The following is a 56147-nucleotide window of genomic DNA, read 5'->3' as shown; positions in this document are numbered from 1 at the left end:
ACCAGTTCGATGTGCCGACGGAGCTCATCCGTTACGGCGCGCCGATCCTCGACGATCTCCCCGAGCGCGACATCGCCGAGATGGACCTCACCCCGGGCGGGTACCACCTCGTCGTCGCCAGGTTCGAACCTGAGAACCATGTGCTCGAGATCGTCCAGGGCTACCATGACAGCGACGCCGAGCTGCCGCTCGTCGTCGTCGGTTCAGCTCCCTACAGCGCCGCGTACACGCAAGAGATCCAGCGGGTCGCCGACGGCGATGACCGGATCCGCCTCGTCGGCGGCGTCTACGACCAGGAGCTGCTCGACGCGCTCTACGCCAATGCAGTCACCTACCTCCATGGCCACTCCGTCGGGGGTACCAACCCTTCGCTCCTCCGCGCGATGGGGGCTGGGACCGCGGTGATCGGGTTCGACGTGCCATTCAACCGGGAGGTGCTCGACGGCAACGGCTGGTTCTTCTCGGATGCCGGCGACGTCGCGGCACACGTCGTCGCGGCAGAAGCCGCCCCTGAGCTGACTGCCTCTCGCGCCAAGACCGTGCAAGAGATCGCCCGCACCCGCTTCCGCTGGGACGACGTCGCCGACGAGTACGAAGCGCTCGCGCGCCGACTCGCCGAACGCTCGACCATCCACCCATCCGCGCGCCGCGCCCGTCGTCGCACGACGGACTGGTCGCCCGCTCCTGTCGAGTCGGCAGCACCGTGAGCAGCCGGCCCACCGCGCTCCTCGTCCATCCCGGAGCGGAGATGTTCGGTTCCGACCGGATGCTGCTCGAAAGCGCAAGGGGTCTGGTCGAGGCAGGTGCGCGCGTCGTGGTGGCGCTTCCGAGTTCCGGACTCCTCGTCCCCGAGCTCCGGGCCGCCGGCGCAGAGGTCGTCATCGTCCCGATGCTCGTGCTGCGCAAAGTGCTTCTCACACCGCGGGGACTCCCCCGACTCTTCCGCGACACCTTCCGAGGACTCGGTGCCGCATGGCGTCTGATCGGTCGGGTGCGTCCCGACGTCGTCTACGTCTCCACGATCATCATTCCGCAGTGGCCGCTGATCGCCCGTCTGAGGCGCGTCCGTACAGTGAGCCATGTGCACGAGGCCGAGGCATCCGGCAACAGAATCGTCAACGGGATCCTTTACTCCCCTCATCTGGCCTCGCACCGCACACTGGTCAACAGCCGGTTCAGTCTCGACACCATCCGCGCGGCGCTGCCGGCCCTCGCCCGACGCGCACACGTCGTCTACAACGGAGTCGCCTCGCCGCCGCAGCCGCTCTCACCGCGCCCTCGCATCGAGAACGCGCTCCGCGTGCTCTACATCGGCCGTCTTTCTCCACGGAAGGGTCCCGATCTCGTTATCGAGGCCGCTGCGCGGCTGCACGATGCAGGACGAGCCGTCGACGTCACGCTTCTGGGCGCGGTCTTCGAAGGATACGAGTGGTTCGAAGCCCAGCTGCGCGAGCAGGCCTCCGAGGCGGGCGTCTCCGTCGACTTCGCCGGATTCCACTCGGACATCTGGCCGTTCCTCGCCCAGGCGGATGTGCTCCTCGTCCCCTCGCGAGTCGACGAGCCGTTCGGGAACACCGCGGTGGAGGGCATCCTCGCGCTGCGTCCCGTCATCGCGAGCGACAGCAGCGGACTTCGCGAGGCGGCGGGCGGCTATGAGACTGCGCAGCTCGTCACCGCAGGCGACCCGGACTCCATCGCGTCCGCACTGACCGACATCCACACGCGCTGGGGCGAGATGGTCTCGACCGTGGCGGACAGTCGGGCCGAGGCACTGCGACGGCACGCGCCCGACGTGTACCGGGCGAGCATCACCTCGCACGTCCTGATCTGACGTCGACCTCGAACCGTCGTGACGAGTTCGGCTAGGGCGCGTCACCGGACGTCGGCGCCGCGCTGCCGACGGTGAGCCGCGTCTTGTGCCGGACGATGTAGATCGAGAACGGGATCAGCTGACACACCAGCAGCGCGAAAGCGACCCCGATGAGCGGCCCGGAGATGCCCAGGATCGGGGTCAGCACGAACGAGAGTCCGATCCCCACTGTCGCCATGCTGAGCGTGGGGATGACCTGGAAGCGGATGCCCGGCTTATCCATGATGAACATGCCCAGCGGATACACGGCCGCAGTCATCATGATCATCAGACCGAAGGCGAAGATCGTACTCGGACGGACGGTCAGCTCGCCCTGCGTGATGAAGCCGAAGAGCCACGGGCCGACCAGCCACACCATGAACGTCGCCACCGCGATCGCGATGGCGAACAGTGCGGAGAGCAGGAAAGGTCCCCGCTGCAGACCGCCCGTATGACGCATCCGCGCGAACTGCGGCCAGAGCGCGAGCCCACCCGCCATCACCAGACCGTTGAGGGCGAAGAAGACCTGACCGGCGACGCCGTACTCGGCGACGTCGGTCGGTCCGCCGAGTTGAGCGATCACGTAGCGCTGCGAACCGACCGCGATCGGGTACGTGACCATCTGCGCGAGCATCGGCCAGCCGACGTCCATCACCCGGACCCCGGGGAACCTTCGCGGACGTAGGACCATGCGTGCAGCGGCGGGGATCAAGGGCGACGTCGTCCTCGCCGTGATCAGGATGCCCAGCACCGAGACGAGGAACGACGCCGCGAAGGAGGCGACCGCCACGAAAGAATGCAGGTCGTCCCCTCCGAAGGTGAGGATGAGCCACACGCCGGCCAACGTGAGCGGTGAGATCAGCCCCTGCAGCAGGATCACGACATGGTTGCGGCGCTGCCCGAGCATGATGCGCGCCCAGATCCCGAGGGGAATGCCCAGGCAGAAGATCGTCACGCAGTAGAACGCAGCCAACGACGCGCCCGGGCGTCCGCCGGCCTCGCCGAAGACCAATTCCCAGGCCCCGGTCAGAACGAGGATGGTGTTGATCGCCATCGCGGTGGCCGCGAACATGAGCAGCACTCGTCCGACCGAGGTGAGCTGATACCGCAGCTTCTCGTCGGTGCGCACGTCGTCGCTCGTCGCCACCGCGTTGACCAGGACCGCCCCGCTGCCGAGGTCCGTGAACGTCAGCAGCGAGGGGATCGTGGTGAGCAACGTGTAGAGGGCGAAGCTGTCGACGCCCGCGTCTCCGATGATCATCCTGGTTGTGAGAACGCCACAGACCAGCGCGATGACCATCGTCAGCGCGCGGGCGCCGACAGCGAGAAGTGAACCCATACCTACATCGTCACCGGGGCAGGGCCCCCAGGGTCGCGCTGGCCGCGGGGAGTCGCGATACCGACGCGATCGCGGACGGCACCGGAACCGCCACAGAGGCCTGTCCGGTCGCGTACGCCGGGAGCAGTGTGTAGTCCGCGGCGAGGACATCCGCGCCGACCACCCAGGTCGAGCGCTTGTCGTTGCCGGTGGCCGCCCGGAACGCGTCGAGGGTCTCCGTCACAGCCGGATCCTTGGATACGGGCCCCCGGGACCATGCCGAGAACCACGTCGGGGCGTCGGACGTGGCCTGGTGGTACAGGTTGCCCTCGACACTCGACACCATCTGAGACCCGGTGTATCGCAACGAGAAGTCCTGCACGCACACGAGGCAATTGCCGGCGCTCTTCGCGAGGATGTTGTTCGACATCACGACGTCATGGACGATCCATGGCGCCAACGGATCCACCCCGGGCGCGCCCGGGTCGCTGGGGCGGCGTGCGTCCTGTGCGATGTTGATGTTGCGGTTCCCGTTGCCGGCGAACGTGTTGTTCCAGATGTCGACGTCGCCCGAGTTGAGGACGTAGAGGCCGAATGCGCCGTTCTGTGCGATCACGTTGTCGGCGACGACGGCATGCTCGGACAGCTCGACGAGGAGACCATCACCCGTGTTGCCCGTGACATTGTTCCCGGTGAAGGTGAGGCCCACCACCGACTCGTCGAACCACGGGCCCGCGCCGTTGTTGCGGGTGAACGAGCTGTTCTTCACCGTCACATCGTGGGTTCGCGTCACCTTGAAGGCACCAGACACCGGTGCGGCGTTGAAGTGCTCGCTGTTGTTGCCGACCGACAGCATGTCGTTCACGGTGAGGCCGTCCGCCCGCGAGGCGCCGCCACCCAGGAGTCCGTTCCCGATCAGGGAGACCCGCGTCAGTGTGGTGCCCGGGGACCACGAGTAGAAGCCCGTGGTCGAGTTGTCCCGGATCGTGACGTCGGTGAGGGTGACGTCGGCCGCAGCGGCGATCACCGTCCCCATCTGCGGAACGCTGGTGGCATAGCGGCGTACGCCGATACCACGGATCTCGGTGCCGACGGAACGGATCGAGAGCGCCTGCGTGAGGTCGCTCGCCTCGACGCTCTTGCCCGTGGGATTCGTGCCGATCACGAGACGCTTCGCCGCATCGTCGACGAAGAATGTCCCCGTGGTGACCTTCGCTGCGGACGCGACTTCGCGCAACTGCGTGCCCGCGACCCAGACCTGATCGGGGTGCGCGGCCATCGGATACGCCGGGTTGACGAACTGCCAGCCGGGCGTGGTGTTATCCGGCGCCCCCTGAGCGTAGGTCGGACTCGAATCGAGGGACGTCGTCCATCCGTCGACCACCCAGGTGCTCCCGCTGGCCTTCCAGCCCGTGACGCTCTTGGCCCCGTCGAGCCAGACCGACTCGTTCGCGGCCGGCTGGATGGTGACCCGCTTCTGCGGCGGGATGATGACCTGCTCGTGGTATGTGCCGCCACGAAGCACGATGGTGCCCCCGTCGGCGACCCGGCTCAGCGCAGCCGCGATGGTCTTGACCGGCGCGCTCAGCGTCCCTGCCGCTTCATCCGAGCCGGTCGGGGCGGCGTACACAGCTCCCGCAGGGACGGGATACGACAACGAACCGGGAGATCCGGCACCGTTCTCGCTGGTCACTGCGCCCGGCGTCGACGGCACGACCGGGTCGGTCGGGGTCGGCGCCGGGACAGGCGTCTGACTCGGTGCCGGTTCCGGAGCGGTCGTCGGCTCCGGTGCGGCCGTCGGTTCCGGAGCCGCCGTCGGCTCCGGCGCGGGAGCCGGTGCCGGCGTCGTCACGAACACGTCGTCGATGCCCACCGGCACCGCGGCTCGCGCCCCGTCGAGGTGTAGAGCGCGAATGCGTAGCCACCCTCGCTCTGGATGCGCGATGAAGACGAGTCGGTGTGCGAGACCTGCCAGTCGGCGGGTTCTTCGGCATCCGCAGGCCATGCCTTCGCCGACAGGGCGACAGGGTCGGTGCCGGTGACGCTGAGCGCCACGTTCAGGGTGCTCCCGTTCGACACGGTCAAGGGGAGACGGCGCTCGGCGAGACTGTCCACGGCCGTCAGATCGGTCAGCCGAACGATCGAGAGGTAGGCGGAGCCGTCCGGGTGCACCCGCACCCGCACGCCGTAGGAGTCGTGTCCGGACACTCGGACCGCCTGCGCCAGATAGAGCGGTCCGCCCACAGGAAGGGTGGGAACCGTGAGCGAGAAGCGGCTGGTCACATCGGTGGCCGCGACGCCTTCCGTGGTCGCCCTGGCGGTGATGCCCGGTGCCCGGCTCGCGAGAAGCGCCTGGTCGCCCGTGACGCTGGATGCGCCCTCGATCACACACCACGCACCGTCAGCCGAGGAGCCCCAGCCGGTGCTCACCGTGCGGTCCATGTCGTCGTCGACGACGGGAATGTCTGTGACCGCAACGGCGGACGTCGCCGTCGGCGAAGCGTCGGCGTGTGCCAGTGCCGGCACCGCCGTCATCGCCGCTGTGATCGCGAGGACTGCGGCGAGGCCGCCGGCAGCGGTCCGGACGCGGATTCGCCGGTGCGGAGAGGAGGTCATCGAAGATGACGCGGCAGAGGGGAGGGGAAAGAACACGATGTCACCGTCTTCTGGGGCAGATTCAGACCGACCCGCCACGCCGCAGTTTCAACCCCAGCGGCACGTGCGAGTCCCCCTCGCAACTCATGAAGAGTAACCGGCTCGCGGGGCAAAAGACAAACCAGAACGCCCGTAAACCGATATTATGCGCGACCGGAGCCACGGATCGCCTCGGCAGGAACAGCTGATCAGTCGCTGTAGTACTCGCTGCGATGCCGATCGGGCTTGGCGCGGTTCAGCACGGTGCCGAGGATGCGCGCGCCGCCGGACTCCAGCGACTTGATGCTCTTCGCCAAGGCCGCGCGGCGAGTCTTCGTCGCATCGACGACGAGGATCACGCCGTCGGTCTGCGTCGCGAAGAGGTTGGCGTCTGCGACGCTGAGCGTCGGCGGCGAGTCGATCACGACGTAGTCGTACTCCGCCGCGGCGAAGTCGAGCAGCTGCGCCATACGCGACGATGTGAGCAGCTCTGCCGGGTTCGGCGGCACCGTGCCCGCGGGCAGGATGTCGAGGGTGCTGTCGGCGACGCTGTGCTTGGCGACCTCGAAGTCCACCTCGTCGAGCAGCACGCTGGTCAACCCGATCGAGCCATCGATACCCGCATGCTCATGCGCGCGCGGACGGCGCATGTCGGCATCGATGAGCAGCACGGAGTTGCGCAGGCCCGCCAACGTCATGGCCAGGTTGACCGAGATCGTTGACTTGCCCTCGGCGGGCATGCCGGACGTGACCAGCAGCACCTTCACCCGCGATGAGACGTTCGCATATGCGAGCGCCGACCGGATGCGCCGGAACTCCTCCGACGTGTGACCGAGCGGCTCCTGCGCCACTGCGATGCCCCGCGTAGCGAGCAGCGAGGACTTCGAGACGACACCGAGCACCGGATCACCGCCCGCCTGGGTGAGCGTCTCCTCGTTGCGGACGCGAGTGTCGAGAACCCCGATCAGAACAGCGACCGCGAGGCCGAGGACGCCGCCCAGGAAGCCGCCGAGGAGGGCATCCCGCGGCTTGCTCGGTGTGAACTGGAACTCGGGTACGACGGCGTCGTCGATGACCTCCGCCGTGATGGTCGATTCACCCTCGGGGTTCTTGGGAGCCACGTCCTTGACGACGATGATGAGCTGAGCGGCCACAGCATCCGCCAATTCGGCCGATGCCTTCGCATCATCGGCGGTCCCGGTCACGCGCAACGTGACGGTGCTCTGCGGGATCGACACCTCGATGTCGCGCGCGAGAGCCTTCGGCGTCGTATCAAGGTCGAGCTCGTCGATGACGGGCTCGAGCACGCGCGAACTGGTGGCGAGCTGGGCGAACGAGAGCATCTGGCTCTGCGTGTACACAGAGCCCTGGTTGAGGTCGGACGCGCTGGTCCCCTGATTGAGAGCGAAGTAGAGCGAGGTCGTCGCCTGGAACAGCGGCGTCTGCAACGAGGCGTACCCGAAGGATCCCGCCGCTCCGACGACGCCGCAGAGCACGATCATCCACCAGAATTTGCGCAGCGAACTGGCGATGACGCGCAGACTGACCCGGCTTTCGCCCATGATTCCCCATTCCCCCCTGAGACTTCGATTCTAGAGGAGTGTTCGTTTCGCCGACCTCACGATTGTGGACGCGGCAGCGGCGCATGCAGCGTATCGGATGCCCCGAGCTGGGCCTCACCCGGCTCACCGCGTGGACTGCGCAGCATATCGGCGTCGCGAGCCCACGTGATCGCCAGTCCGACGCAGAACCAGAGGAACATGCTGTACTGCGTGATGAGGGCCACCACGACAAGGCTCGGCAGCTGTCCGACCACGGCGATGGAGGCGGGACTGCGCGTCGACCTCCGCGTCGTCACCCACGCGGCGCACACGATGGCTGCCATGATCAGGAGTGTCGGCACGTAGCCGTATCGGAGCAGGGTGAGCACGAGGGCGTTGTCGACCGAGCGCGCGAAGTAGCCGAGGTAGTAGTCGCCGGAGACCAACGAATGCCAGTCCCCCGGATTGCCGAACAACTGCACCTGCTTCAGAAGCACGAGGAGGTCCGTCCGATAGTCGGCGCTGCCGCCGGCCTCCTCTCCCGCCGCCCCGAAGACGGTGTCGATGATCGGGATGACGATGGCCGTGCCGATGACGCCCGCAATCGCGACGGTCACCCGGAAGCGCGTCGAGACGCCGACGAGGAGGAAGGTCGAGAGCACGAGCGTGAGCACGAGCGTGAGCAGGCCGGCCCGGCTGAAGGTGAGGACGGTCGCCACCGCGATGATCACGACACCCGCGATCTTCGGCAGCAGGCGCCACTTGGTCGCGACCACGAACGCCGAGGACATCGCCAAGGCGGCGCCGAGCGCGATGGAGTGGCCGAATGCGCCCTCCACCCTGAGCACGCCGCCGCGCTCCTGCAGCGGGCTCCAGGTGTCGTAGATCACTCCGGAGCCGGGGATGAGGACGAAGGGGTTGAAAGACGTGAAGAACTCGATCGTGCCGAGGACGGCCGCGACGATCGCGATCACGGCGATCGTGGAGGTCACCCACTCCGGCGAGACGCGCGCGAGCACGACCCGTCCCCAGACGTACGGGATGACCCACTCGAGGATCGCCGCGACGAGAGAGGCGAGATCGACCGAATCGAAGGCGTACAGGCCGACGATGACGATGACGAACACGGCCACCCACGCATCCGCAGCACGCAAGGGGACGACCGACCAGTTGACGAGGATCATCAAGGCGGTCAGGAGGGTGATCGCCGCCCAGTAGAAACCGACGTTGACGCCGACCCAGAGCGGAACGAAGAAGAGCACGCACGCCCAGGCGACGAAGGCCGTGCGGGGCAGCAGCCGAAGCCCGAACACGACGATGGCCACTGCTGCGATAGCACCGACGGCGAGCAGCACGATCGGTACAGCAGTGGCCATGCGTCAGGATCTTACAGTGGCGCGGTGACCCGGAACGAATCGAATGTCACCCCGAGCGGAGCGGTCGCGCTCCCTGACCGGTTTCCACTCAGACCCACGGCACCTGCGGCGAGCGGAGTCGCATCGGTGGCGTTGATCTGCCAGTTCGCCGGCTCCGCGGCACCCGTGGCCCAGAGCTTGGCCGAGATCGCCGTCGACGTGGTACCCGTGACGGACACCTTCAGGCTGTACGACGTGTTCGCGGCCCAGGTCATACCCGGCACAGCCTGCGTGAGCAGCACGGTGCCCTCGCGATGCACGACGAGCCAGATGGCGCCATCAGGGCGGAGCCATGCACGGGCGAAGTACTTGCCCGCCGCCGTCTGGCGTGCGATCACACCGATGTACGCCCCGCCCGCGGCCGGAGCCTGGTCCACGCGGAACTGCGTCTCGAGGATCGCGTCGCCGATCGACGTGGTGTTGAGCGTCGCGTGGCGTGTGTCTCCCGCGATCAGGGCGAGCTTGCCTTGGCCGTTCGCGACCGTGGCCGCCGCCTGCGAGCCGCCGGCGATCGTCCACGCGCCGCCGGTGACCGCGCTGCCCCACCCAGGACCCGAGGTGCGATCGAACTCGTCGCTCGCGAGCGGAGCGGGCTCCGGCTCAGGATCGGGATCCGGGTCGACCGGGGCGCCGTGACCGTCACCGGCTTGGTGACCGTGTGGGTCGCACCCTTGTCGTCCTTCACCGTGAGCGTCACGGTGTACGTTCCCGCCGTGGTGTAGGTCCGCGAGCTCGTCGCGCCCGTCCCCGTGGATCCGTCGCCGAAGTTCCAGGCGTAGGACGCGATCGTGCCGTCCGAGTCGGTCGACGCGGTGCCGTCGACGTTGACCGTCAGCGCCGTGGCGGTCGCCGAGAAGGCAGCCGTCGGCGCGACGTTCGTGGGCTCGGGTTCGGGTTCGGGATCCGGAGCCGCTGCGCCGAGGTTCTTCAGCGTGAAGTCATCGAAACTCACGTTGTTGGTCCCCGTCGCGCTGCCGGCCCGGTACGAGAACACCGTCGGCGCGCCCGCGACCTGCAGGGCCGGAGTCGCGTCGGTGGTCGTGAGCTGCCAGTTGGCGGGCTCAGCGGACCCGGCGGCCCACAGCTTGGCGCGGATCGTCGTGGTCGTGGAACCCGTCGTCTCCATCGCCAGGGTGAAGCTGCTGCCGGCGGCCCAGCTCAGGCCGGAGACCGCGGTGCTGGCGATCGCCGTGCCGTTGCGGTGGATCACGAGCCACGTCGTCCCGTCGGCACGGTGCCACGCGAGTGCGCGGTAGCCGTTCGAACCGGATCGGCGTGCGCCGAGTCCCTCGTAGGCGACACCCGTCGAGGGCCCGGAGGCCAGGGTGTAGCTCACCCGCCCCGAGGTGTCGAGGAGCGACGTGCCCTGCAGCAGCATCTCGCGCGTCTCACCAGGAGTGAGATTGATCTTGCCCACGCCGTCTGCGACGGAGGTGACCGCGGCCGAACCGCTCATCGGCGCCCACGTGCCACCGACGTCTGCCGCACCCCATCCGCTGGAGACGACGCGGCCGAACGAGTCGGATGCTGCGAAGACCTGCGCTTGGACGGTCACCGTCTTCGTGACGGTCGCCGACCCGCCGAGGCTGTCGGTCACCGTGAGCGTGATGTCATGGTTCCCCGCCTGAGCATAGGTGTGACCCGCGGTGACGCCGGTTCCGGCGGCGGTTCCATCACCCCAGTTCCAGGAGTACGCCAGCGTCGCTCCGTCGGACGCGCTCGAGCCGGAGCCCGAGACGTTCACGCTCAGGCCGGAAGCAGTCGAGGTGAACGTCGCAACCGGGTTCGCGTGCGTCGTGACGGCCTGACGCGTCGTCGATGCGGTCCCGCCGCGGTTGTCCGTGACGGTCAGCGTCACCGTACGCGTCCCTGCCGTGGCATACACGTGGCTGGCCACCTGTCCGGTCGAGGTCGATCCGTCGCCCCAGTTCCACGCGTACGAGGAGATCGTGCCGTCGGAATCGGTGGACGCGGACGCATCGGCCGAGACCGAGAGTCCTGTTCCCGTCACCTCGAAGGCTGCCGTCGGGAGCACGTTCGCCGCCTCGACGACGATCTGCTTCTCGGTCGTCGACGCGAGTCCGTTGCTGTCGGTGACGGTGAGTCGAGCCGTGTAGGTTCCGCTCGCCGCATACGTGTGCGCGGCCGTCACCCCCGTGGCCGTCGGCGACTGGTCACCGAAGTCCCAGAGGTATCCGACGATCGTCGCCGAGCCTGCCGGCGCCGACGTGCTGGCGTCGAACGCCACGTCGAGGTCGGTCGCGGTCGCCGCGAATGCCGCGGTCGGGGCCTGGAAGCCCTTGCCGATGCCGTAATGCGTCTGCACCTGAGCCGGAGTCAACGCGTACGGGTACACGGCGACCTCATCGAGCGCCCCCTTGAAGTACTTGGAGCTCGGGGCGGACGGCCAGCTGGTGAGGTTGTCCCCACCGATGCGCCAGTAGCCGAGATAGTTCTCTGCCGTTGTCGCTCCCGCGTCGGACGCGACGAGCGCACCGTCGACATAGAGCTTCATGCCGGCAGCGCTCTGCGTCGCCACGGCATGGTGCCATGCGTTGTTGTTGAGAGCGGTGTTGTTCTGGATCGTCCGTGTGCTGCCGTCGTAGTTGCCGAACACCAGCCGACCGTTGTTGGTCATGTAGAGATGGCGGTCGTAACTGGTGGAATCACCGGAAGCCGCAGATCCGTAGCCGATCAGCTTGCCGCCGTTGGTGGTGTTGGTCTTGAACCACAGCTCGGTCGAGTACTCCGCGGACACGGCGGCCTTGTTCGTGGTCGCCACTCGCCCTGTCGATGTTCCCGTGAACGTCGACGCGTCGGTGGCGGTGTTCGCGACACCCGATGTCGATGTCGAGACGCCGGACCCGAAGACCGGAGTGTTGGCGCCGGCCCAGTCCTGCGCGGCGGTGCCGAGCGGGTAGTACAGCTGCGGCTCGTCAGCGGTCACGGCGTCGACATAGGACGAGGCTGCGCCCGCCGTCACCGTCGCGCTCACGGCCTGGCTGCTGACCGTGTTCCCGTTGCCGTCCTTCGCGACGACCGTGTACTCCTGGGTGGTTCCCGGAGCAGCTGTCTTGTCTTCGAGAGTGATCGTCGGTCGGTTCCACCAGGTCGCGTCGGCGGTCTTGGTGGCGACAGGAGCCGTCGTGCCCGTGCGGCGCAGCTCATAGGTGAGCGTCAGGTCGTCCCGATCCCAGTTGGCGGGAATGGACACGCGTACGCGTCCGGGAATGAACGACTGCGCTGAGGCTGTCCAGTTGGCGCCGGACAGCCGGGGGCCGTCTTTCGCTCCGGCCGGAGGGTTCGTCGAGAAGCGGACGAGGCCTTCGAAGCGACCGTTGTTGACCGATCGGAACTCGCCGCCGATCGAGATCATGTTGCCCGCTCCGGTGATGGAGAGACCGGCCTGGCCCATTCCCGTCGTCACGCCGACGGCCCAGTCGGGCGTCCATGCGTAGGGCGACGGTGCAGGCGTTCCCGCCCAGTTCTTGTAGGTGCCGCCTGCGGCGGGCTGGTTGCCCAACGTTCCGCGGGCGTCAGCGGTGTACGCCTCGGAGTAGCGGTGTGTACGCGGGTTCTGCTCCGGGTGCAGACCCATGGTGCCGCACGCATGCGTGTGGCTCGTCGTGTAGACGACCTTTCCGGTCGAGTACACGCCGTAGTGGTCACCGAGGCAGTCCGCGATCCAGCGGACCTGTCCTGTGCCGGCCTCGGCGGCGAAGGTCCCCTCCAGGTTGCCCGTCGCCGCGTCGGCGTACACCCAGCCGGTGCCGTAGACGGCGGTGGCGTCGGCGGCGAGACCGAAGATGCCGGCCTTGCCGGTGTTGCCGCCCGTGCCCGCGCCGTTCTTCACGGTCTGCGGCAGCGCCCATGCGGTGTCGAGGGCACCGGTCGTCTTGTCCAGTGCCGCTGTGCCGCGCATCGTCAGGTCGCCGTTCACCTGCGAGAACCGACCTGCGGCGATGACGTTCTGCCCAGCGGGGTCCATCACCATCGCGTCGACCTGGAGATCGGTCTGCGGCGCCCAGTTGAGCAGTGCGCCGTTGGCCGCGTTGAACCCGGCGAGGTTCTTGCGCGCGGTGCCGTTGCCCTGTGTGAACAGGCCGCCGACGAAGACACTCGACCCGGAGGTGGCGAGGGCATAGACCCCGCTGCCGCCGATGGACGGGGAGAACCCGGGGACCAGCTGTCCGGTGACGGCATCGAGAGCGGCGAAGTTCCATCGTGTCTGGCCGTTGACCGCGTTGAAGGATCCGCCGATGTAGATGCGGCTGCCGTCGGGCGAGGCCGCGACCGCCTTGATCACGCCGTTCACCTGCGGAGCGAACGACAGCAGCTGCCCCGTGTTGATGTCGTACGCGAGCACGTTCGACCGCGCTGTCAGGCTCGTTCCCGGCACCGCCAGTGGCGCACGGGCGTTGTCGAACTTGCCCACCGCGTACACGGTGGAGCCGATCATCGTCTGCGCCCAGACGTAGCCGTTGTCGATCTGCACCGTCGGAATCGGATCCGACGTGACGACATTGTCGTCTCGCTGCAACAACGGCGGCACGGTCGGCGGAACATCCGCCGACGCGGCCTGCGCGCCCAGTGTCGTCATGCCTGCGACGAGCAACGCCGCCGTCACGACAGATGCGAGCGCGCTACGTGCGCGACCCATGGTCGTTTTGTTCCCCATTAGTGACTCCCCAGCCGCCGGAACTTAAATGAATATGAAGTTGAAAAAGTGCTGTGTTGCAAAAGACGAACGATGGAACTGCGTAAAAGAAAAAGTCGGTGTGCGCCTCAGGAAAGCGTGCCTGCGAAGGTGGCCACCGGCTCACCCGCGGCGTAGTTGACGCTGATCTTCACGGATCGCCCCTTGATCGGATCGAGCATGAAGACGTAGGTCCCGGTCGCCTCGGCGCCGGCCGCGACCTCGCCCGAGAGCGGTTCGTTCGGCCCGGCCGTCGTGGCCACTCCCACATCTCCGTCGTCGGTGGTCAGATTGACGACCGCCGAATCGATGCTCTGCGCCTTCTTCGAGTCGTTGGTGACCGAGACGGTGACGACGACGGCGGAACCGGCGTACTCGCCGGGAGTCTCAGGCTTGATGGTCGTCGTCGAGATCTTGTCGACTTTGACGACCATGTCGGTCGAGAGGGAGACGGGGGCGTCGAGTGCCCCGCTCTCCTCGGTCAGCGTGGGCGCCTCGGTGGGCCCCGCCGCGTCTGTGTCGGCAGGAGGCGTCCAGTCGGTGGTGCTGGTGCCCTCCGGTGCCGGAGTCTTCGCCGCGTCGGGCGCCGCCGTGCAGCCTGCCACGACGAGTACGAGCGCGACCAGAGGTGCGACGAGCATCGTGCGCACTGATCGCGATGTGCCGTCCCCAGAACGGCATGATGAAACGTTGAACACTGTAGCTCCCCAGAACCCAGATCCCCATCCAAGGCCCCCTCGGCCTTGGTTCCCCTTCACCCGCGCAGAACGCGGTATCGGCTAACGATAATGCGAGGAGCGCAAAACCACAAGGTTGTTCTCAGGAATGACGACGGTGTCCACCGAGCTGAGCGAGGATGCCTGCGACGGCCGCCTCGACCTCGGCGATCGTCTCGCCGTGCCCTCGACTGCCGTGCCGGTCTGCGATGCTGCTCGGGTCGGCCGTCGCCCGGCCGCCGAAGAGATGCCGGACGCGGCCCTTCACTCCGGTCGTCGTCGCGAGCGGAACCGCCCTCGAGCGCGCACGATCGAGGTGCGCGACATACTCCGCCACGCGGTCGGGAGCGGACGACGAGAAGCCGCTGCCGAGATGCGCCGCCTCCTTCAACGTGAACATCCAGTCGCGGGAACGAGGAGCAAGCCGCACCAGTTCGCCGCGAATGTCGCGCGATGCCGTGAGGACGATGCTGGACTGCTCGATGAGTTCGACCGTCACCTCCCTCGCGCGGTGCGCCCGCGCCTGCGTCTGCCACGCCTCGTCGTCATGGCGCGACGCGACCATCGCGCAGATCGGATCTCCGGGATTCGCCCGCACACCCGCGCTGCTGACGGCGATCGACGAGTCGGCGCCGAGACCGCGCCGCAGCGCGAGCTCGGCCAACGGCGAGCGGCAGACGTTGGCCGCGCAGACGACCAGGATGCTCTCACCGCTCATGCGGCCGCACCGAGCCTTCCGATCTCGCGGAACCACTTCACCGCGGCGAGCGCGAGGAACAGGACGGCAGCGGCGCAGAGTGCGGCGTACCCGACGAGGAACGCCGGGGTCCATCCCCAGAGGAGGAACACCAGGCAGACGAGGCCGAAATCGGTGGGCAGCAGGATGAGCGAGCGCACCAGCGTCCCGCCCCCGCGCTCATGGGTCGACGCCACGGCGTGCTTGCCCTTGAGGAGGTCGTTCAGGAGCATCCCGGAGAAGGTGGTCGTGGCGACGATGCTGAACACGATCGGGATCAGCAGCAGCAGCGACGCCTCAGGAAGCACGCGGTACAGCCCGATCAGCACGGCGAGGTGAAGGGAGGCGATCTTGATCGTGTCGATGAAGTGATCCAGCCATTCGCCCTGCGGACTGCCGCCGCCGCGGAGTCGCGCGACCTGTCCGTCTGCCGAATCCCAGGCGTAGCCGAGGACGAGCAGCACCGCGATCAGAATGCCCATCGGCACGTTCACGGGCCCGAAGGCGATGAGTCCGATCGCGATGAAGGAGTGGACGGCACTGATGATCGAGACCTGATTCGGCGTCAACCCGATCCGGTACGCGACCGCAGCGAGCACCCTGCCGATCCGACGGTTCACGTACACCGAGTATGCGGGTGCTCCTCGCGCGTGCCCCTTCTGCGCCCGCGCGAGACGGTGGTAGGCGTCTACGACCATGTGCTGCCCTTCTCGTCCGTTCCCCTGTTCCGTGCGATCCGACGCGCATCCCGCACACCGCGGAGGTAGGCGCGGATCGGTGCGGGCGACTGGATCAGCTGCCGGCGCCCTCCGCGGAGAATCACCTCGCGAGCCGTCCGCGGGATGGATCGACGCCACCGCTGCACGCCCGCATCGTCGAGATGGCGCACAGCGAAGAGCATCCGATTGCGGATGTTGTAGTAGTAATAGCCCTCCGACTTCGCTCGGGAGACCTCGGGCTCGACCCGCTGCGTCCCGCCCTCGTCGTGCACGGCGCTCGCATCCTCGACCAGCGCCAGGGCGCCTCCCGCCGACACGACCCTCCGGGAGAAGTCGACGTCCTCCCAGTACAGGAAGTAGTCGTCGTCGAAGCCGCCGACGAGATCCCACAGCTCGCGCGTGATCCACAGGCACGCCCCGCTCAGCCACGGCTCGAACGGCTGCGGGTCGCCGCTGACGCGTTTGCGCCGCGCCCGCATCGTGCCGTCGTCGAGCAGCAGGTCGATGCCGGCGAACCACGTCCGTCCGTCGGAGTCCGAGATGACCGGCGATGCGAGCGTGGTGCGCGAGGCTGCCGTGGTCTCCGCGAGACGGCGCAGGGACTCCCGGTCGATGTGGGCATCCGGGTTGATCACGAGGACGTCGCTCGCCCCATCCGCGAGCGCATGGGTCACGCCGAGGTTCACGCCACCGCCGAACCCGGAGTTCGTGTCGGGTTCGATCAGCGTCCATCCCTGGGCTGCCGCGATCTCTCTCGCGGCGTCGCGCTCTTCGGCGCTCGACCAGTTGTCGACCACGATCACCCGCACGTCGGATGCGACCGCCCGCGCTTCACGCTCGACCACGACGAGATTGCGCTGAAGCAAGCCCGCTGACGCGTAGTTCACGACGACCACAGCCAGCCGTCCGTGCACGATAGACACGCGGTCCTCCCCCCGATCCTGCTCACGGATCGCTTCGGGTCGCCGGTCGAATTCCCCGGAGTCGCGACCGGCGTCGACTCCCAGGAGAACGACTATACGCGAGAGCCGTCGCCCGACACCGCTCCAGAGGTTCACGATACGATGAGCCGGCGTCGGAGTCGAGGCGCACTACTGCCATGGGGGGCGGATGACCAGGGGACCGGAATCGCGCGACGTGATCGCTGTGACGATCGGCGTGCCGACGTATCGTCGGCCGGAACTGCTGGACGCTCTGCTCAAGACGCTTCCCGCCCGCATCGCCGAGTGCGCCGACCTCGGCGTCGAGATCGACGTGCTGGTGGTCGACAACGACCCTGAAGGGTCCGCTCGAGACGTGGCCGCGCGCGCCGGTATCCCCGTCCGGTACGTCATCGAGCAGACGGCGGGCATCGCCGCCGCTCGCAACCGTCTCCTGGACGAGTGCGCCGACCGCGACCTCATCGCCTTCATCGATGATGACGAGATCCCCCGGGAGACCTGGCTCTCCTCGCTCCTCACGGTGTGGCGGGAGCACGGGGCCGACGCCGTCATGGGCCGCGTGATCTCCGTCTTCGACGACGACGTCGATCCCTGGCTGCTCGCATCCGGGACTTTCCGGCGCCCGCCGAGGCAGACGGGCACCGTCCTCCAGGTCGCCGCGGCAGGGAATCTCCTGCTCGACCTCCGCGCCATACGACGACGAGGACTCCGCTTCGACGAGTCGCTGGGACTCGGCGGCGGAGAGGACACCCTCTTCTCCCGGCAGCTTGCCCATCAGGGCGGTCTGATCGTGTGGTGCAACGAGTCCGAGACCGAAGACCTGGTCGTCGCCGCGCGGCTCAGCCGAGGGTGGGCAGCGCAGCGCGCGTTCAGCTCAGCCAACGCCGGCACCCGGATCCAGCTCCAGCTCACGGAAGGGCGATTCCGGCGCATGGCCCTCCGCGTGCGCGCTGCTGGGAGGCGTTGCGCGGATCGTCGTCGGCGGTCTGCGCAGGACCTTCGGCGCACTCACCTCGAACATCACGCATCACGCCAGAGGCACGCGCCTCTTTCACCGCGGCCGCGGCACGATCGCCGCCGCCCTCGGCCGCCGCTACGACGAATACCGTCGCCCATCGGAGGATGACACCATGACCACCGATCCCGGATCGACCATCCGCGTGATGCAGTCGCTCGGCGCACCGCGACCGACGACGAACCCGTACAACAAGATGCTCGACGAGGCCCTCGGCGCGACCGAGGGGCTCACCCGTCTGCGCTTCTCGTGGGGGACGGCACTGTTCGGGAGGTACGACGCCTTCCATTGGCACTGGCCGGAGGCGAAGCTGCACGGTTCGACGTGGTGGAAGTCCACCGGGAAGTTCCTCCTCACCACGGCGCTCGTGTTCCGACACCGCCTGTCCCGGCGGATCGCCGTCGTCCGCACGGTGCACAACATCGAGCTCCCGGATGACAACGCCCCCCGGCTCTGGCTGCTGCGCTTCATCGACCGCCACACCGACTACCGGATCGTCATCAACGAGACGACCCCGCTCCCGCCCGGCACACCGCACAGCCTGATCCTGCACGGGCACTACCGCGACTGGTACGCGAAGTTCCCGTCCGCGGAGCGGGTGCCCGGTCGACTCGGGTCGTTCGGCGGGGTGCGCCGCTACAAAGGTCTCGAAGGATTCATCGACGCCTACGCGGAGGCTGTCACGACCGAGCCGACGCTGAGCCTGAAGATCGGCGGGCGCCCTTCCACCCCCGACCTCGGAGACGACCTCCGGACGCGGACCGCGGGCCTTCCCGGCGTCGAGCTGCACCTCGATTTCCTGAGCGACGCCGAACTCGTCCAGCTCGCGACCTCGTCCGACCTCATCGTGCTGGCGTACCGGTTCATGCACAACTCGGGCAGCGTCCTGGCCGCCCTGTCGATGGCCCGCCCGGTGCTGGTGCCGCGGAACGAAGCGAACGAGGCCCTCGCCCGCGAGGTGGGAGCCGAGTGGGTGCTCATGTACGACGGCGACCTCGACGCCGCCGCGGTCGTCGAAGCGTGGCGCGCGGCATCGGCGCTGACAGGGTCCCCGATCTCTCCCGACGCGAGTGGGCGGATGCCGGCCCCGCGCACCGGGACGCGTTCCGTGCGGCCGTCGCGGTCAAACGCGCGCCGAAGAGCTAGACGACGCCTTCGCGCTCCACCCGGTGCAGCAGGCCCTTGACCAGCGCGGCGACCATGATCTGCGTGGTGAAGCGATGTTCGACCTCGAGCCGTCCGTTGCGCCCCAGTTCAGCCGCGCTCACGGGGTCGTCGAGCAGACGCAGGATCGCCAGGGCGAGCTCGGCAGGATCCTCCGGGGGCACCAGACGTCCGGTGCGGCCCTCGCTCACGTACTGCTCCATGCCCGGTGTCGCGGAGACCACGACCGGGCGTGCGGTGGCGAGCGCCTCGAGGGCCACCGTCATCCCCGATGCGTGCAGGTTCGGTCTGGTCGGAATCGCGACGACGCTCGCCGTCGCATACAGGTCGCGAAGTTCGGCGTGGGGCATGTTCCGCACCACCCGCACGCCCTCGGGCGGAACGAGATCCGACCGAGTCTGCACCATCACCTCGGTCTCGGGACGGACAGCGAGCACCCGAGCGAGCGCGGCGTAGAGGGTGGCAGGGTCGCGGTCCCGGTCGTTCCCGACACTGACGATGCGCGGCCGGTCCGGATACGGCTTCGGCCCGAAGAAGTCGCTGTCGATGCCGAACGGCACGGCGAACACCCGGGGCCCACGAGGTCCCAGCGCGCGGCGAAGAGGCTCCACCTGCGCCTCGCTGAGCACCCACGCCGCCTCGGCTCGGTTCAGCATCGCGATCAGCTGCGAAGGCACGTTCCCGTCCGCGATCATGTCGGTCAGCCAGATCACTCCGGTGGCGAAACGAGCGCGCGGGTGCAGAGTCTGCATGCGGTAGGCGGTGTTCTCGTCCCAGGTCACTGCGAGGCCGTCGACCGGGCGCGGCCCCATCGACAGGCGCGCCCTCGCGCGAGCGAGACGCCCCGGTGCGGGGAGATCGACCACCTCGACGGCAGCGTGGTCGCGCAGCGCATCCAGTCCGTAGGGCCAGATGCTCGGGACGTCTCCCCTGGCGTGGCTCTGCTCCCAGGCGTGCGCCGACTGTTCGGCACGATGCGCCCAGGTGAGAGACAACGCGGGCCCGCCCCCGGATTCCACGAGCCAACTATGACGTGCACACAGGGTTCTCACAAGAGCGGGCGGCATATCGGTCACTCACCATGCGAGGGCGCGAACCGCTAGAGTCGGAATCACGACTGTGGGGGTCGTCGGACGGCAGGGGATGGCCGTCCCTTCTGTGACGCCACCACGGACATCGACGTTTCACGAGGGGGATCATGAAGGGCATCATTCTGGCGGGCGGTTCGGGAACACGGCTGCATCCGATCACGCTGGGGGTCTCGAAGCAGCTGATCCCGGTGTACGACAAGCCGATGGTCTACTACCCGCTGTCGACGCTCATGCTCGCCGGCATCCGAGAGATCCTCGTCATCACCACCCCGCACGACGCCGCGCACTTCGAGCGACTGCTCGGAGACGGCTCGCAGTTCGGCATCTCGCTCACGTTCGCCCAGCAGGAATCGCCGGACGGTCTCGCCCAGGCGTTCACGATCGGCGCCGACTTCATCGGCGACGACAGCGTCGCGCTCGTGCTCGGCGACAACCTGCTCTACGGACCGGGGCTGGGCACACAGCTCAAGCGCTTCGCCGAGATCGACGGAGGCGCGGTGTTCGCGTACTGGGTCGCGGAGCCCGAGGCCTACGGAGTCGTGGCGTTCGACGCCGACGGTCAGGCGATCTCGCTCGAGGAGAAGCCGAAGCTCCCGCAGAGCAATTACGCGGTGCCCGGCCTGTACTTCTACGACAACGACGTGATCGACATCGCCCGTCGTCTGGCGCCCAGCGCTCGCGGCGAATACGAGATCACCGACGTGAACCGCGAGTACCTCGAGCGCGGCAAGCTCCAGGTCGAGGTCCTGCCCCGAGGCACCGCCTGGCTCGATACCGGGACGTTCGACCAGATGACCGACGCCGCCGACTACGTGCGCACGATGGAACGCCGCACCGGCATGAAGATCGGCGTGCCGGAGGAGGTGGCCTGGCGACAAGGGTTCCTCGACGACGACGAGCTCCGCACCCGGGCCGAGGCGCTCGTGAAGTCGGGGTACGGCTCGTACCTGCTCGAGCTGCTGGAGAGGGGCGCGCGATGACCCGCCTGCTCGTGACCGGCGGCGCCGGCTTCATCGGATCGAACTTCGTGCACCACGTCGTGTCACACACCGACGCGCATGTCACCGTGCTCGACAAGCTCACCTACGCGGGCAACCGCGCCTCCCTCGCCGGGCTTCCCACCGACCGCGTCGAGTTCGTCGAGGGCGACATCGCCGATGCCGAGCTCGTGGATGCGCTGTTCGCGAAGGCCGACGCGGTCGTGCACTATGCGGCGGAGTCTCACAACGACAACTCCCTGCACGACCCTCGGCCGTTCCTCGACACGAACATCATCGGCACCTACACGCTGCTCGAGGCGGCACGTCGACACGAACGACGTTTCCACCACATCTCGACCGACGAGGTCTACGGCGACCTCGAGCTCGACGACCCCGCGCGCTTCACCGAGCAGACGCCGTACAACCCCTCGTCGCCGTACTCGTCGACGAAGGCCGGAAGCGACCTGCTCGTGCGCGCCTGGGTGCGGTCGTTCGGCGTGCAGGCGACGATCTCGAACTGCTCGAACAACTACGGGCCGTACCAGCACGTCGAGAAGTTCATCCCGCGTCAGATCACGAACGTGCTGCGGGGCATCCGCCCGAAGCTGTACGGCGCGGGGCAGAACGTGCGCGACTGGATCCATGCCGACGACCACTCCTCCGCCGTGTTGACGATCCTCGACAAGGGCGAGATCGGCGAGACCTACCTGATCGGCGCGGACGGCGAGAAGGACAACAAGTCCGTCGTCGAGCTGATCCTGGCGCAGATGGGCCAGCCGGCCGATGCGTACGACCACGTGACCGACCGTGCAGGCCACGACCTGCGTTACGCGATCGACTCCACGAAGCTGCGCACCGAGCTCGGGTGGGCGCCGCAGTTCTCGGACTTCGAGTCGGGTCTCGCCTCCACGATCGAGTGGTATCGCGACAACGAGGAGTGGTGGGCGCCGGCCAAGGATGCGACCGAGTCGTTCTACGCGGCGAAGGGTCAGTGATGACGGAGTTCGGCAAGACGCTCACCGTCTCCGAGACCACGATCCCCGGATTGCTCGTCGTCGACCTGCCCGTGCACGGGGACTCGCGCGGGTGGTTCAAGGAGAACTGGCAGCGCGAGAAGATGGTCGCCGCCGGGCTGCCCGACTTCGGCCCGGTGCAGAACAACATCTCGTTCAACGACGCGGTCGGCACCACGCGCGGCATCCACGCCGAGCCCTGGGACAAATGGGTCTCGGTCGCCACGGGGAAGATCTTCGGCGCCTGGGTCGACCTGCGTGCCGGCGACACCTTCGGCACGGTGTTCACGACCGAGATCGATCCGTCGCGCGCGATCCTCGTGCCCCGCGGAGTCGGCAACTCGTATCAGACCCTCGAGGCGGACACCGCCTACACGTACCTCGTCAACGATCACTGGTCTCCCGACGCCGAGTACTCGTTCCTCAACCTCGCGGATGAGACGGCCGCCATCGCCTGGCCGATCCCGCTCTCCGACGTCGAGATCTCGGCGAAGGACCTCGCGCACCCGCGCCTCGCCGACGTCACACCGATCGGTCCGAGGAAGATCCTGGTGCTCGGCGGCTCGGGCCAGCTCGGTCTCGCTCTGCAGGCGGCCTTCGCCGATGCCGACCACGTGGAGTACACGACGCGCGAGACGCTCGACATCCGGGCGGACGACCTGCCGTCCGCCCGCCGGTGGCGCGACTACGGCGTGATCATCAACGCCGCCGCGTTCACCGCGGTCGACCTCGCGGAGACGCCGGAGGGACGCGAGGACGCCTGGGCGGCGAATGCCACCGCGGTCGCCGCCCTGGCCCGTATCGCCACGGACAACGGCATCACGCTCGTGCACGTCTCCAGCGACTACGTGTTCGACGGCACGAAGGCCTCCCCCTACACGGAGTCGGACCCGGTGCGACCGCTCGGCGTCTACGGGCAGACGAAGGCCGCGGGCGACGCGGTCGTCGCGACGGTGCCGCGCCACTACATCGTCCGAACGTCCTGGGTGATCGGCGAGGGGCGCAATTTCGTGCGCACCATGGCCTCGCTCGCCGAACGGGGCATCGCGCCCCGCGTCGTCGGAGATCAGATCGGACGCCTGACGTTCACCGACGACCTCGCCGCGGCCATCACGCATCTGCTGTCGAGCGCCGCCCCGTTCGGCGTGTACAACGTCACCGGTGCCGGCGAACCCCGTTCCTGGGCGGACATCGCGCGCGCCGTGTATCGCCTCACCGGGCACGACCCGGGCGGGGTGACCGATGTGAGCACCGCGGAGTACTTCGCCGATCAGGCGGGTCCGATCGCGCCGAGGCCGCTCAACAGCGTGTTGGACCTGCACCGCATCGAGTCGACCGGATGGCGTCCGCGTGATGCGGATGCGGCGCTCGAGGCCTACCTCGCGACGAACGGCTAGAGCTCGCCCGGCTTCATCACCTCGACGTCGATCGCCCTGATCACGCGCTGCGCCGCCGTGTCCGTCGGCGGTTCAGCCGAGGGAGAGTCGTCGTTCCTCTTCCGCCGCTGCGGGGCGTACACGACGAGCGAGTGGAACAGGAAGCGCGCGAAGAAGGCGACGATGAGCGAGAGCCCCGTCGCGAGCACGCTGGAGATGTGCCACGACTCGACCATGAGGGCCATGACGGGGATGCGCAGCGCGGCTTCGACGTTGTTGAACGCGAAGGAGCTCGCGAAGCGGATGCCGAGCGCGCGGGCATCCGTCCGCATGTCGGCGAACACGAAACGCTCCTGCAGCAGGAAGTTCCCGATGATCGTCACCTCGGCGCCGATCACGGCCGCCCAGATGTAGGGGACGCCGGCAGCGGTCAGCGCCCACATGATCCCGAGGTTCGCTGCGGCGCCGATCGCGCCGATCAGGGCGAACAGCGACATCTTGCCGAACCGCAGGCGGGCGAGGTGGGCGATGAACGTGCCGCCCTGCCGCAGGCTCGCCTTCGAGGTCCCGTGCCGTCGCTCGGCGAACTCCATCGGCACCTCGGCGACACGCAGGTCGTTGCGCGCGAGGATCTCCAGGAGGATCTTGAAGCCCTGCGGTTTGAGCGCCGACACGTCGAGACGGCGGCGGTCGACGAGGAAGAACCCGGTCATCGGATCGGTGCTGCGTGCCAGGCGGATCGGGAACATCGCCCTGGTCAGCCAGGTGGCCACGCGCGAGACGCCGAAGCGCACTGCCGTGCCGAGCCCGCTGGTGTCTCCGCCGCCGACGTAGCGGGACGCCGCGACGACGTCGGCGTCATCCTCGCCGTGCCTGGCGAGGATGACCGGGAGGAGTTCCGGTGGATGCTGCAGGTCGCCGTCCATCACGATGCAGACGTCGGATGCCGCAGCTTCGAGCCCGACCACGACGGCACCGCCGAGGCCCCCGTGTTCTCCGCACGGTGGATCACCCGCACCGGAATGGCGGCGTCGGCGGCGACGCGCTCGACCTCGGCCGCGGTGTCGTCGGTGCTGTCGTCGACGAACAGGATCTCGGCGTCGTATCCGGCGAGAGCTGCGGCGCTGCGGGAGACGAGCTCGGCGACGTTGTCACGCTCGTTGAACGTCGGCACGATGACCGTCACCGGTGTCCCCACGTCCGCCCCCTCGATCCCCACGCGCAGCGCGTGCGCACTCCATCGTTCCATGGCTTGCTGTGGGGAACGAATCCGGACCTGCTAGACTTCCGAAACGCGGCTGTGGGAGTCGCGAAGCGGATGGGGATCCGCTCACTGGGGAAACACTGATCTGGGGAGATCATGGGGACGCGTATCGGCTATGCCGTTGGTGCTTTCGACCTTTTTCACGTCGGGCATCTGAATCTTCTTCGTCACGCCAAGCAGCACTGCGACATCCTGATCGCGGGCGTCGTCAGCGACGAGATGCTGCGCCAGGTGAAGGGCATCGAGCCCGTCATACCGACGGCCGAGCGTGCGGAGATCGTCAAGCACATCTCGTTCGTCGATGACGTGTACGTGGAGACCACGCCGTCGAAGATGGACTCGTGGCGCGACGTGCAGTTCACGCACTTCTTCAAAGGCGACGACTGGCGCGGCACCGACAAGGGGCTGCGCCTCGAGCGCGAGTTCGCCGAGGTCGGCGTGGAGGTCGTGTACTTCCCGTACACGGCGCACACGTCGAGTTCGTCGCTGCGCCGCGCCCTCGACGCGATCACCGCGGGCGCCGGCGTGCCCGCCGCCGCAACCCGCTGACGTCAGTTCGCGACGCCGAGCAGGCTGCGCGCCATCCTCGCCACGTGCGGGGGCGTGTGCGGCCCGAGCCACACGGTCCACTGCGACGGCGGTTCGCTGCACGCCCACTCGACGCACCAGGCGTGCACGGCGTTCGCCAACCGCTCGCCCCGCGTGTGCGCCCTGATGCCGTCGTCGCGCACGAGCCAACGCACGGAGACACCAGCGGGGACGTCGATGTGCCGGAACTGGATGCGTGCCGCCGCCTCGAGGAGGACGACGCCCTGCGCGTCCCAGGGCAGTCGGGCCGTGATGCTCGCGATGAAGCCGGCATCGGCCGCGTCACCCGCGATGAGCACGGCGCCCTCGATGTCATCCCAGTCCGGATCTTCCAGGTGCTCGCACGCGCCGCTCATGGTGTTCAGTATAGGTAAGGGTACCCTTACTCACAAGGGTACGGCCGTCGGCTCCGCGCTCTAGCGCCCCACGAAGCCTCTCGTCAACGCCTTTGCCCGCGGGCGGCACGGCGGCGCATCCTCGAGTCGTGAACGGACGTCGAAGGCCTCTCGGGCGGCGGTCATCCCGCGCCGCCTCCCTCGTCGCGGGTCTCGCCCTCGCCGGCGCGTTGTCGGGGTGCGGACTGACGATCCCCGCCGACCCCGACGGCACCCTCGACGCCGTCTCCGGTGGAGAGCTCCGCATCGGCACGTCCCCCGACGGCGAGCTCGTCGAGGTGACCGACGATCACCCCTCAGGCCCGATCGTCGATCTCGTCGATCGGTTCGCCGCGAGCATCGACGCCGAACCCGAGTGGACGGTGGCATCGGAGGAGACGCTCGTCCGGATGCTGGCAGCGGGCGACCTCGACCTCATCGCGGGCGGCATGACCTCGGACACCCCGTGGATCGACAAGGCCGGACTGACCCGCGGCTATCCGGGCATCGACGGCGCTGACGGGCGAGAACTCGTCATGATGGTCCCGCTCGGCGAGAACGCGTTCCTGTCGACGCTGGAGAGGTTCCTCGACGAGGAGGTCGGCCCATGACCGAAGAGGCGCGCTTCGGGCGAACCACCCTTCCCCAGGAACAGGTGCGGGCGAGGCGGAGCGCCATCCGCTGGGAGATCTTCACGATCGTCTACACCTCCGTGACGATCGTGGTCATCGCATTCGTCGTGGGCAACTCGCAGGCGATGCGGACCGCGTGGATCGAAGACATGCTGTCGCTGATCCCCCAGTTCGCCTTCCTGATCGCGCTCCTCTTCGTGGGGCGACGTCCGACCCGCAAACACCCCTACGGACTCCACCGCGCGATGGGCGTCGGGCACCTCGTGGCCGGCGTCGCTCTGCTCGCTGTCGGCCTCAACCTCGCGATCGAAGCGGTCACCGGCCTGATCGCCGGCGAGCACCCGACCATCGGCACCGTGCAGCTCTTCGGCCAGACGATCTGGCTCGGCTGGCTCATGGTCGCCGTGATGGCGGTCGTCATCGTCGGCCCGGTCTTCTTCTACGGCCCGGCCAAGTCGAAGCTCGCACCCGTGCTGCACAACAAGCTGCTGTACGCAGACGCCGACATGGCGAAGGCCGACTGGCAGACGACGGTCGCGTCGATCGTCGGCGTCCTGGGGGTCGGCGCCGGCGTGTGGTGGCTCGACGGCGCCGCTGCCCTGTTCATCTCGCTCGGCATCATCTGGGACGGTTTCCGCAACACGAAGACAGCGATCGTCGACCTCATGGACCAGCGCGCCCGCACGTACGACAGCAAGCATCCGCACCCGGTGGCGGCCGACATCGTGTCGTATTTGCGCAGCAGACCGTGGATCAAGGATGCCGCGGTGCGGGTGCGCGACCAGGGACAGGTCTTCCATGTCGAGGCATTCATCGTGCCGCGGCGGCACCGGGTGTCGGTCCACGAGACGACCGACCTGCAGAGGAAGGTCACGGACCTCGACTGGAAGATCCAGGACGTGGTGATCGTCCCGGTCGAGCAGCTGCCCGACGAGGCCGACCCCGGCCGACGCGAGACCCCGCCCGCTCTCAGCGCCACCCCATCCGGGCGGCCGTAGGCTGGAAGCATGACTTCTGCCGCCCCCGACACCATCACGATGTTCGGCGCCGACTGGTGCCGCGACTGCATCCGCACGAAGAAGCAGCTCGACGCGCTCGGCATCGAATACACCTACGTCGACCTCGTCGCCGAGCCCGCAGCGGCCGATGTCGCGAAGGAGATCTCCGGCCGCACGAACATCCCGGTCGTGGTCTACCCCGACCGGTCGCACCACGTCGAGCCGTCGAACGCCGACGTCGAGTCGAAGCTCCGCGAGCTCTCGCTGATCTGAGCGGGCCTCATCGCGCCGCTACACTGGCGCGATGAGCACCGAGGCTCGGCCCGAACGAGCATCCGTCCGCCTTTCCGCGCGCACGATCGTCTTGTACGCGATCGGATCGCTCGGGACCGGCGGTTACGCCACCCTGCCAGGGCTGGTGCTGACGTACTTCCTGACCGACAACCTCGGTGTCGCCGCCCTCGCCGCGGGACTCATCGTCACGGCGGCGAAGATCTGGGACGTGCTGATCGACCCGCTGATCGGTGCCGCATCCGATCGTCAGCTCGCCCGGACGGGTTCCCGGCGGGGCTTCATGGTCACGGGCGCGCTGGCGCTGCCGCTCTTCTTCGCGTTGACCTTCGCGGTGCCTCCGACGTGGGGCCCGATCGCGGGGGCGATCAGCGTGCTGCTGGCGTTCCTCGCGACCGCGACCGCATTCAGCCTGTTCCAGGTGCCGTACGTCGCACTGCCCGCAGAACTGACCGCGAGCTACGACGAGCGCACCCGCCTGCTCGGCTGGCGCGTGGTCGTGCTCACCGCGGCGATCCTGCTCTTCGGCGCCGGAGGACCCGCCCTTCGCAACGCCGGCTCGGACCCGGTCATGGGTTACCTGCTGATGGGCATCGCCTCGGGCATCGTCATCGGGATCGGCATGTTCATCGCCTCGAGGACGGCGGAGGCCGCCGCCCAGCGCACCTCGACCCCGTCGACCGCTGCCGTCTCCTCCACCTGGCGCGACCAGTACATGTCGGGGTTCCGGGCGCTCGGACGCAGTCAGCCGTTCCGCGCGCTGCTGGGCACCTTCGTGCTGCAGGCGCTCGCGACCGGCACCATGCTCGCCGGTGCGCAGTACGTCGCGACCTGGGTGCTGCGCTCGGAAGACGCCGTGACCTTCGTGTTCGTCGCGCTGGTCGGTCCTGCGCTGCTGGCGACACCGGGCTGGACCCTCATCGCCCGACGCGCGGGCAAGGAGCGGGCGTTCGCGTTCGCGAGCATCATCTTCACGGCGGCCGCGGCATCGCTGGTCGTCGCCGTGTGGACTCCCGGTGCCTGGATCTACGCCTCGGTCGCGGTCGCCGGCATCGCCTACGCAGGACTCCAGTCGCTCCCCATGGCCATGCTGCCCGACGTCATCTCCCACGACGAGCGCACGAGCGGGCCAGGCCAGGCGGGCACCTTCACGGGCATCTGGACCGCGGGTGAGACCGTCGGATTCGCGCTCGGCGCGACCGCGGTGTCGTTGACCCTCGCCGCGACGGGCTACGTCTCGACCGTCGCAGGCGCGACCGTCGAGCAGCCGGCCGCCGCCATCACGGGCATCGTGGTCAGCTTCAGCATCCTGCCCGCCGTGCTGATGGCGGCCAGCCTGCTGACTCTTCGCCGCTACCGCCTGCGCCGCGACGACATCGAGGCGGGCGCGACCTCCGCCGCCTAAGCTGGGATCCCGTCTGAAGGAGACGTCGATGACTTCTGCGAGCACCACCACCTCCGCCGCTGCGTCGAAGCGCACGCCGGGCCCCGCCGGTCCCGCGCTGGACGAGGGCGAACGCGACCGGCTCGACACCGCGATCGACGCGCTGCAGGTGGGTGCGCGCACCTGGTCAGCGCTCACGATCGCGCAGCGGGTGACGCTGCTGCGTGCGGTCCGCACGAGCGTCGCCGCCACGGCAGAGGACTGGGCGAACACCGCCGCGGCGTCGAAGGGCCTCGACGCCCGGCATCCGCTGCGCGGCGAGGAATGGCTCAGCGGACCGTACAGCGTGCTCGGCGCGCTCGACGCCTACATCGAGACCCTCTCGCGACTCGCAGCCGGAACCAACCCGCTCGACGGCGTCACGATCGACCGCGCACCCGGTGGACGCACCCGCGTGCACGCATTCCCCCTGACCGGCATCGACAAGTTCCTGCTGTCGGGGTTCACGGGCGAGGTCTGGTTGGAGCCGGGAATCACGCCGGGCGCCGCGCGGGCATCGGCCGGCCTCGCACAACGCACCCCCAGTGAATCGGGCGGCGTCGGACTCGTCCTGGGCGCGGGCAACGTCACCTCCATCCCGGTGCTCGACGTGCTGTACGAGCTCCTCGCCCACAACCGCACGGCCCTGCTCAAGGTGAACCCCACGCAGGATGCCCTGGTCCCGGTGTACAAGCGCGCGCTCGCACCGCTCATCGAGCCGGGCCTGCTGCGCATCGTCCGCGGCGGCCCGGCGGTCGGCACGTATCTCACCGGGCATCCTGGGCTCGTGCACGTGCACATCACCGGGTCGGCCGCCACGTTCGACACCATCGTCTGGGGTCCGTCGAAGGGCGAGGGCCGCCGCCGCCACGAAGCGTCGGCGGCGCGAGAAGCGGCCGCTGCTGAAGAAGCCGATCACCGCGGAACTCGGCGGCGTCTCACCGATCATCGTGGTGCCCGGCGCCTGGACCGACGCCGACCTCGCCTACCAGGCCGAGCACATCGCGACCATGCGCCTGCAGAACTGCGGACACAACTGCATCGCCGGGCAGGTCGTCATCCTGTCGTCCGACTGGGACCAGGCCGATGCCTTCCGCGCTGCCCTCCGACGCGCATACGCGAACGCCCCGGAGCGTCCGATCTGGTATCCGGGATCGCCCGCGCGGATGGACCTGGCCACCGAGGCGTACCCCGACGCGCTGGTGCTCGGCGACCGCCTGCTGGTCGAGGTCGACGCCGATGCCGACGCCACCGCCCTGGAGACCACGGAGTACTTCGCGCCGGTGCTGGGTGTCGTGACGGTGCCCGGCACCGGGCAGGAGTTCCTGGACGCCGCCGTGGCCCACGCCAACGACAAGCTTCAGGGCACGCTCGGTGCGAACCTGCTGATCGACCCCGCGACCGAGAGGTCTCTCGGCGCCGGATTCGAGCGGGCGATCGCCGCACTCCGCTACGGATCCATCGCGATCAACGGCTGGACCGCTTTCGGCTTCATCACCCCGACCCTCACGTGGGGCGCGTACCCCGGCAGCACGATCGAGGACGTCGGCAGCGGCATCGGCGTGGTGCACAACGCGCTGCTGCTCGACGGCGTCGAACGCTCCGTCCTCCGCGGCCCGTTCCGTCCGTTCCCGCGGTCCCTGCCGATCGCGAACGGCGGGGGACGCCTCACGATCCTGCCGAAGCCGCCGTGGTTCGTCTCGGCGCGTACGGGCGCAACTGTGAGCGAGGGGCTGACCCGGTACCGCGTGGACGGCCGCATCGCAGGACTCATGAAGACCCTGACGAAGGCGCTGCGGGCGTAAGGAGCGGAGTCCCGCGTTCAGGCGCGCGGCGAAGCCGTCGGTCGCGTCTCGTAGCGCCTGCTGCGTCGCCGGCTCTGTGGCGGAGTGGCCGGCATCGTCGACCACGACGAACTCGGCCTCCGGCCAGGCACGGTGCAGGTCCCACGCCGTCATCATCGGGGTGCACACATCGTGCCGCCCCTGCACGATGACCGTCGGGATGTGGCGGATGCCGGGGACGCCGGCGATCAGCTGCCCCTCCTCCCACCAGCCACGATGGACGAAGAAGTGGTTCTCGATCCGGGCGAAGGCGGTGGCTGCGCGCGGGTCGGACATCGCGGCGATCTGCGCGGCGTCGGGAACCAGCGTGACGGTCGATGCCTCCCACGTGGCCCAGGCGACCGCCGCAGGAACGTGCACGGCCGGGTCGGGATCGAACAGCCGACGGTGGTATGCCTCGATCATGCGCGAGCGTTCGAGCACCGGGATCGGCGCGATGAAGCTCTCCCAGAGATCAGGGAACAGCGCGGCGGCCCCTCCTTCATAGAACCATTCGAGCTCCACCCGGCGCAGAGTGAAGATCCCGCGGAGCACGAGCTCGGTCACGGCATCGGGGTGCGCCTGTGCGTACGCGAGCGCGAGGGCACTGCCCCAGGATCCGCCGAAGACCTGCCACTTCTCGATCCCGAGGTTCCTGCGGAGGAGATCGATGTCGGCGATCAGGTGCGCCGTCGTGACATACCGGAGGTCGGCGTCCGGCTCACTCGCGTGCGGCGTGCTGCGGCCGCATCCGCGCTGGTCGAACAACACGATGCGATAGAGCTCCGGGTCGAAGAACCGCCGCTGCCAGGGAGAGGTCCCGCTGCCGGGCCCCCCGTGCAGGAACACCACCGGCTTGCCCTCGGGGTTGCCGCTGACCTCCCAGTAGATGCGGTTCCCGTCACCGACGAGCAGTTCGCCCGTCTCGTACGGTTCGATCGGTGGATACAGTGCATCCGTGTTCGTCATCTTCGGTCCCCCGGCCGGTCGTGCAGTGGTGCTCTCCCCACGGTAGCGGACGCCGAGCGCGCTGCCCGCTACGGGTCCAGCTGGTCGGCGGGCAGCGTCAGCACCTGCGCGCAGACGCCGAGGCCGTTCTGATACCCCTCGGCGAACCAGCGCTGTCGCTGCTCGCTGGAGCCGTGCGTCCAGCTTTCGGGGTTCGAGAAACCGGACTGCTCCTGGATGTGATCGTCGCCGACCGCGAACGCGGCGTTCAGCGCATCGATGCGCTGCTTCTCCGTGGTCGGCTGCAGGTACGGAACCCCCTTGCTGTCGGTCTCCTCCGAGATTCGTCCGATCCAGGCACCCGCGTAGCAGTCGGCCTGCAGTTCGGTGCGGACGCCGTTGCTTCCGGGACCGGTGCCGTTGTTCGGGTAGTCGTCCATGACCCCGGTGATCCACTGGATGTGGTGGCCCCACTCGTGCCCGACGATGTAGAGCTGGGCGAGTTCGCCGGCCGATGCGCCGAACTGCTCCTGCATCAGCTGGAAGAAGGTCGGGTCGATGTAGACCGTCTCGTCGCCCGGGCAGAAGAACGGCCCGACCGCGTTGGATGCCGTGCCGCAGGCCGTGTTCGTCGCCCCGTCGACCACGATGAATCCGGGCTTGCGGTATCCCTCGACCTCGTCGGCCCAGAAGTCGTCGAGCACGAGCTGCGCACCCGCCATGCGGCAGTCGACGTCGTCGTTCGCCTGCGCACCGGTGTCGCAGTCCTCGATGACCGATCCGCCCGCGGGCTCACTGCCTCCGCCCGGCGTCCCGCCGCCCAGCAGCCCGGTCAGGTCGATGCCGAGCAAGGGGCCAGCGATGAGCGCGATGATGCCGAGCACGCCCACACCGGCACCGCCGGCGATGGCGGCGGTGCGTCCTCGTCGGCGGGTGGTGTTGCCCGAGATGTCGGCGTCGGGATTGAAGGTCATGCGTCGAGGGTACTCCGCGCGGAGGGGCACCGAACGGACGTAGGCTCGGGGCATGACGACCACGATCACCATCACCGGCGCGGGCGGACACAGATCGGCTACGCACTCCTCTTCCGCATCGCGGCAGGAGACATGCTCGGCCCTGATGAGAAGGTGCGCCTGCGACTGCTGGAGATCCCGCAGGGTCTCGGCGCAGCGGAAGGCGCAGCGCTCGAGCTCCAGGACGGCGCGTTCGGCCTGCTCGAGCACGTCGAGGTGACGGACGACCCCGCGGTCGGCTTCGACGGCTGCGACCTCGCCCTCCTCGTCGGTGCACGACCGCGCGGCCCCGGCATGGAGCGCGCCGACCTGCTCGCAGCGAACGCCGGCATCTTCGGGCCGCAGGGCGCGGCGATCGCGGCGAACGCGGCATCCGGTGTCCGCGTCACGGTCGTCGGCAATCCCGCGAACACCAACGCCCTCATCGCTGCGGCCTCTGCCGACGGCGTGCCGGCGGAGAGGTTCGCCGCGCTGACACGTCTCGACGAGAACAGGGCTCGTGCGCAGCTCGCACAGACGCTCGGCGCCCCCGTGCACACCGTGCGCCGCGTCCCCATCTGGGGCAACCACTCGGCCACGCAGTTCCCCGACATCTCGCATGCGACAGTGGGCGGCCGCCCCGTCGGCGACGCGCTCGAGCAGATCGTGGGCGACGTGCCGACCTGGCTCGACCAGACCTTCATCCCTCGCGTGGCGAAACGCGGCGCGGAGATCATCGAGGTGCGCGGATCGTCGTCGGTGGCCTCTGCCGCGAACGCGACCATCGAGCACACCCGCGACTGGGTCACGGGCACGGACGACTGGACCTCCGCCGGCGTCGTCTCGCACGGCGAATACGGCGTGCCTGAGGGGCTCGTCTCGTCGTTCCCGGTGCGCTCCGTCGACGGCGAGTGGAAGATCGTCGAGGGGCTCGAGGTGAGCGATTGGGCACGGAAGCGCATCGATGCCTCGGTGGCCGAACTGCTGCAGGAACGCGAGACGGTTCAGGCCCTCGGCCTCGTGTGAATCCGGTCACCGCTCCCCTCGGCGACAGGGCAGAATGGATGCCGGAGGTGCGCGATGAGCGAGACGATTGATCCCACGAAGACCACGGCGTCGGTCGAGGCGGCTCTGACGAGTCCCCTGCACCTGCCGCACGATGCCGCAGCGTGCCCGAAGTGCTTCACCGAGCTGCAGCAGAACCGCAACTTCTGGACAGCGCGGCCCGACGGCTCGCGGCTGGTCGGGCTCGTCGTCTCGCGCGAGGGGATGCCGTCGGTCGTGCAGCAGCGTGACGACCTCACCCGTTTCGGCGTGCCGATCGAGGGCTTCCGTCACCCGGCACCCGACATCCTGGAGAGCTGGAACGACCGCCTCGCGCGCCTCATCTCCACGCTGCGCACAGGAGACGTCGTGGTCGTCGCGAACATCAAGGCCCTCGGACTCGACGCCGAGGAGGGCGCGCGCACGGTCGCGGAGCTGCGCCGCCACGGCATCATCGTCAAGGTGCTGAACCACGACGCACGGCACCTCGCCGACGCCGCAGCCGCGCGCTGACCCGCGACTCCGCGCGAAGCCTCAGTCGCCGTATGGCGCTTCGGGGAACTCCGTCTGCTTCGGCTGCGGGTCGACCGGCGTGCCGTCCTCGTTGTAGTACACCGGGCTCCCCTCCTCGGGGAAGTAGAACCGCGGCTGCCAATCCGGCCCCTCGAACGCGGGGAAGCGCAACGACGCGCCCTCGTATGCCAGTTCGCCGCCGAAGACCATGTCCGACAGGTCGGCCGCATCGCCCGGGATGCACCCCGGCGTCGCGGACACCCAGATGGTGTTGCGTGCCGGCCAGATGGTGACGACACCGCGCCCGATGTCACCCCGGTGCCGATCACGTTCACCTCTTGCCGATCGCCTTCGCCGAGCGTCGAGGTCTTCGCGGTCACTCCCACCTCGTCGAAGCCCGCGATCGCCGCCTCGACCACCGCATCGACGTCGATCGGCTCCTGCGGCTCGAGCAGGCGAGACCAGGAGAACGTGTAGCCCGACGGCTCGCCGTTGATCCTGCAGGGGATCGGGGACGCGCCGAACGCCCCCTGGTCCACAACCCACTCGCCCTCATGGATCGCCATGATCACCGAGTGCATGGCCGTGGCATAGGCGACGTAGTGCTTCTCCCCGTCGCGATACAGCGCATCACCCGTCGGCGCCGTCGTGGAACCACAACCCGTCATCGCCATCACCAATCCGACGGCCGCTGCCGCCATCGCTCCGCGCTGCCACCTACCGCGCATCCGTCGTCCCATCCGCTCAGAAATCGATGAGCGCGTACTCATCGCTGATCCACCAGTTGCCCGCATCCCAGAAACCCTGTGTGCTGCCCTCGCCGCCCCGTTCGGTTCCCGGCTGGCCGGTCATGATGATCTCACCCACGTTGTAGAACGACTCCGAACCCGGCTCGAGGTAGGCGCCGGGGCCGAGGGCGTCATGTCCGGTTGCAGCCGGGAGACTCTCCCCGCGTGCGTCGACGCCACCATCACTATCGAACACGGTAGCGCCTGGCAGGCGCTCGGGGCTGACAGGATGCCCGGGAGCTGTGCCGCGGCCGACCCTGGCGACCGCGTCGTCTTCCGAGATCGTCGCGTAGAGCTGCGGCGGGCCGCCGTTGGAGAGGTTCTCGACCACCGTCGGGTCCTTCGGGAATCCGGCGGACCCCACCGCGATGAACGACGTGACGCCGAGGCCGTCCGCCTGCGACCCGATCGCAAGAGCGGCCGTCGTGCTGCCGTAGGAATGGGCGATCACGTTCACATCGGCATCGGGCGACAGGGCGCGCACGGCCAGGAGATACGACCGCAGCGCGGCCGCACCGTCTTCCGCCCGCGACATCGCCGGCTCCTCCAGCAGATCGGGAGTGTCGTAGCCGAACCAGACGACGGTGGCGGACCCCTCGCCGACCCGGAGGTTGAGCGCCTGCGCGGACTGCCCCCAGCTGAAGAGGTCGTCGACGTTGCCGTTCATCCCGGGGACGAGGGTGTTGATCTCCGACGCGGTCGAGAGGTCGCCGTAGGCGAGTGCCGCGGTCACCTGTTCCGCGCCGTCCGGATCGAAGCTGATCAGATTCGGCTTCGGCACCGCACCTGTCGTCAGCGCCCGCCAGACCGCGGCGAGCTCGTCGCGATGCGGACCTTCGGGCTCGGTCTCGAGCAGTTCCTCCAGCCGCGCGGCGTTGACCGTCGCGCGCACATCCCAGGGCACCCCGTCGAGGTTGCCGACGACGGCGGGGTGATTGTCGATGAGCTCCTGCTGCAGCTCGGGATTCTCCGCCCAGAGCCGTGCGACCTCTTCCGGGCTCGTCGCCGCGAGGAGGTCGGCGAGGAGATCGCGCGCCTCGTTCGTCAGCACGGCCCCGGTACCACCGGCGAGCTCGGACAGCGCGGCGGCGTAGGCGGCATCCCAGTCCCCGTAGAACCGCTCGTACTGGGTCCACAGCTCGTCGAGGGCGTCTTTCGCGGCGTCCCGGACGCCGATGGCCTCGGTGACCGCGTCGTTCGTGTCGTCGATCTCGGACTGGTCGTCGCCATAGGCGGCAGCCATCGCGGCGCGACCGGCGTGATCGGCGGCGATGTTGAGCCTCGACCACTCCGCGTGCGCGGCCTCGATGTCATCGATCAGATCGTTGGCCGGCTTGGCGTGCGCGTCGAAGGCGTCGGCATAGCGCTGCAGAACGCCCGCCAGCAGCTGCGCCTCGGCGATGTCGCCGGGGAGCGCGCCGGCGAGGTCGTTCGCGTCCGTACGAACGGCTGTGACGGAGCGTCCGACGCCGGGCAGGTCTTGCGCGGCGTGCGCGGCCGTGCGCAGATCTCCGAGCCGGTCGGCCACCCGCGTGAACAGGTTGCTCCAATACGCCATCGAGCCGGTGTTGCCGTCGAGGCGTTCGAGCGGATATCCGCGATTCGGCGAGGTGAGACTCACGGACGATCACCGCCCGTGAGTTCGACGTCGAGTTCGGAGTACTTGGCGGCGATCGCGGCGATGTCGGCTGCGAGAGCGTCGCCGGACTCGATGCGGTCGTATGCCCTGTCGTGCAGGGCCGTCAATCGTCGGTGCATCTCGAGACGGAGTCCGACGCGCTGTGCGGGATTGTCGACCCCGGTGTCCTCCCCCTGGACGCTCGCGGCCTCCGTCAGCAGTTGAGTGGTCGCGGTGGTGAGTGCACTGGAGGCGCCGTTCAACTCCGCATAGAAGATCTCGACATCTGACATGGCCATTCCCCCCGGTTCCGCCAGGTCCACCCTATCCGTGCCGCTGCGGCGAGACGATGGGGAGAACTGCCCATCGGGCGCCCCGCGCCGATGGACCGGGCCTGACACGACGGAAGGGGCCGACGGCGAACCGTCGACCCCTTCCGGGAAACCGTGTGTCAGCTGCCGGCGAGCTGCTGATCCAGGTCCTGGATCGCCCGCATCATCCCGAGCAGCGACTCCGACATGTCGTTGATGCCATCGACCGCGGTCTTCAGACCCGTCGTCAACTCCGTGTACCCCTCACCGAACTTCCCCGACGCATGCTGCGTCTTGAAATCCTCACCCAGAAGAGTGTCCACCTGACCCTTCAACGTGTCCAACTGCCCCTGAATGTCATCACGAGCCTGCGACAGCGACGACGCCACCTGCTCCATCTCTGCATAAGACGCACCGAAATCGGCCATCGTCCACACCTCCGGAAATCGAACGGAACGGACCCCTCCGGCCCGAATACACCCACCCTACGAGACCCCACACACCACCGTCGATGGGCACAACTCCCCATCCACCCCGCCGCGGCGTCAGATCCTCCACCGGCTGCGCGCCCTCTTCTCGGTGTACTCGACGAATGCAGCGATGCTCTCCGCGTCTGCCCGCACGGCGAGCTCGGTGAGCGCCGCAGCCCCCAGACCACGACGGTGCACCTTCACGACGATCGAGCGCATGCTCGTCGTCGACGCGTGCGACAGCGGTTCGATGAAGCTGCTCCACCGACGCAGGTCGGCCGCATCGAGCTCGGCTCGGTACCTCCGCCCGAGACGGGCCAGGCGCCGCCCTCCGGCCTTCCGCTTCCCGAAGGCTTCGGCGTCGAGATCATCGCCGCGGCTCTGGAACACCTTCGTCTGGCGCTGTGCGACCGCGGCGATCACCTCGACGACCTCCGCGGCGTACGCCGGCATGCCGCGGAGCAGCCTTCGTTCCTCGGCCACCCACCGTCGCAGCAGCAGCTCTTCGCATTCGTCGCACAGTCGTGCGGGCAGGACACCGTCGACCGCATAGCCGCACTCGCACGCGACCCCTCGGCGCCGGGGACCGCGATGCGGGCGTCCACCCAGCTTCTCGCGCAGCGACGACGCACCCACCGCGCTGCGCCCGAGTTCGTCGACGAGGACGCCCTCGCCGCTCCGCCGCTGCCTGTCCGCGACCAGCGCCAGCCACCGCTCCTGGTCAGCCGGGCGGATCAGGTCCAGGGCCGATGCCGCATACTCGTCGAGCACCGCCGTGATCTCCGCCTCCTGCGCTGCCCGCTTCCGCGCGGATGCCGAGGTGACCCCCGGCCAGGACGGGAAGTCGCGCGCGGACGCGAGCTCTCGCATCCGCGCGTCGCCGGCGACCTCCCACGCCGCATGCACGGCGGCCAGTGGTGCATTCACCGCGAGGACACCGCTTTCGAACTCGTCGACGGCATCCTGCGCACCCATGCTCTCAGCGTAAAGGCCCGGAGACGACGAAGAGGGCCGACCGTCCTGGTCGACCCTCTTCGAGAAGCTGTGCGTGTCAGCTGCCGGCGAGCTGCTGATCCAGGTCCTGGATCGCCCGCATCATCCCGAGCAGCGACTCCGACATGTCGTTGATGCCATCGACCGCCGTCTTCAGACCCGTCGTCAACTCCGTGTACCCCTCACCGAACTTCCCCGACGCATGCTGCGTCTTGAAATCCTCACCCAGAAGAGTGTCCACCTGACCCTTCAACGTGTCCAACTGCCCCTGAATGTCATCACGAGCCTGCGACAGCGACGACGCCACCTGCTCCATCTCTGCATAAGACGCACCGAAATCGGCCATCGTCCACACCTCCGGAAATCGAACGGAACGGACCCCTCCGGCCCGAATACACCCACCCTACGAGACCCCACACACCACCGTCGATGGGCACAACTCCCCATCCACCCCGCGCGTACGGGATCAGCGGCGGACGAACATGGACCGGATCCGCACCCACAACGGATCCGCCTCCGACAGACCGGAGACGAGATGCATGACTCCCCCGACCTGCCCGAGGCCCGCCACCAGAGCGATCACTCCGATGGCGGCCGAGGCCGCCGTCATCGAGGTGACTCCGGCTCCCAGATCACGGACGAACAGGGCGATGCCGCCGACGGCCACCAGCAGGGCGAGTGTCGCCGAGACGAGCCGCACGAAGACGCGAGGTTCGAAGTTCGCGGTGCGCGCCCGGAGCCAACCACCCGCGCGGCGCTGCCGCCCGCCTGTCGTGTACGGCACACGAAGCCACCAGGAGGCGGCCGACAGGATCCGCCGGCCGCTCCACCACAGCGCGACCAGGACGGCGAGTCCGGCCAGTGCGACGATCACCGCGATCACGATCACCGCCAGGTCGACCGGAGCGAGCGACCCGCCCAGCATCCGCACGGCTTCGATCATCCCGGCCGTGACGAACGCGCCGCCGATCGCCAGCGTGAAACCCAGGAGGCCCAGAGCCCACCGCGACCAGCGCTCGAAGTCCGTCCGCAGCACCGCGGCTGCGCGATCCGCATCCACCGGACGGGCGTCCTGCGTGCGCGCCGCATCGATCAGGGGTCGCGACTCGGGTCGGATCAGCGCAAAAGCCATGGACCCAGGTTATTCGCCGTCCAGCGGCGCCTCGAACCGCGCCCCCTCGGGGAGCTGCGGCTCGACGCCATCGGGAAGGTACTGCGTCATCGACAGGGCGAACGCCGTCAGCACCGTGAGCTCGTGCCGCTGCGCCGGATCCGAGCACATCCCCATGATGAGGACCGTGCCGGCATCGTCGGGCAACCGGATCTCGCCGACCGTCATCACCGCGTCGACGCCGCCCCGCGACACCAGGCCGCTGGACACCGTGCCCACGCGATCGTCCGGCGAGGTGAACGTCTCGGCCGTGCTGTCGTCCCCGAACCGCCCCAGCGGGAGCAGCCGGTGCAGAGCAGCGGAATCCGCCACCTCGTCGGCCGTCGTGGCCACGACGTTCGTGCACAGGAACGACACGGCCGGCCGTTCGCCCAGCACGATCGACACACCGGCGAAGTCGAACGGCACATCGGAGAACATGCGGACCCCCGCGTGGAACCCCTCCGTGATCGATGCGCGCGCCTCGTCGGGGAGCCATCCCTCGCCGCTCTCCAGATACCGGTCGATCCACTCCTGCGGCGAGCGGTCACCGAGCGCTCGGAACTCGATCCACCCCTGCGGCATCCGCTGCCACACCCGATGTCGAGACTGCTGCGCGGCGGTCACAGCTCGTCGTCCGTCTTCGGGCCGTCGCCGCGGATCGTGTTCGCCGCCCGCTCGGCGAGGTTCTGCCACGGGCCCCCAGGCTCTCGACGAAGCTCTGGCCGTTGTCATGCGCATCCTTGGCGGACGACATCATCCAGTAGGTGTTCGCGACCATGTTGCTCATGTTGATGTTGAGCGTCACCGCCAGGGTTCCCGCGGCCGTGCCACCACCCGCGAGGGCCGGTGTCATCCGCTGGATCGACGGGACCAGCACCGCACCACCCGGGCCGATCAGCGACTTCGCGGCCGCGCCGAGCGCACCGCCCGCGAGCAGGCCGAGGGCCCCCACCGCGAAGTCCGTCCACGAGCCGCGGCCGGTGAGCGCCTGGAGCCCGTCGATGGCCACGAGGGCGATCGACATGATCAGCGCCACGGTGCCGAGCACCGGGATGAAGATCGAGAGGATCGCGATGATCGGCAGCGCCGCCCGGAGGATGTCCTCCAGGATCGGCACGACGTTGTCCATGAGCCACTCGCCGGCATCGGCCAGCCAGTCGCCTGCGCCCTCGAGGAAGTTGGAGAACGCGTTGCCCTTGTACGCGCTGAGCGTCTCGCTCGCACCGACCAGCTGCTGCGCTGCCACGGCCGCATCCGTGTCGACGTCGGTCTTGAGCCGGTGCGCGGCGGCGACGATGTCGTCGAGTTCGCCCTGGGCGGTCGCGAGGGCGCTGGAGGCCGCCGAGAGCGCATCGGGGTCGGCATCCTCGGCGTCGGCGTCCTCGGTGGCCTTCGACTTGGCCGTCGCCTTGCTGCTGACGCTCGCGGCGGCGACAGCGGCCTGCTCCTCGAGTTCCCGCGCGCGAGCCTGGTACCCCGACAACTGGGTGACCCAGGCGCTGAGCGCATCGCGCGACGTCCGCAGCGCGGACCCCGTGTCCGTCAGGTGCGGACGGAAGTCCTCGCTCATCGCTGCGCGGAAGGCGACGGCCGCCTCACCGCTCCAGGCCGCGTCGTCATCCCCGTTGAGCATCGCCAACGCGTCGTCGACGCTGTCGCACCCGGAGGAGAGACCGAGGACGAAGTCCTCGAGCTGCCCGACGTCGCCGGGGGCCGGATCGAATCCCAGCGAGGGGAACGCGCTCACGATGCCGCTCCGCCCTCGGGCTCCATGCTCGCGGCGAGCTCGGAGTCGAGTCCCTGGAACGCTTCGAGGATGCCCTGCAAGCCCTTGCCTGCATCCTCGGCGTAGCGGCCGAGCTTGTCGAGGCCGCCGCCCCACGAGTCGTGGAGGTCTTCGAGGCGTCGCCGCAGCTCGTCTTGCGGAACGGCAGCACCGGAGACGTCTCCGAGGCCGCTGGTCGCCGCGTCGAGCGATGAACGCATGTTCGCGTACGCCGTGCGGCTCGCCTCCATCGCGGCGTAGTCGATACTCACATCAGTCATGGTGTCCCCCCTCGGTCGAGTCGAAACAGGGGCGTCGACTCACGGTCGACGCCCCTCTTCGAGAAGCTGTGCGTGTCAGCTGCCGGCGAGCTGCTGATCCAGGTCCTGGATCGCCCGCATCATCCCGAGCAGCGACTCCGACATGTCGTTGATGCCATCGACCGCGGTCTTCAGACCCGTCGTCAACTCCGTGTACCCCTCACCGAACTTCCCCGACGCATGCTGCGTCTTGAAATCCTCACCCAGAAGAGTGTCCACCTGACCCTTCAACGTGTCCAACTGCCCCTGAATGTCATCACGAGCCTGCGACAGCGACGACGCCACCTGCTCCATCTCTGCATAAGACGCACCGAAATCGGCCATCGTCCACACCTCCGGAAATCGAACGGAACGGACCCCTCCGGCCCGAATACCACCACCCTACGAGACCCCACACACCACCGTCGATGGGCACAACTCCCCATCCACCCACCCGCGGCGTCAGACGTTCAGCACCCAGTCGTCGCCCGGGCGGACCACCGCGGCGACGAGCTCGTCGAGACGTTCCTGGTCGACCCGCGGGGTGAATCCGCGGAGCGTCGCCGATGCCAGCGCGGCCTCGGCGAAGGGCTCGACGAACGCCAGCCCGTACGGCACGACCGGCCCGAGCATCGCGCACACCGTCGCCCCCTCGCCGAAGAAGATCCAGCGGCGGGTCGCGAAGTCGAGACCGTTCTCGCGCTGCGCGAGCGTGGACGAGAAGCCGGTGCCCAGCGACTCCGTCTCGGTGAGCCGGGGGTGACCGGCAGGATCGCGGTGTTCGACCAGAGGAAGTCCGCCTGCTCCTGACGGGAGAGCTCGTGCGTGATCACCGAGATCATCAACGGGGCGACCACGCCGCCGTCGACACCGACGATGAGCAGCAGCCGCCGGTCGTCGTCGACCTCGGCCATCACCGCACGGAGAGCGTCTTCGATCGTCGCGGCGGTCGCCGAGTGCGCGCCCGCGTCACGGGTGAACTCCGCGGCGGTCTGATGCGCCCACGCCGCCTGCTCCTGCGGCGAGAGCCGGTCTGCGGGCACCGGGATCACGCGGTCGGGCGCATAGGTGATCGCGAGCTCCATCAGCGCACCGTCCAGGTGAACGTGCTGACGTGGGTGTCGAACAGCGCGGTCCAGAGCGTGAGGTTCGGGTGATCGGCGGGGAGGTCGGCCTCGTGCGTCACCGTCGCGGTCCACTGCACCGCCTCGGTGAGCCTCGTCCCCGGGACCGGGATCAGGTAGTTGATGAGCAGCGAAGCGACATCCTCGCCGTCGACCGTCACCTCGCGGCGCTCGGTCCATCGCACGATGCGCTGCCCCTCGCCGATCGCGACGCCCTCGTGATGCCGGATCGCGCTCTCCACGATCTGCTCGAGAGTCGCCTCGGGAGAGGACGAGCGCTTGAGCCCCACCAGCGTCGCCGCCCCGATGGCCCAGCTCGGCGCCGCCTCGCCGGCGAAGGCGTAGGCGAATCCCTGACGGGCGCGCAGCCCTTCCAGCACCTCGTGCACCTTGCCGGCGAGCACCGGCCCGAAGGCGGTGTTCTGAGCGCCCTGCAGACGCGCCTCGGCCCGACGGATCAGGTCACGCTCCGTCGTCTCGCTGAGGTCGAACGCCTCCCACCCCGGAGGGAGGAGCATCCGATAGGGCGGGATGATCGTGCCGGTCGTCCCCGTCAATTCCGCGCGCAGGCTGCTCATCGTCTCAGTCTTCCATGGGGGCGGCTCGCGCCGCGGACGGTCAGGAGAACGGGTTCTGATCAGGGTCGAACGTCCCCGACCATGCGCCGCCCGCGCTGTCCTTGATGCCGCCGGCGATCGCGAAGTGCGAGGCGAAGACGTTGCCGACCATGTCGAGCGTCTGCACACCGGTCATCTGTGCGGCGAACGATGCGGTGCCGTTGCCCGTGAACAGACGCGCCGAGAACTCGGCGAATCCGGTGGTGAAGCCACCGCGGATCTGGCTGAGCGTGCTCAGCGGGGCACGGCCGGCGAAGGCGTTGACGAACCGCATGCCGTCGGCGCCGAAGTCGGCACCCCGGATCATGGCGATCGGGCCACGGGCGAACTTGATCGCCGGGCCGATCAGCGGGATGACCCCGATGACCCCGAACACCACATCGATGACGGAGCCGTTCCCCTGGCCAACCGGGCGACCGCGACGATGAGCGTGGCGATGGCGACGATCGCGGCGAGCGCGGCGATGATCGGACCACCGACGATGATCGCGAGCACGGCGAGGACGATGCCGGCCACCGCGAGGAAGTCCGACATGAACTGCAGGAACCCGTCGAGGTTGTCCCACGTGCTGTCCTCGATCTTGTCGGAGGTGTCTTCGCGGATGTTGTTCGCCGCGTTCGTGAAAGCCGTGTGCCACGAGTTCCATTCGCGGTCGTAGTCGGCCGCACGGGCGTCCCAGTCGCCGCGCGCGCCCGTCGCGGCACCGGCGGCCGCGTCGGCAGCATCGTCACGGGCATCCTCCGCCGCCTGTCGGGCCTGATCGTCGTCGGCGTCCGCGCCCGTCGGATAGTCGGGCACCTGCGACTGGGCCGTCGCCGCGGCGTCCTTCTTCTGCTGGTACGTGGCCCACAGCTCGACGAGGTCGTCGAGGATCGGATCGATCGCGGTCTTCGACGACTCGAGGTCGGACGCGTACTGCACGATGTGCGGCGCGACCGCGTCGTAGAGATCGGCAGCGCGTCCGAGCTCGGCGTGCATCTTGCCGGAGACCTCGGCCAGTTTGTCGACGGACTTGCCCTCCATGTCGGCGCCGTTGTCGACGAGACGCTGCAGCAGCGTGGCGGAGTCGCTCATCGCGTTCGCGAGTTCCTGCAGTGCGTTGCCCCGGTCGCGGATCGACTCGACGTCACCGGTGAGCGCACCGATGGGGTGGCCGGCCGGCGAGGTCATCGGCATGTGCTCGTACACGATCAGCCTCCGTTGTTCTCGGACTTGGATGCGGCATCACGGTCGAAGTCCTGGAACCCCGTGATCACTGCGGCGACGTGCTCCTCGACCTTCTTGCAGTCGTCCATGAGCCGCTTGCGGCGGTCGTCCCAGCGACCTTCGAAGTCGGATGCCGCGTCGCGCAGGGCACGCTCGCCGTACGGGGAACCCACGGCGCTCTCGAGATCGTTGCTCCGCGAGCCGGCGTTCTCGAACTCCTCGATGATGTTCTGCAGCGCGGTCCGCAGCGGCTCCAGATCGTCGTATCTCAGCTTGACACCGTCACCCATGTCAGCCCCCCTCGTGGAATGTTCAGATCGAGGGGACCCGCGTGAAGCGCGTCCCCTGAAAGCATGTCGGTTCAGCTGCCTCCCGGCGGCCGATCCTCGTCGACGGCACCGGTGCGGTCGCCCCGACTACGAGAACTCTACGAAACGCACGCCCTCCGGTCGATGGGGACAACTCCCCATCCGTGTCGACGGCGCCCGCCCCGCTACCCCGTCGTGATCTTGGTGATCAGGGCGGCGGCGGCAAGGCCCACCAGAAGCGGGACCAGGCACCCCATGGCCGCGGCGCGACCGCCCTTCGGTGCGGCGAACAACGCCTCCCGACGCGTGCGTCGAGCGGAATCCGTGTCTGCGAGTCCGGCGGGCTGTTCCGCACGGCCACGCGCCTCCAGCACGGAGACCAGAGCGGCGAGGTCGGCGACCCACTCCCAGTACGCGGGCTCCGCCATCGGGAGGTGCCGACGCGAGAGCACGAACACGCGATCGCCCACGATCTCGATGTCGCTCCGCTCGGCGAGGGCCATCAGCGCAGTCTGCACCTCCGGCGACAGCAGGTGACGCACCGGCTCCTCCGTCGCCCTGGCCGTGAAGACCTCGAAGCGCGAGGCGAGATCGCCGTCGAACTCCACCCGCTCCTGAGGCGGAGTCGGCTCCCAGCCTGATGCCGCGACCCCCGGCGACTTCGTCACGAGCGTCATCGCAGGCAGCGGGCTCTGCAGGTCGAACGCGGCGTAGTTGGCGACATGCGGCATGCGCGCCCGCGCGACCCAGGTGTCGAACGAGTAGTTGGCGGCCTCGAAGGGGCGGGGGTGGGCCCTGCCACGATGTCGCTCGCGATGCGCGAGGTGCCGACGCCGAAGAGGGCTGCCGGCCGCTGCGGATCGAGCTCGCCGGTGCGGTAGGTCAGCCCGTTCGCCGCCGCGAACCTCTCCAGGCGGTACTCCTCGACCTCGCGGTCGCGCGGACCTCGGAGGTGCGAACGGACCCGCACGACCGCGAGCGGCGCCACCATGAGGGCGGCCAGGATGAACGTCGTCGCGTCGGCGCCGTCCGCGCCGAACATGAACTGCACGGCCACGACGGCCAGAGCCGCGAGCACACCGGCTCCAACGACCAGCACGACCGACTGGAAGACGATCCAGCCGGAGCCGAGGACCACACCGAACTGGCGGCCCTCACGGGCGACGCGCTCGCGGCTCTCCTGGCGGGCGAGCGCAGGCTCCACCGGCGCACGCAGCGCGGTGTCGTCGAAGGTGACCGTCATCGTCCGCCCCTCCCTCGGGGTCGGGGCGTGTGCGCGCTCGCGCTCAGCGGACGGGCGTCCATGTGTCTCCTTCGATGAGTGGCAGCTGAACCGTGACCTGGCGCCCCGCTTGCACGAAGATGCCTCGGCCGTCCGGGAAGTCGGTGCGCTTGACCTTGGGGAACGGGACCTTGAAGATCGCGTCGCCGTCGAACGCGTCCGGCTTGAGGATGATGCCCTTGCGACCGGCCTTGAAGTCTCCGATGAAACCGAAACCGCTCGTCACCTGCGTGACGTCGGCGTCGCCCACCAGCAGGTGATCGCTGCGGTTGATGGCCTGGAAGAGCGCCTTCATCTCGCGCTCCGCCGGTCCGTCGGCGAACTGGGGCACATCCTCCACGACGATGAGCATCCGCACCGGGACGCTCTCGTCGACCGCGATCTCGGCGATCTCCTTCGCCAGCTCCTTCGCGTCCTCCGGCGTCACGGCGCTCCGCGTCCAGTCGACGTAACCCTTGAGCTGTGCGCGGCGTCCGCCGAAGTGGAAGAGCTTGACCTCGGGGTCGAGGCGACGCATCGACGCGATGATCCCCTTGAGCGCGGTCGTCTTGCCCGACAGTGGCGGCCCGGCCACCACGAACGTGCCGACGGGATCGAACTCCCGGGGCGCCAGCGTGTCTTCCGCGACACCGAGCACCGGGAACTCCCCGATGCGGTCGGGGAGGTCGCGCGCCGACAACCGCGTCGGCAGGGCGCCGATCTCGGCGACCTCCCGCGCACCGCCGGCGCGCAGCTGCTCCGCGAGTCGGTCGAGGAGCTTCGTCTGTTCGGCCACGTTGGGCGTGCCGCCCAGCGTCGCGATCTGCGTCTCAAGGCCGTCGACGATCGCGCGACCGGGGGCCGAACGCTCATCGAGCACGTCCTTGGGGGCGTTCAGCATCGCGTAGCCCGACTCGTCGGCGAGACGCAGGACGACGCGGCGCGAGACGTTCGCGCTGACCGCGGTGGGCACCGAACCCGAACGGTCGGCGCTGGCGACGACGTGCACGCCGAGCGGGCGTCCTTCGCCGAGGATGCGCATGAACGTCTGGTAGAACGGCATCCGCGCGGTGGTGGACTCCCACTCGCCGCGGAACTGCGGGAACCCGTCGATCAGCAGCAGGATGCGCGACTCGGCCTTCCCCGTGATCTCCCGATACTCGGTGAGGCTCGACGCGTTCGCCGCGCTGAAGCGCTTTCCGCGGTCGTCGAGCACGCGGGCGAGGGAGCGCAGGATGCGCTGCACGCGCTCCGCATCGTCGCCGGAGATGATCGACCCGACGTGCGGGAGGACCTCGAGGCTCTTGAGCGAACCGGAGCCGAAGTCGAGCCCGTACACCTCGACGTTCGACCGGGCCCCGTCGAAGCCCGCCGCGATCGCCAGGGTGCGCAGCACCGTGGACTTGCCCGAACCGCTCGTGCCGTACACGAGCAGCGAGCCGTCCTTGTCGGGGTGGAAGTACGCCGGCTCCTGCAGCTGACGCTCGGGGACGTCCATCTTGCCGAGGAGGATGCGTCCGTCGCCGTGGATCGGGAGATCGCGGATGTCGACGGCGCGCTCCAGATCGTCGAGCCACGGCCGACGAGGTGCGGGGATGGCGGCCTGGGCGGCGGCGGAGACCAGCGTGGCGACGATGCGCTTCTGGTCGTTCGGGCCGAGATCCTCGTCGTGCGAGTCCGACTCCGGTGCCTGCTCTGCCTCCCAGGTCTGGATCGATCCGAACCGCAGCTCCGCCACGCGCACCTCGGCGACCTGGGCCTCGTCGCTCGTCCACCCACCGGCGTACGCCGACTGGAAGGGCACGAGTCGGCCGGGGCCGGTCTTCGCGATGCCGCGTCCGGGGAGGGAGGGCGGGAACGACGCCGCCACGGGGTCGTCGACGACGTCTTTCGAGTCCGACTCATCGGCCATCCGCAGAGCCACTCGGAGGTTGGTGTTGGCACGCAGGTTGTCTTTGATGACACCGGCGGGGCGCTGCGTGGCCATGATGAGGTGGATACCGAGGGAGCGGCCTCGCTGTGCGATGTCGACGACACCGTCGACGAACTCCGGGACCTCTCCGGCGAGCGCGGCGAACTCGTCGATCACGAGGACCAGGGCCGGCGGCGTCTCGGGGTCGCGGCGCTTCTCGAGCTCGAGCAGGTCCTTGGCCTTCTTCCGGTTGAAGAGGTGCTCGCGGTGGTGCAGCTCGGCGCGCAGGCTCGTCAGGGCTCGCCGCACCAGGTGCGGGCTCAGGTCGGTGACCAGACCCACGGTGTGCGGCAGGTCGACGCAGTCCGCGAACGCGGAGCCGCCCTTGTAGTCGACGAACAGGAACGTCACGCGGTCAGGGCTGTGCGCAGCGGCCATGCCCAGCACCCACGCCTGCAGGAACTCGCTCTTGCCCGCGCCCGTGGTCCCGCCGACGAGGGCGTGGGGGCCCTGGGTGCGCAGGTCGAGCGTCATGGCGTCGGTCTGCGACTGTCCGATGATGGCGCGCAGGTTCCCGGCCTTCTTGAGCCGCGACTGCGGGCTGCCGGAGCGGTCGATGATCGTGTTGTTCTGACGCCAGCGGTCGATCACCGCGTTCGGGTCCTCGGCGACCTCGGATCCGACCAGCGAGAGGAAGCCCACCGAGTTCGGGATGTCTGACGAGTCTTCGATGACCGTGCTGGAGTCCACGACCGGCGCCAGGCGCTTGGCGAGCATCGTCATGTACGCGTGCGACACGCCTTCGACCTGCACGTCGCGGTAGCCCACGCCGCTGCGGACGGTGCCGACGACGGCGTGGTCGAGCCCGGCAGTCACATCGACGAACGTGCGGCAGGCTGCGGGCAGCGCGGCGACGACCGGGGCGACGAACAGCCCGTAGACGCCCACGTCGGCGCCGCGCTCGAGGATCTGCGTGAGCCGGGCACGGTCGACAGGCGCATCGTTCGTGACGATCACGAGGATCGCGGTCTGCCCGGGGAACGTCGCATCCTCGGCCGCACGCTTCACATCGGTGCCGAACAGCATCGGGTCCCAGTCGTCGCCGTACGGCGGGCGCTGTGACTTCGCCTCACGCGACCGCCTCAGCACGATCTCCTCGAGACCGCTCAGGAGGGCGGCGCCCGTCGACGCGGAATCGGCGAGCGACACGTCCTGAACGGGCTGCGCTCGCTGGAAGTGTGCGGGAGCCACTTGAGCCAGTCGAGCTCGTTCGCCCACCCCGGCTCGGTGAGCGCGACGGTGACGAGCTCATTCGGCGAGTGCATCCCGAAGAGCTGCACCGCGATCCCGCGCAGGGCATCGCTCGCGAGCGAGGTGGGTCCGGCCACGCCGATCGACCCGACGCTCTGCAGGGACTCGAGGATCGGCACATCCGCGATCATCTTGTAGCGCTCTTCGAGGCGGTCGACGCGCTCCACGTACTCGACGAGCGCCTCCGGGGTCTCGGTGCGTTTGATCCTCGTGCGCGACTCGTCCTCGCACACGCCGAGGCGCAACGCGAGGAAGTTCCAGTGCTCCGGCCGTCGCGTCCACAGCAGCGGGCCGAGTCGCATCGCCTCGTCGAACACCACGGCGACGGCCGGCACCTCGTTGTGGCGCACCTCCCGCTCCTGAGGGTGCGCGTGATAGAGCTTCTCCTCCAGCCGCTCGAACTGCTCCTCGAACGACTCCTCCTCTTTGCGCAGCCGCTGGCCGAGGTTGGTCTTCTGCGAGATGAAGTTGCCGAACATCATCAGCGGCGACATGAAGATGATGAGCAGCGACCGCGGGTTGCCGCTCATCGCGAAGATCGCGAGTCCGAGCAGGATCGGCGCCACGAGCATCGGCCAGGGGAAGAGGCGCTGGACCTGGTCCCTCGGATACCGCGGCTCGTCGAGCTCCTGCCCGCTGAAGCGCTCCTCGACGCGTGGGCTGCGGTTGAACATCAGCGCACCGCCGCGCTCGAGCACGGGGTCGCCGCTGGCCGAGCCGTCGAAGTCGCTCACCATGTGCACGACGAACTCGCAGTCGCCGAGCGCGAAGCTCTGCCCGGGGATCACGCGGAGGCGCTGCACGAGGCCGCCGTCGACGAGGATGCCGTTCGCGGAGTTCAGATCGACGAGCTCGACGAAGGTCGCGGCGACCTCGATCCGCGCGTGGCGCTTGGACACCAGCGGATCGGCGATCGTGATGTCGTTCGCCGCATCGCGCCCGATCAGGAAATGGCCGACCGGCAGCGGGAACTCCTGGCCCATCGCGGGGCCGGACACGACGCGGAGGACCGCGGCAGGACGCGCGCCCACGGTGCCCGTCGATGCCCTGTTCGGTCCGACGTTGATCACCTCGGCGAGGAAGCCGGACCCGATCGGGGCGTCCCCGACGAGGAGGTCGGGGTTGAGCATCGTGAGCTGCTCGCTGGTCGGCGGGGCCACGGAGAGCGTGAGCACATCGTCCGGACCCGCGGCGATGCTGCGGGTGGGGTCGGTCGTGGCGATCTGCCGCGCGACATCGGCGACGGTCGCCGTCGAGTCCGCCGTCACGACGACGTCGGTCAGGGGGCTACGGGTCGACGCAGGGTCAGCTTGACTCTCATCGCTCGTCCTCACCGCGCCGGTGGCGCATCACACTGATCGGGGTCATACCCATTCCACCTTCAGGGAGCGGTCGCCGAAGCGCACCGTGTCGCCGATCTGCAACTCTGCGGGATGCCCGGCGGGCAGCGCCGTCTCGGATCCGCCTCGCACGATCGCGCTGCCGTTGGTCGATGCGCGATCGACCACGAGCACTCCGCGCCGCGTGGGCATCACCGCGATGTGCGTCTTGGACACCGAGCGGGTGTCGTCGACGACCGGCACCAGGTGCGCGGCGCCTTCGCCGGCGGCGGCACTCGGCGATCGCCCGAGCAGCGTGGTCCCGCGCACCTCGATGCGCTCGCCCGTGTCGAGGACGAGGATCGCGCGTACGCCTGCCGGGGCGGCAAGGAGTGCCTCGCTCTGCGGATCGACGGGCGCCGGAGCGGGATCCTGAGCCGCAGGAGCCGCAGACGACGCCGGAACCGCGGGGGCCGGAGTCGCGGGAGCGGGAGCGGGAGCCGGGGCCGCGGGAGCCTGAACGGGAGCCGGGGCCGCGGGAGCCTGAACGGGAGCGGGGGCCGCGGGAGCCTGAACGGGAGCGGGAATCGGAGCGGGAGCCGGGGACGGGACCGCGGGAGCCGGCGGCGCGAAGGATGCGGGCGCCGGGGCTCCTGTGGCCAGTGACGGCGGCACGGAAGAGACCATCGAGCCCGGCGCCGGGGTCTCCGGCTGCTCGGTCGCGGGTCCTGACGTGGCGCGGTGCGCGCCGATCACACCACCGGAGAAGCGTGCACTGGGGACGTACTCTGCCGGGGCGTCGCGGTGCACCGGGGTGGCCAGCGACGGCAGCGGCGCCTTCTCCTCGTGCTCCGGGGTCTTCACACGCTTGCGCGCGATGCGCATGCGCTTCGAGTCGTACGGGTTGAGTCCGCCGCGCACGTCGACGAACCAGGTCGCAGCCGCGAGGTCGAGCCATCCGCGCCCGCGCCGCTCGATGTCGAAGAGGGGCGAGAGCATGATCACCAGCACCGGGCCGATGACCGGAACGATCAGCGAGGCGTAGGCGACGAGGTACCGCACCACCGCCCCGCGCCAGAATCCTGGCCGCTCCAGGGTACGGACGTTGACCGACCGGATGCCGCAGACCGCCTTGCCGAGCGTGACGCCCTTGCGCCCGTGCAGCACGAGCTGGACCACGACGTACGCGATCATCAGGCCCTGCGAGGCCGCGACCGCGACGATGATCCACACGAGGTCGCCGCGCGCGAAGAACTCCGCGGGGTCGAACCGCCCCGACGCCACCTGCGCGAGCACCGGGGTCAGCGCGATGATCGCCGGCAGCGCGATGAGCACGGCCACCGTCCACTCCAGCAGCGCCGCGAGAACGCGTGCACCGCGACCCGCCGGTCGCAGTCCGAGCGCCGCCGCATAGGCGGGATCAGGGCGTCCCTGCGCGTCGAGGCCTTCGATCTCGGGAGCGCCGTCGTCGATCTCCCAGATCACTCCTGCTCTCCCTCGACATCGTCGACGGAGTGCGGGGTGTCGAGCAGCGGCAGGTCGTTCTTGCCGACGAGGCGCGAGGCGATGACATGCTCGACCAGGCGTGCGCGGCGGTTCGTCGCGAAGCTGCGCTGCCCGCCGCGCATACCGGGCACGCCGATCCGGTCGAACTTGTCGCAGACGTTGTCGAGCTTGCGGTTGAAGCGGGTGACCGTCCATCCCAGCCGCTCCGCCGCCTTCGCCGAGGTCGGGATCTCGCTCATGCCCGTGCCGTCCCTGCGCAGCTGCGGCTCGGCGAGCGCGAGGATGAGCAGCTTCTGGCTGAGCGTGAGGGGGACGTCGCCGATCGTGGATGCGCCCCCGTCATCGTGCTCGCGTCTCGTGGCCCGGAACGTGGGCTCGGCCGCGTGCAGCGTGAGCTCATAGGTCGTCGGCCCCGCGCTGAACACGATCGTGGTCTTCTCGAACACCAGGGGCAGCCGAGCTCCCGGTGCGAGCCAGGCCTGCACACCGCCGGCCGAGTCGGTCACGGTCGCGGTGAGCCGGGTGCCCACGTTCGACAGCCACCACAGGCCGTCGGCGTCGGTGATCTCGAGGAAGTGCCGGTGCAGGAACAGGTTGTCGTCGAGCTCGAGGTCGCCCTCCCGCCCCACGATGAACCGGCCGCCTCGACGCACGGGGAAGTACTCCCCGGCGAACTCGACGGTCACCCCACCCGCACCACCGGCATCGCTCACTCCACGCACCCCCGTACGGTCTCGGACGCCCGACCGTCGTCGCGGCGCAGCATCACGTCGATGCAGACGGTCCCGGTAGCCGCGGGGACCGTCGCGGTCGTCTCCGGCGTCTGCTGCGGATCGATCTCGCCCGACACCTTGACCTCGGTCCAGATGAAGGAGTCCCCCTCGAGCGGACTCGGATTCGTCCACGTGAAGACGACGCGGTCCCCCTGGCGGGTACCGGAGAGCTCGGTGACCTTCGGCACGACATCCGTGCCGACATCCTTCGGATCGACCGCCTGGGCCGTCTCCTCCGGTTCGGGCTCGACTCCGGCCACCAGCAGGTTCATCCCGATGATCCCGCCGACCACCAGCACGACCGCTGCCGCGGCGAGCGTGATCCACAGGCCCCTGCGGCTGCGCGGCTCGCGCGGGGGCTCCGGTGCCGCGGGGCTCCGGCGGGCGCGAGCGCCGGCGCCGCCGCATCGGGTGCGACGACCATCGGCGCGCGCGCGATCGTCCGATCGTCGGCACTCGGCGGAAGGACGGGCGCCGGCACGGGCGCTGGTGCCCGCAGCTGCGTCTGCTCGACGGTCGACTCGTCGGGCACCGGCGCATCGAAGCGCGGCACTCCCGAGAGCGGCGCTGGCGCCTCCTTCCGCTGCGTCGTCGCCGACGGCCGGGTGAAGGATGCCACATCAGGGTCGATGCTGACGATCTCCCGCACCCGGGTGAGACCGTCGCCGTCGTCCTCCAGGTCTTCTGCCGGTGGATGATCGTCGACGATGTCGATCGGCGTGACCGAGTGCGAGAGCTCGATCTGCACCTTCTGCAGAGCGCGCGCGAAGGCCACGGCGCTCGGGAAGCGATCGTCGGGGTTCTTCGCCATCGACCGTTCGAGCAGGCGCTGCAGGCTCTCGGGGAATCCGGCCGCTTCAGCGACGGCAGCGCGGCGCGCTCGATGCGTTCGATGAGATCGGCGCTCGAGTTCCGCTCGCCCTGCCGCTCGAACGGGGAGCGACCGGCCAGCAGCGTGTAGAGCGTGGCTCCGAGCGCCCAGACGTCGGTGCGAGGACCGCTCTGCGGCGGCTCGGCGAACGACTCGGGCGGGGACCACGGGATCGACATCCCGGAGGCCTCGCCCGTCGCCCCCGTCGTCGAGGCGATCCCGAAGTCTGTGAGCGCCGGCCGGTTGTACTCCGTGACGAGGATGTTCGCCGGCTTGATGTCGCGGTGCAGCACCCCGGCGCGGTGGGCGGTCTCGACCGCACCGGCGACCTGGATGCCGACGCGCAGGGCCTCGGCCACCGAGAAGGGCTCCTTGCGGGAGCGGATCTGGAGGTTCGGGCGCGGGCAGTACTCCATGACGAGGTACGGGCGGCCATCGCCCGCGACGCCCGCCTGGTAGATCGTGACGATCGCCGGGTGCGTCGACAGCATCGCCATGACGTTGGCCTCGTCGGCGAACTCCTGCGCCGCGCTGCTGGAGATGCGGTCGGCGAGGAGCACCTTCACCGCGACCCTTCGGCGGGGCATCTCCTGCTCGTACAGGAAGACGTCGGCGAAGCCACCGGTCCCCAGCGGCTCCACGTACGTGAAGCCGGGCAGATCGGGCGGCGGTGAGGGGCGACGACTCACGGCAGGTCCTCGAACGCGACGGTCACTCCGTCGCCGAGGTCCACCACATCGCCGGAGAGGACGAGCGTCTGCTCGCCGGGGTGCAGCCGGACCGGGTCGGCGCCGGGGCGGAGCAGGGTGGACCCGTTCGTCGTGTGCAGGTCGATGACCACGACGGTGTCGCCCTCGGGCCTGACCTCGAGGTGACTGCGCGAGATGTCCTGCTGCGGGCTCTCGACCGCGATCAGGTGCGGCAGGTTCGCTCCGCTCGCGCGTGTCGAACGCGGGCGGCGTCCGATGATCACCGTGCGGTCGAGCGCCGCCACCTGACCGGTGGAGAGGCGGATGCGTCCCACCGATGCCGCGGTCGGCGGCGTCACGTCGAGCACGGCGGTCGCGACATCGTCGGCGGACGGGGGCTGCTGGCGCAGCGCACGGAGTTCGGCCGCCGAGACCGTCGCCCCGTCGTGGTCGCCCTCGGTGGTGAGAGGAACCACCGGAACGGGCGGAGCAGCCGGTGCGGCAGCGGCACCGGCGGAATGCACGGTCGCGCCCCACAGCTGATCGAAGTCTTCGTCGACGGGAGGAGCGAGCGTCACCTCGGTCGGGGGCAGGAACGCGTCTTCGATCACCGGCGTCGGCTCGGGCTGCGGCTCGGGTTCAGGCTCCGGCTCCGGCTCGGGTTCCGGCTCGGGCTCGGGCTCCGGCTGCGGCTCGGGTTCCGGCTGCGGCTCGGGTTGTGCGTCGGCGGTGGCGGTGGCGGGCACGGACGCGGCGTCCGCCGCCCCCACGACAGGTGCCGGGCCCAGGGCGGCGGTGAGCGGCTCCGCGTCGCTCGGCTCGAGCTCGGCACTCACAGCGGCCGCCCGCACGATGCCGCTCTGCACCGGGAGCGCGTCGGCGGCGGTGACCGTCTCGACCACGATCTCGATCGTCGACGCATCGCTCAGGAAGCGCTCGTTCCACGTCGTGACCTCGGCGCCCGAGAGCTCGAGCGCCTCCGCGGCACACGTCACGTGCGCGGTGACCTGCCCGCGCAGGGCGATCCGCACGTCGGCGCCTTCGGCCACCGCGGCGACGAACGACGGCAGCGACGTGAACGAGCCGCCGGCGTGCGTGGTGAGCACGTCGACGACCGTCGCGAGGGTCTTCTCCGCCGGCATCCGCTCCCACAGGCGTGCCACGACCTCACCGGGGACATCCGGCGGCAGGGCGACGAGCGCACCGGGGATGACGATCAGGTACCAGTCACCCGGTCGGTAGTTGGTCTGCATCAGCGAACCCCTCCTGCTGCGGCTTCCCGTGGACGCGTGTCCAGGTCGATGTCGGCGTCGTCGGTCGCCAGCAGAGTGCCGGGACGCGAGGCCACCGAGACGGCATCGACGACGATCACGGTGATGTTGTCCCTGCCCCCTGCGGCGACGGCATCCGCCGTCAGTGCGTCGACCACGAGCTGCGGATCGGGCTCGGTCGCCAGCACCTCGCGGATGCGGGCGTCGGGCACCTCCGATGTGAGGCCGTCCGAGCACACGAGGATCCGGTCGCCGAGCTCGGCGGGGAACATCCAGTAGTCGGCGTCTCCGGTGCTGCTCGCCCCGATCGCTCGGGTGATGATGTTGCGGCGGCGATCGGAGACCGCCTCCTCGGGGGTGAGCTCACCCGACTCGATGAGCTCCTGGACGACCGAGTGATCGACGCTGATCTGCTCCAGCTCGCCGTCGGCGAACCGATACGTGCGGGAGTCGCCGATGTTGACCGTGAGCCAGTAGCCCATCCCGTC

Annotated in this window: 57 protein-coding genes and 4 pseudogenes (2 of these 61 running past the window's edge); 17 read left to right on the top strand and 44 right to left on the bottom strand. The window is 69.0% G+C overall.

Translation table 11 applies throughout. From position 1 onward, the window contains the following. Both K1X59_RS03340 and K1X59_RS03335 read left to right on the top strand, forming a co-directional pair. Positions 1-707, top strand: partial view of a glycosyltransferase gene (locus tag K1X59_RS03340; RefSeq protein WP_183151859.1) — the 3' portion only. Its footprint begins 490 nt before the window's first position; the window shows 707 of its 1197 coding nt (coding positions 491-1197); its start codon lies off the left edge, out of view; its stop codon occupies positions 705-707. A 41-nt stretch (positions 708-748) separates the two neighbouring features. Next, a complete protein-coding gene (locus K1X59_RS03335) occupies positions 749-1831 on the top strand; it encodes a glycosyltransferase family 4 protein (protein WP_183152748.1) in 1083 nt (360 codons plus the stop codon). A gap of 31 nt (positions 1832-1862) precedes the next feature. Here K1X59_RS03335 and K1X59_RS03330 read toward each other — a convergent pair whose 3' ends face one another. From K1X59_RS03330 to K1X59_RS03285, 11 genes are all read right to left on the bottom strand, one after another. Beyond that, positions 1863-3188, bottom strand: a complete 1326-nt coding sequence (locus K1X59_RS03330; protein WP_183151858.1) for a hypothetical protein — start codon at positions 3186-3188, stop codon at positions 1863-1865. A gap of 10 nt (positions 3189-3198) precedes the next feature. Beyond that, on the bottom strand, positions 3199-5040 hold the full coding sequence (locus tag K1X59_RS03325) for a right-handed parallel beta-helix repeat-containing protein (protein WP_220173936.1): 1842 nt from the start codon (positions 5038-5040) through the stop codon (positions 3199-3201). Continuing rightward, positions 5016-5783, bottom strand: coding sequence for a hypothetical protein (locus K1X59_RS03320; RefSeq protein WP_220173935.1), 768 nt, complete (start codon positions 5781-5783; stop codon positions 5016-5018). The genes K1X59_RS03325 and K1X59_RS03320 overlap by 25 nt, the downstream gene beginning before the upstream one ends. A gap of 227 nt (positions 5784-6010) precedes the next feature. Further along, positions 6011-7363 (bottom strand): polysaccharide biosynthesis tyrosine autokinase, encoded by a 1353-nt coding sequence (locus K1X59_RS03315; RefSeq protein WP_183151857.1) that lies wholly within the window; start codon positions 7361-7363, stop codon positions 6011-6013. A 56-nt stretch (positions 7364-7419) separates the two neighbouring features. Continuing rightward, the gene (locus K1X59_RS03310; RefSeq protein ID WP_183151856.1) at positions 7420-8718 is read right to left on the bottom strand and encodes a hypothetical protein; all 1299 of its coding nucleotides are present in this window, start codon (positions 8716-8718) and stop codon (positions 7420-7422) included. Between the two features lie 11 nt (positions 8719-8729). Further along, positions 8730-9134, bottom strand: a complete 405-nt coding sequence (locus tag K1X59_RS20720) for a hypothetical protein (protein ID WP_244632367.1) — start codon at positions 9132-9134, stop codon at positions 8730-8732. 74 nt (positions 9135-9208) lie between these two features. After that, positions 9209-13417, bottom strand: a complete 4209-nt coding sequence (locus K1X59_RS03305) for a PKD domain-containing protein (RefSeq protein ID WP_244632366.1) — start codon at positions 13415-13417, stop codon at positions 9209-9211. Between the two features lie 125 nt (positions 13418-13542). Beyond that, positions 13543-14094, bottom strand: coding sequence for a DUF4352 domain-containing protein (locus tag K1X59_RS03300; protein WP_183151855.1), 552 nt, complete (start codon positions 14092-14094; stop codon positions 13543-13545). Between the two features lie 178 nt (positions 14095-14272). After that, positions 14273-14887 (bottom strand): hypothetical protein, encoded by a 615-nt coding sequence (locus tag K1X59_RS03295; RefSeq protein WP_183151854.1) that lies wholly within the window; start codon positions 14885-14887, stop codon positions 14273-14275. After that, on the bottom strand, positions 14884-15603 hold the full coding sequence (locus K1X59_RS03290) for a CDP-alcohol phosphatidyltransferase family protein (RefSeq protein ID WP_183151853.1): 720 nt from the start codon (positions 15601-15603) through the stop codon (positions 14884-14886). Before K1X59_RS03290 ends, K1X59_RS03295 begins: the two co-directional genes overlap by 4 nt. Further along, positions 15594-16547: a glycosyltransferase family 2 protein gene (locus tag K1X59_RS03285; RefSeq protein WP_244632365.1), complete on the bottom strand. Its 954-nt coding sequence runs from the start codon at positions 16545-16547 to the stop codon at positions 15594-15596. Before K1X59_RS03285 ends, K1X59_RS03290 begins: the two co-directional genes overlap by 10 nt. A 187-nt stretch (positions 16548-16734) precedes the next feature. On the opposite strand from K1X59_RS03285, the gene K1X59_RS03280 reads away from it, so the two are divergent. Both K1X59_RS03280 and K1X59_RS03275 read left to right on the top strand, forming a co-directional pair. Continuing rightward, positions 16735-17691 carry a glycosyltransferase family 2 protein gene (locus K1X59_RS03280; RefSeq protein WP_258567052.1) on the top strand — a complete coding sequence of 319 codons (957 nt, stop codon included), beginning with the start codon at positions 16735-16737 and terminating at the stop codon, positions 17689-17691. Positions 17692-17695: 4 nt separating this feature from the next. Further along, positions 17696-18766: a glycosyl transferase gene (locus K1X59_RS03275; RefSeq protein WP_258567051.1), complete on the top strand. Its 1071-nt coding sequence runs from the start codon at positions 17696-17698 to the stop codon at positions 18764-18766. Here the strand turns inward: K1X59_RS03275 and K1X59_RS03270 are convergent. Continuing rightward, on the bottom strand, positions 18723-19763 hold the full coding sequence (locus K1X59_RS03270; protein ID WP_183151852.1) for a glycosyltransferase family 4 protein: 1041 nt from the start codon (positions 19761-19763) through the stop codon (positions 18723-18725). The genes K1X59_RS03275 and K1X59_RS03270 overlap by 44 nt on opposite strands. A 179-nt stretch (positions 19764-19942) precedes the next feature. On the opposite strand from K1X59_RS03270, the gene rfbA reads away from it, so the two are divergent. From rfbA to K1X59_RS03255, 3 genes are read left to right on the top strand one after another with little or no spacing between them, the layout of a single operon-like run. After that, positions 19943-20815, top strand: a complete 873-nt coding sequence (gene rfbA, locus K1X59_RS03265) for a glucose-1-phosphate thymidylyltransferase RfbA (protein WP_183151851.1) — start codon at positions 19943-19945, stop codon at positions 20813-20815. Beyond that, positions 20812-21810 (top strand): dTDP-glucose 4,6-dehydratase, encoded by a 999-nt coding sequence (rfbB, locus tag K1X59_RS03260; protein WP_183151850.1) that lies wholly within the window; start codon positions 20812-20814, stop codon positions 21808-21810. Before rfbA ends, rfbB begins: the two co-directional genes overlap by 4 nt. Further along, complete coding sequence (locus K1X59_RS03255; RefSeq protein ID WP_220173934.1) at positions 21810-23225, top strand: bifunctional dTDP-4-dehydrorhamnose 3,5-epimerase family protein/NAD(P)-dependent oxidoreductase; 1416 nt, start codon at positions 21810-21812, stop codon at positions 23223-23225. Before rfbB ends, K1X59_RS03255 begins: the two co-directional genes overlap by 1 nt. Here K1X59_RS03255 and K1X59_RS03250 read toward each other — a convergent pair. Next, positions 23222-24453 (bottom strand): annotated as a pseudogene (locus tag K1X59_RS03250) (glycosyltransferase). The gene K1X59_RS03255 and the pseudogene K1X59_RS03250 overlap by 4 nt on opposite strands. A 111-nt stretch (positions 24454-24564) precedes the next feature. On the opposite strand from K1X59_RS03250, the gene K1X59_RS03245 reads away from it, so the two are divergent. Next, on the top strand, positions 24565-25017 hold the full coding sequence (locus K1X59_RS03245; RefSeq protein ID WP_183151849.1) for an adenylyltransferase/cytidyltransferase family protein: 453 nt from the start codon (positions 24565-24567) through the stop codon (positions 25015-25017). 2 nt (positions 25018-25019) lie between these two features. On the opposite strand, the gene K1X59_RS03240 is transcribed toward K1X59_RS03245, so the two are convergent. Continuing rightward, entirely contained in the window at positions 25020-25412 is a 393-nt protein-coding gene (locus K1X59_RS03240; protein ID WP_183151848.1) for an SIP domain-containing protein, read from the bottom strand. Positions 25413-25540: 128 nt separating this feature from the next. On the opposite strand from K1X59_RS03240, the gene K1X59_RS03235 reads away from it, so the two are divergent. The 4 genes from K1X59_RS03235 to K1X59_RS03220 are packed head-to-tail and all read left to right on the top strand — an operon-like array spanning position 25541 to position 28756. Further along, the gene (locus tag K1X59_RS03235; protein WP_244632363.1) at positions 25541-26041 is read left to right on the top strand and encodes a hypothetical protein; all 501 of its coding nucleotides are present in this window, start codon (positions 25541-25543) and stop codon (positions 26039-26041) included. Beyond that, a complete protein-coding gene (locus K1X59_RS03230; protein ID WP_220173933.1) occupies positions 26038-27060 on the top strand; it encodes a cation transporter in 1023 nt (340 codons plus the stop codon). The genes K1X59_RS03235 and K1X59_RS03230 overlap by 4 nt, the downstream gene beginning before the upstream one ends. Positions 27061-27069: 9 nt before the next feature. Continuing rightward, the gene (locus K1X59_RS03225) at positions 27070-27333 is read left to right on the top strand and encodes a glutaredoxin family protein (protein ID WP_220173932.1); all 264 of its coding nucleotides are present in this window, start codon (positions 27070-27072) and stop codon (positions 27331-27333) included. Positions 27334-27364: 31 nt separating this feature from the next. Continuing rightward, positions 27365-28756: an MFS transporter gene (locus tag K1X59_RS03220; RefSeq protein WP_244632362.1), complete on the top strand. Its 1392-nt coding sequence runs from the start codon at positions 27365-27367 to the stop codon at positions 28754-28756. A 166-nt stretch (positions 28757-28922) separates the two neighbouring features. Here K1X59_RS03220 and K1X59_RS20710 read toward each other — a convergent pair whose 3' ends face one another. Further along, positions 28923-29723 (bottom strand): hypothetical protein, encoded by an 801-nt coding sequence (locus tag K1X59_RS20710; protein WP_258567048.1) that lies wholly within the window; start codon positions 29721-29723, stop codon positions 28923-28925. Between the two features lies 1 nt (position 29724). On the opposite strand from K1X59_RS20710, the gene K1X59_RS20705 reads away from it, so the two are divergent. After that, positions 29725-30579, top strand: coding sequence for a hypothetical protein (locus tag K1X59_RS20705; RefSeq protein ID WP_258567047.1), 855 nt, complete (start codon positions 29725-29727; stop codon positions 30577-30579). A 27-nt stretch (positions 30580-30606) separates the two neighbouring features. On the opposite strand, the pseudogene pip reads toward K1X59_RS20705, so the two are convergent. Both pip and K1X59_RS03205 read right to left on the bottom strand, forming a co-directional pair. Next, a pseudogene (pip, locus tag K1X59_RS03210) lies at positions 30607-31566 on the bottom strand (prolyl aminopeptidase); the annotation flags it as partial. A gap of 68 nt (positions 31567-31634) precedes the next feature. Then, positions 31635-32519 carry a neutral zinc metallopeptidase gene (locus K1X59_RS03205; protein WP_220173931.1) on the bottom strand — a complete coding sequence of 295 codons (885 nt, stop codon included), beginning with the start codon at positions 32517-32519 and terminating at the stop codon, positions 31635-31637. A gap of 52 nt (positions 32520-32571) precedes the next feature. Here K1X59_RS03205 and K1X59_RS03200 point away from each other — a divergent pair. Both K1X59_RS03200 and K1X59_RS03195 read left to right on the top strand, forming a co-directional pair. Next, positions 32572-33563: pseudogene (locus K1X59_RS03200) on the top strand (malate dehydrogenase). A gap of 54 nt (positions 33564-33617) precedes the next feature. Next, a complete protein-coding gene (locus K1X59_RS03195) occupies positions 33618-34094 on the top strand; it encodes a dehydrogenase (protein ID WP_183151845.1) in 477 nt (158 codons plus the stop codon). A gap of 21 nt (positions 34095-34115) precedes the next feature. Here the strand turns inward: K1X59_RS03195 and K1X59_RS03190 are convergent, their stop codons facing one another. Further along, positions 34116-34355 (bottom strand): hypothetical protein, encoded by a 240-nt coding sequence (locus K1X59_RS03190; RefSeq protein ID WP_220173930.1) that lies wholly within the window; start codon positions 34353-34355, stop codon positions 34116-34118. A gap of 57 nt (positions 34356-34412) precedes the next feature. On the opposite strand from K1X59_RS03190, the gene K1X59_RS03185 reads away from it, so the two are divergent. After that, the gene (locus K1X59_RS03185) at positions 34413-34571 is read left to right on the top strand and encodes a hypothetical protein (RefSeq protein ID WP_220173929.1); all 159 of its coding nucleotides are present in this window, start codon (positions 34413-34415) and stop codon (positions 34569-34571) included. Between the two features lie 267 nt (positions 34572-34838). Here the strand turns inward: K1X59_RS03185 and K1X59_RS03180 are convergent, their stop codons facing one another. The 11 genes from K1X59_RS03180 to K1X59_RS03130 all read right to left on the bottom strand — a co-directional run bounded on the left by K1X59_RS03180 (position 34839) and on the right by K1X59_RS03130 (position 42124). Continuing rightward, positions 34839-36503, bottom strand: coding sequence for an alpha/beta hydrolase (locus tag K1X59_RS03180; protein ID WP_220173928.1), 1665 nt, complete (start codon positions 36501-36503; stop codon positions 34839-34841). Further along, positions 36500-36793 (bottom strand): hypothetical protein, encoded by a 294-nt coding sequence (locus tag K1X59_RS03175; protein WP_183151840.1) that lies wholly within the window; start codon positions 36791-36793, stop codon positions 36500-36502. Before K1X59_RS03175 ends, K1X59_RS03180 begins: the two co-directional genes overlap by 4 nt. Before the next feature lie 158 nt (positions 36794-36951). Further along, complete coding sequence (locus tag K1X59_RS03170) at positions 36952-37239, bottom strand: WXG100 family type VII secretion target (RefSeq protein WP_028501988.1); 288 nt, start codon at positions 37237-37239, stop codon at positions 36952-36954. A 117-nt stretch (positions 37240-37356) separates the two neighbouring features. Then, positions 37357-38256 (bottom strand): hypothetical protein, encoded by a 900-nt coding sequence (locus K1X59_RS03165; RefSeq protein WP_220173927.1) that lies wholly within the window; start codon positions 38254-38256, stop codon positions 37357-37359. A gap of 76 nt (positions 38257-38332) precedes the next feature. After that, the gene (locus K1X59_RS03160; protein ID WP_028501988.1) at positions 38333-38620 is read right to left on the bottom strand and encodes a WXG100 family type VII secretion target; all 288 of its coding nucleotides are present in this window, start codon (positions 38618-38620) and stop codon (positions 38333-38335) included. Between the two features lie 120 nt (positions 38621-38740). Continuing rightward, entirely contained in the window at positions 38741-39406 is a 666-nt protein-coding gene (locus K1X59_RS03155) for a hypothetical protein (protein ID WP_183151838.1), read from the bottom strand. Between the two features lie 9 nt (positions 39407-39415). Next, positions 39416-40051, bottom strand: coding sequence for a hypothetical protein (locus tag K1X59_RS03150; protein WP_220173926.1), 636 nt, complete (start codon positions 40049-40051; stop codon positions 39416-39418). Next, positions 39972-41174, bottom strand: a complete 1203-nt coding sequence (locus K1X59_RS03145; protein WP_220173925.1) for a hypothetical protein — start codon at positions 41172-41174, stop codon at positions 39972-39974. The genes K1X59_RS03150 and K1X59_RS03145 overlap by 80 nt, the downstream gene beginning before the upstream one ends. Then, the gene (locus tag K1X59_RS03140; RefSeq protein ID WP_183151835.1) at positions 41171-41473 is read right to left on the bottom strand and encodes a hypothetical protein; all 303 of its coding nucleotides are present in this window, start codon (positions 41471-41473) and stop codon (positions 41171-41173) included. The genes K1X59_RS03145 and K1X59_RS03140 overlap by 4 nt, the downstream gene beginning before the upstream one ends. Before the next feature lie 75 nt (positions 41474-41548). Further along, complete coding sequence (locus K1X59_RS03135) at positions 41549-41836, bottom strand: WXG100 family type VII secretion target (RefSeq protein WP_028501988.1); 288 nt, start codon at positions 41834-41836, stop codon at positions 41549-41551. 117 nt (positions 41837-41953) lie between these two features. Further along, on the bottom strand, positions 41954-42124 hold the full coding sequence (locus K1X59_RS03130) for a hypothetical protein (RefSeq protein ID WP_183151834.1): 171 nt from the start codon (positions 42122-42124) through the stop codon (positions 41954-41956). A 192-nt stretch (positions 42125-42316) separates the two neighbouring features. Here K1X59_RS03130 and K1X59_RS03125 point away from each other — a divergent pair, with 192 nt between their 5' ends. After that, entirely contained in the window at positions 42317-42487 is a 171-nt protein-coding gene (locus K1X59_RS03125) for a hypothetical protein (RefSeq protein ID WP_220173924.1), read from the top strand. An 88-nt stretch (positions 42488-42575) separates the two neighbouring features. On the opposite strand, the gene K1X59_RS03120 is transcribed toward K1X59_RS03125, so the two are convergent. From K1X59_RS03120 to K1X59_RS03065, 15 genes and pseudogenes are all read right to left on the bottom strand, one after another. Beyond that, positions 42576-43193, bottom strand: a complete 618-nt coding sequence (locus K1X59_RS03120) for a hypothetical protein (RefSeq protein WP_183151832.1) — start codon at positions 43191-43193, stop codon at positions 42576-42578. Between the two features lie 40 nt (positions 43194-43233). Further along, entirely contained in the window at positions 43234-43608 is a 375-nt protein-coding gene (locus K1X59_RS03115) for a hypothetical protein (protein WP_220173923.1), read from the bottom strand. Next, positions 43578-44402: a hypothetical protein gene (locus K1X59_RS03110; RefSeq protein WP_220173922.1), complete on the bottom strand. Its 825-nt coding sequence runs from the start codon at positions 44400-44402 to the stop codon at positions 43578-43580. The genes K1X59_RS03115 and K1X59_RS03110 overlap by 31 nt, the downstream gene beginning before the upstream one ends. A gap of 20 nt (positions 44403-44422) precedes the next feature. Further along, a complete protein-coding gene (locus K1X59_RS03105) occupies positions 44423-44728 on the bottom strand; it encodes a flagellar protein FlgN (protein ID WP_183151829.1) in 306 nt (101 codons plus the stop codon). Positions 44729-44931: 203 nt separating this feature from the next. After that, the gene (locus K1X59_RS03100) at positions 44932-45423 is read right to left on the bottom strand and encodes a hypothetical protein (protein WP_183151828.1); all 492 of its coding nucleotides are present in this window, start codon (positions 45421-45423) and stop codon (positions 44932-44934) included. Next, the gene (locus K1X59_RS03095; RefSeq protein WP_183151827.1) at positions 45420-45989 is read right to left on the bottom strand and encodes a hypothetical protein; all 570 of its coding nucleotides are present in this window, start codon (positions 45987-45989) and stop codon (positions 45420-45422) included. The genes K1X59_RS03100 and K1X59_RS03095 overlap by 4 nt, the downstream gene beginning before the upstream one ends. A gap of 43 nt (positions 45990-46032) precedes the next feature. Then, entirely contained in the window at positions 46033-49170 is a 3138-nt protein-coding gene (locus K1X59_RS03090) for an FtsK/SpoIIIE domain-containing protein (RefSeq protein WP_244632358.1), read from the bottom strand. Beyond that, the gene (locus K1X59_RS20700; protein ID WP_244632357.1) at positions 49086-50498 is read right to left on the bottom strand and encodes an FHA domain-containing protein; all 1413 of its coding nucleotides are present in this window, start codon (positions 50496-50498) and stop codon (positions 49086-49088) included. Before K1X59_RS20700 ends, K1X59_RS03090 begins: the two co-directional genes overlap by 85 nt. A 96-nt stretch (positions 50499-50594) precedes the next feature. Beyond that, complete coding sequence (locus K1X59_RS03085; RefSeq protein ID WP_183151826.1) at positions 50595-52034, bottom strand: RDD family protein; 1440 nt, start codon at positions 52032-52034, stop codon at positions 50595-50597. Then, complete coding sequence (locus tag K1X59_RS03080; protein ID WP_183151825.1) at positions 52031-52768, bottom strand: hypothetical protein; 738 nt, start codon at positions 52766-52768, stop codon at positions 52031-52033. Before K1X59_RS03080 ends, K1X59_RS03085 begins: the two co-directional genes overlap by 4 nt. Beyond that, the gene (locus tag K1X59_RS20695) at positions 52765-53100 is read right to left on the bottom strand and encodes a hypothetical protein (protein WP_258567271.1); all 336 of its coding nucleotides are present in this window, start codon (positions 53098-53100) and stop codon (positions 52765-52767) included. The genes K1X59_RS03080 and K1X59_RS20695 overlap by 4 nt, the downstream gene beginning before the upstream one ends. Then, positions 53097-53639: a hypothetical protein gene (locus tag K1X59_RS20690; protein ID WP_258567270.1), complete on the bottom strand. Its 543-nt coding sequence runs from the start codon at positions 53637-53639 to the stop codon at positions 53097-53099. The genes K1X59_RS20695 and K1X59_RS20690 overlap by 4 nt, the downstream gene beginning before the upstream one ends. 71 nt (positions 53640-53710) lie before the next feature. After that, a pseudogene (locus K1X59_RS20685) lies at positions 53711-54286 on the bottom strand (serine/threonine-protein kinase); the annotation flags it as partial. 98 nt (positions 54287-54384) lie between these two features. Then, positions 54385-55641: an FHA domain-containing protein gene (locus K1X59_RS03070; RefSeq protein WP_220173921.1), complete on the bottom strand. Its 1257-nt coding sequence runs from the start codon at positions 55639-55641 to the stop codon at positions 54385-54387. Then, positions 55641-56147: the 3' portion of a PP2C family serine/threonine-protein phosphatase gene (locus K1X59_RS03065; RefSeq protein WP_183151823.1), read on the bottom strand. 312 nt of this gene lie beyond the right edge of the window; only the last 507 of its 819 coding nucleotides appear in the window; its start codon lies off the right edge, out of view; the stop codon is at positions 55641-55643. The genes K1X59_RS03070 and K1X59_RS03065 overlap by 1 nt, the downstream gene beginning before the upstream one ends.

The organism is Microbacterium sp. Se5.02b (genome assembly GCF_019464375.1).
Lineage (GTDB): Bacteria > Actinomycetota > Actinomycetes > Actinomycetales > Microbacteriaceae > Microbacterium.
This window is presented reverse-complemented; position numbering and strand designations above follow the sequence as displayed.

What these genes read in the sequence shown, in the direction of transcription:
- K1X59_RS03240 (WP_183151848.1), bottom strand. Translation starts at nt 25,412, where the DNA reads ATGAGCGGCGCGTGCGAGCACCTGGAAGATCCGGACTGGGATGACATC.
- K1X59_RS03105 (WP_183151829.1), bottom strand. Translation starts at nt 44,728, where the DNA reads ATGGGTGACGGTGTCAAGCTGAGATACGACGATCTGGAGCCGCTGCGG.
- K1X59_RS03110 (WP_220173922.1), bottom strand. Translation starts at nt 44,402, where the DNA reads ATGACCTCGCCGGCCGGCCACCCCATCGGTGCGCTCACCGGTGACGTC.
- K1X59_RS03275 (WP_258567051.1), top strand. Translation starts at nt 17,696, where the DNA reads ATGACCACCGATCCCGGATCGACCATCCGCGTGATGCAGTCGCTCGGC.
- K1X59_RS03130 (WP_183151834.1), bottom strand. Translation starts at nt 42,124, where the DNA reads ATGCTCGGGCCGGTCGTGCCGTACGGGCTGGCGTTCGTCGAGCCCTTC.
- K1X59_RS03175 (WP_183151840.1), bottom strand. Translation starts at nt 36,793, where the DNA reads ATGTCAGATGTCGAGATCTTCTATGCGGAGTTGAACGGCGCCTCCAGT.
- K1X59_RS03225 (WP_220173932.1), top strand. Translation starts at nt 27,070, where the DNA reads ATGACTTCTGCCGCCCCCGACACCATCACGATGTTCGGCGCCGACTGG.
- K1X59_RS03320 (WP_220173935.1), bottom strand. Translation starts at nt 5,783, where the DNA reads ATGACCTCCTCTCCGCACCGGCGAATCCGCGTCCGGACCGCTGCCGGC.
- K1X59_RS03205 (WP_220173931.1), bottom strand. Translation starts at nt 32,519, where the DNA reads ATGACCTTCAATCCCGACGCCGACATCTCGGGCAACACCACCCGCCGA.
- K1X59_RS03280 (WP_258567052.1), top strand. Translation starts at nt 16,735, where the DNA reads ATGACCAGGGGACCGGAATCGCGCGACGTGATCGCTGTGACGATCGGC.
- K1X59_RS03155 (WP_183151838.1), bottom strand. Translation starts at nt 39,406, where the DNA reads ATGGCTTTTGCGCTGATCCGACCCGAGTCGCGACCCCTGATCGATGCG.
- K1X59_RS03245 (WP_183151849.1), top strand. Translation starts at nt 24,565, where the DNA reads ATGGGGACGCGTATCGGCTATGCCGTTGGTGCTTTCGACCTTTTTCAC.
- K1X59_RS03330 (WP_183151858.1), bottom strand. Translation starts at nt 3,188, where the DNA reads ATGGGTTCACTTCTCGCTGTCGGCGCCCGCGCGCTGACGATGGTCATC.
- K1X59_RS03295 (WP_183151854.1), bottom strand. Translation starts at nt 14,887, where the DNA reads ATGAGCGGTGAGAGCATCCTGGTCGTCTGCGCGGCCAACGTCTGCCGC.
- rfbB (WP_183151850.1), top strand. Translation starts at nt 20,812, where the DNA reads ATGACCCGCCTGCTCGTGACCGGCGGCGCCGGCTTCATCGGATCGAAC.
- K1X59_RS03095 (WP_183151827.1), bottom strand. Translation starts at nt 45,989, where the DNA reads ATGACGGTCACCTTCGACGACACCGCGCTGCGTGCGCCGGTGGAGCCT.
- K1X59_RS03195 (WP_183151845.1), top strand. Translation starts at nt 33,618, where the DNA reads ATGAGCGAGACGATTGATCCCACGAAGACCACGGCGTCGGTCGAGGCG.
- K1X59_RS03290 (WP_183151853.1), bottom strand. Translation starts at nt 15,603, where the DNA reads ATGGTCGTAGACGCCTACCACCGTCTCGCGCGGGCGCAGAAGGGGCAC.
- K1X59_RS03135 (WP_028501988.1), bottom strand. Translation starts at nt 41,836, where the DNA reads ATGGCCGATTTCGGTGCGTCTTATGCAGAGATGGAGCAGGTGGCGTCG.
- K1X59_RS03255 (WP_220173934.1), top strand. Translation starts at nt 21,810, where the DNA reads ATGACGGAGTTCGGCAAGACGCTCACCGTCTCCGAGACCACGATCCCC.
- K1X59_RS03120 (WP_183151832.1), bottom strand. Translation starts at nt 43,193, where the DNA reads ATGAGCAGCCTGCGCGCGGAATTGACGGGGACGACCGGCACGATCATC.
- K1X59_RS03230 (WP_220173933.1), top strand. Translation starts at nt 26,038, where the DNA reads ATGACCGAAGAGGCGCGCTTCGGGCGAACCACCCTTCCCCAGGAACAG.
- K1X59_RS20695 (WP_258567271.1), bottom strand. Translation starts at nt 53,100, where the DNA reads ATGAACCTGCTGGTGGCCGGAGTCGAGCCCGAACCGGAGGAGACGGCC.
- K1X59_RS03160 (WP_028501988.1), bottom strand. Translation starts at nt 38,620, where the DNA reads ATGGCCGATTTCGGTGCGTCTTATGCAGAGATGGAGCAGGTGGCGTCG.
- K1X59_RS03170 (WP_028501988.1), bottom strand. Translation starts at nt 37,239, where the DNA reads ATGGCCGATTTCGGTGCGTCTTATGCAGAGATGGAGCAGGTGGCGTCG.
- K1X59_RS03300 (WP_183151855.1), bottom strand. Translation starts at nt 14,094, where the DNA reads ATGCTCGTCGCACCTCTGGTCGCGCTCGTACTCGTCGTGGCAGGCTGC.
- K1X59_RS03140 (WP_183151835.1), bottom strand. Translation starts at nt 41,473, where the DNA reads ATGACTGATGTGAGTATCGACTACGCCGCGATGGAGGCGAGCCGCACG.
- K1X59_RS03335 (WP_183152748.1), top strand. Translation starts at nt 749, where the DNA reads ATGTTCGGTTCCGACCGGATGCTGCTCGAAAGCGCAAGGGGTCTGGTC.
- K1X59_RS03100 (WP_183151828.1), bottom strand. Translation starts at nt 45,423, where the DNA reads ATGACGCTCGTGACGAAGTCGCCGGGGGTCGCGGCATCAGGCTGGGAG.
- K1X59_RS03165 (WP_220173927.1), bottom strand. Translation starts at nt 38,256, where the DNA reads ATGGGTGCGCAGGATGCCGTCGACGAGTTCGAAAGCGGTGTCCTCGCG.
- K1X59_RS03310 (WP_183151856.1), bottom strand. Translation starts at nt 8,718, where the DNA reads ATGGCCACTGCTGTACCGATCGTGCTGCTCGCCGTCGGTGCTATCGCA.
- K1X59_RS03315 (WP_183151857.1), bottom strand. Translation starts at nt 7,363, where the DNA reads ATGGGCGAAAGCCGGGTCAGTCTGCGCGTCATCGCCAGTTCGCTGCGC.
- K1X59_RS03305 (WP_244632366.1), bottom strand. Translation starts at nt 13,417, where the DNA reads ATGGGTCGCGCACGTAGCGCGCTCGCATCTGTCGTGACGGCGGCGTTG.
- K1X59_RS03070 (WP_220173921.1), bottom strand. Translation starts at nt 55,641, where the DNA reads ATGCAGACCAACTACCGACCGGGTGACTGGTACCTGATCGTCATCCCC.
- K1X59_RS03220 (WP_244632362.1), top strand. Translation starts at nt 27,365, where the DNA reads ATGAGCACCGAGGCTCGGCCCGAACGAGCATCCGTCCGCCTTTCCGCG.
- K1X59_RS20710 (WP_258567048.1), bottom strand. Translation starts at nt 29,723, where the DNA reads ATGATCGGTGAGACGCCGCCGAGTTCCGCGGTGATCGGCTTCTTCAGC.
- K1X59_RS20690 (WP_258567270.1), bottom strand. Translation starts at nt 53,639, where the DNA reads ATGGCGAAGAACCCCGACGATCGCTTCCCGAGCGCCGTGGCCTTCGCG.
- rfbA (WP_183151851.1), top strand. Translation starts at nt 19,943, where the DNA reads ATGAAGGGCATCATTCTGGCGGGCGGTTCGGGAACACGGCTGCATCCG.